This is a genomic window from Pseudomonas sp. FSL W5-0299, from assembly GCF_005930655.1.
Taxonomy (GTDB): domain Bacteria; phylum Pseudomonadota; class Gammaproteobacteria; order Pseudomonadales; family Pseudomonadaceae; genus Aquipseudomonas; species Aquipseudomonas mandelii.
Genome location: NZ_RXHX01000009.1, coordinates 57,672 through 115,342, shown reverse-complemented (window position 1 = coordinate 115,342; position 57,671 = coordinate 57,672). Strand labels below are relative to the sequence as shown.

Genomic DNA, 57,671 nt, shown 5'->3' with positions numbered 1-57,671 from the left:
GCGGGCAAGCCTCGCTCCTGCAGAGCCCGGGATTACCCCGGGCTCAGGGTTTTACTTTTTTGCTACGTTGCCGCCTTCTTGCAGACCCAGGTCAGCCAGTGCTTTTGCAGCAACCTTGGCTGGCAGTGGGATGTAACCGTCTTTCACTACAACTTCCTGACCCTGTTTGGACAGAACCAGTTTCACGAACTCAGCTTCCAGCGGAGCCAGAGGCTTGTTCGGGGCCTTGTTGACGTAAACGTAGAGGAAACGCGACAGCGGGTACTTGCCGTTCAGGGTGTTTTCTTCGGTGTCTTCGATGAACTCAGTGCTGCCTTTCTTGGCAAGAGCCACTGTCTTCACGCTAGCGGTCTTGTAGCCGATACCCGAGTAACCCACGCCGTTCAGCGAGGAGCTGATCGACTGCACAACCGAAGCCGAACCTGGTTGTTCGTTGACGTTTGGCTTGTAGTCGCCTTTGCACAGGGCTTCTTCTTTGAAGTAGCCGTAGGTGCCGGATACCGAGTTACGACCGAACAGCTGAACCGGCTTGTTGGCCAGGTCGCCCGTCACGCCCAGATCACCCCAGGTTTTCACGTCGGTTTTAGCACCGCACAGACGAGTCGAGGAGAAGATCGCGTCGACTTGCTCCATGGTCAGGTGCTGGATCGGGTTGTCTTTGTGTACGAAGACAGCCAGGGCGTCCACGGCAACCGGGATAGCGGTTGGCTTGTAGCCGTATTTGGTTTCGAACGCTTGCAGCTCGTTGTCCTTCATCTTGCGGCTCATCGGGCCCAGGTTAGCGGTGCCTTCAGTCAGCGCAGGTGGCGCGGTAGAAGAACCGGCAGCCTGAATCTGGATGTTGACGTTCGGGTATTCTTTTTTGTAGTTCTCAGCCCACAGGGTCATGAGGTTGGCCAGGGTATCGGAGCCGACGCTGGACAGGTTGCCCGACACACCAGTGGTCTTGGTGTAGCTCGGGATAGCAGGGTCAACAGCGGCAACCGCGTTGGCAGTCGCAACGCCAGCAGCGACAAAAGTCATTGCCGCCATCAAACGCTTCAGTTTCATGCCTTACTCCTAGCAGATAGAGTGTGTTAGTCGGGGCCAAGTATCAGCAGGCCGTGTGAACACTCTATGGCTGAAATATGACAATTGGATGAAAGGCCAGCATTCGAGTTTTTTGCCGGATAATTCATGCGCCCCAAATCGCTAGCAGGCTAGCCCCACATTGGAATGCAATTCAATGTGGGCGCTAGCCTGCTAGCGATAGGGCCGGTACAGCTACAGACAGTTTCGGGGATCAGCGACCCTTCTTCCAAAGATACGCACCCACCAGAATCCCGACCCCGCAAATGATCGCCACGTAGTAGGCAGGCCCCATCGGGCTTTCCTTGAGCAGCAGCGTCACCACCATCGGCGTCAAACCACCGAAAATCGCATAGGCCAGGTTGTAGGAGAACGACAACCCGCTGAAGCGCACCACCGCTGGAAAGGCTTTGACCATCACGTAGGGCACTGCACCGATGGTCCCGACCAGGAAACCGGTCAAGGCGTACATCGGGAACAGCCAGTCCGGGTGGTTGAACAGGCTGTGATAGAACGTCCACGAGCTGATCAACAGCGCGGCGCTACCAAACACAAACACTCGGCCAGCGCCGAAACGGTCAGCCAGGGCACCGGAAGCCACGCAACCTACACTCAGAAACACGATCGCCAGGCTATTGGCCTGCAACGCGGTAGTTGGCGAGAAGTGGTAAACGGTCTGCAGCACGGTCGGCGTCATCAGAATGACCACGATGATGCCGGCGGACAGCAGCCAGGTCAGCAACATGGAAATCAGGATCGCACCGCGATGGTCACGCAGCACCGCGCGCAGCGGCACTTCTTCGGCCAGGGCCTTGCGCAGTTGCAGTTCGGCAAACACTGGGGTCTCGTGCAACCAGCGGCGCAGGTAGACCGAGAACAGACCGAACACGCCACCCAGCAGGAACGGGATCCGCCAGGCGTAATCGGACACTTCCAGCGGGGTGTAAATGCTGTTGATCGCCGTGGCGACCAATGAACCCAGGAGAATGCCAGCCGTCAGACCGCTCGTCAGGGTGCCGCAGGCATAACCGATATGTCGCTGCGGCACGTGTTCGGAAACGAATACCCACGCGCCCGGCACTTCACCGCCAATCGCCGCGCCTTGAATCACCCGCATCAACAGCAACAGGATCGGCGCCCACATGCCGATCTGCGCATAAGTCGGCAGCAGACCCATGATCAGGGTCGGCACCGCCATCATGAAAATGCTCAGGGTGAACATCTTTTTGCGGCCAAGCAGGTCGCCGAAATGGGCCATCACAATGCCGCCCAACGGACGAGCGAGGTAGCCGGCGGCGAAAATGCCGAACGTCTGCATCAGGCGCAGCCACTCGGGCATGTCCGCCGGGAAGAACAGTTTGCCCACCACCGTGGCGAAGAACACGAAGATGATGAAGTCGTAAAACTCCAGTGCGCCGCCCAGGGCAGACAGCGATAACGTCTTGTAGTCGCTACGGGTTAACGGGCGTGCGGGCTGGGTCGGCTGCGCGATGCTAGAGGGCGCTGTGGTCATGGCAAGGGCTTCTCTTATAGTCGGATCTGCAACCCCAACAACGCTGGCGAGGGCTTGGGCAGGTCCGGCACGATAGCAAATTGTTCGAAAAAGCACATAGAGGTGCGTATTTGACGGTCAAAATGAGAACCGGACGGTCGTCTCGGAGTCTACCGATCGATATACTCGCTGCGTTGCAGCATTTGTAAGGGGTTGCTGTGCGAAAACGCGCTGGATGACTGGCAAGGTCATTGCGTGGCTCAGTCGGTTTCGCAGAGTTTCCCTTTAGGCGCCTTTCGAAAAACGTGACGAACGTAGTATGTTCGGGGCTGAATCGTTTTTTCTTGAGACGGCTATTCACCTGAAGTACCAATGAAGAGTCACGGGTCAGAGGCACCCCCGGCATGATAGAGCTCGAACAAGAAGATCCAATTCCGCAAGGCGACCTTGCCCTGCAAATCACCGCGCTTCCGCGTGAAACCAACGGCTTTGGCGATATTTTCGGCGGCTGGCTGGTGGCACAGATGGATTTGGCCGGCACCGCAATGGCCAGCAAAGTTGCGGGTGGGCGCGTAGCAACCGTGGCGATTGATCGCATGGCGTTCCTGGTCCCGGTGGCGGTGGGCGCTCAGCTTTCCTTCTATACCCAGGCGCTGGAAATCGGCCGCAGCTCGATTCAGATGATGGTCGAAGTCTGGAGCGACGATCCGCTGTCCAGCGAGTGGCGTAAAGTGACTGAAGCCGTGTTTGTGTTTGTCGCGATCGATGGCAGCGGCCGTACTCGTTCGGTTCCTCCACGCGCGCGTTAAACACGGCGACCTTTCTGCGGTCCATTGCAGTCATTGTTCCTGATCGAGAGTTGCCCCATGAGCACGCCCAACGTTGAAGCCGTGAAACTGGATGAACTGAACTGCTGGCGCATCCGCCACGGTCAGGCCGAATTGCTGGTTGCCCAGCAAGGCGCGCACATCCTCAGTTATCAATTGGCCGGCCAACCGCCGCTGATCTGGCTTAACGATGAGGCCGTGTTCAAGACCGGCAAGAGCATCCGCGCCGGCGTACCGGTGTGCTGGCCGTGGTTCGGCAATTTCAAGCGCAACCCGCAAAGCGTCCAGGCGATGCGCGTCAGCAACGAACCGCCGACTGCCCACGGTTTTGTCCGGGCGATGGATTGGGAATTGGGCGGCATAGAAACCGAGGGCGAGAGCCTGAAGGTGGAATTCGTCCTGCCCTACCCCGAAGGCGGCTTTCCAGGCTGGCCACATCAGGTGGATCTGAAGTTGAGCATCCGTCTGGATGAGCAACTGCACATCAGCTTGACCAGCCAAAATCAGGGCACCGATACCGTCACCATCAGCCAGGCGTTGCACAGTTACTTCGCTGTCAGCGATGTGCGCACGGTGCATGTCGAAGGGCTGGATAGCTTGAGCTATATCGAAACGCTGGACGACTGGAAAACCGTGACCCAGACCGGCGATCTGCGCTTTACCGGCGAAACCGACCGTATCTACCTCGATACCCCGGCGAAGCTGAGCATTGTCGACCCGGCCTGGAAACGGCGCATTGAGCTGACCAGCAGTGGTTCGCGCTCGGCGGTGATCTGGAACCCGTGGATCGAACGCGCGACGGCGTTCAGCGACATGGCCGACGATGGCTGGCAGAAGATGCTGTGCATCGAGACGGCGAATGTGATGGATGATGTGGTGACGCTGAAACCCGGCGCCACCCACACTCTCGAAGTCAGCATCGCCAGCAACCCTTTATAAGCAACACCACAAAACCAATGTGGGAGCGAGGCTGCTCGCGATGACGTCATAACATCCAACATCAATATTGGCTGTTACACCGCTATCGCGAGCAGGCTCGCACACAGTGGATCTTTGCCAGTCTGGTTGGCGCTGTTACAAATCCGACTCCTGCACCACCCGCACCTTCGCCGCATCCAGCGCATACGCCGCGTCAGCCAAATCATTGTTGACCTTCTCGACCTTCAGCGTGCCGGTCACCCACAGCGGTGTGTAGATATCGTCCAGCTTCAAACCCTTCGGATAACGCACCAACACCAATTGGTTAGGTGGCGGTGGCGGCACGTGGATGCAGGCGCCCGGGTACGGGACAAGGAAGAACAGCGTGCTGTGGCCCTTGGCGTCGGACTCCAGCGGTACCGGATAACCGCCGATGCGGATGTTCTTGTCGTTCATCGACGGCACGGTTTTGGTCGAATACATCACCGCCGGCAAGCCCTTGCTCTGCTTCATGCCACCTTTTTCAGTAAAGGTGCCATCGCCTTCGGGGGAGTTGTGGTCGATTTCGGGCATGGCCTCGAGGGCTTTCTGGTCCGACTTGGGCATCAGTTCGAGCCAGTCGGTTTCCGGCAGTTCGCCGGCATGGGCAAGGCCCGTACCCAGTAAAAGAAAAGTCAGCAGAAAACGGCGCATGAAGGTGCTCGGCATAAGGAGAGGTCTGTGCAACGCCGAGCATTCTAGCCCTCCCCGCGTGCGGCGCGGAGAGGACTTCGTCGCTTGAATCAGTTCTTTCTGATCAAACCGTAGATCACCAGCAGCACCACCGCGCCGACCAGCGCACCGATGAAGCCTGCACCTTCGCCTGCGTGATAGATGCCCAGAGCCTGGCCGCCGTAAGTGGCCGCCAGCGAACCGCCGATACCGAGCAGGATGGTCATGATCCAGCCCATGCTGTCATCACCCGGTTTCAGGAACCGAGCCAGCAGGCCGACGATCAAGCCGATAAAGATGGTTCCGATAATTCCCATGGCACTTCCCTCTGATTGAATGGCAATGCAGAAGCCTAGTCAGACTTTCGCATCCTGCCATGAGAGAACGGCGGACCTAGAATGGTTCCGCCGCTGCCACATGAAACTGTTTATTCGGCGATGAGCGCTTCGACCTTGAGGATCTGCGCGGCCAGTGTTTCGCGGTTTGCACAACGCAGGTTGGCGTGACCGACCTTGCGGCCAGCCTTGAACGCTTTGCCATAGTGATGCAGATGGCAATCGGCGATGGCCAGGACCTTTTCAGTCTCCGGGACTTTGCCGATGAAGTTGAGCATCGCGCTCTCGCCGACCTTGGCCGTCGAACCCAGCGGCAGGCCAGCAACAGCCCGCAGGTGGTTTTCGAACTGGCTGCACTCGGCGCCTTCAGTGGTCCAGTGACCCGAGTTATGCACGCGCGGGGCGATTTCGTTGGCCTTGAGGCCACCGTCGACTTCAAAGAACTCGAACGCCATAACGCCGACGTAATTCAGCTGCTTGAGCACGCGGCTGGAATAGTCTTCCGCCAAGGCTTGCAGCGGATGGTCGGTGCTGGCCACGGACAGTTTGAGGATGCCGCTGTCGTGGGTGTTGTGAACCAGCGGATAGAACCTGGTTTCACCATCGCGAGCACGCACAGCGATCAGCGAGACCTCGCCGGTGAACGGCACGAAGCCTTCCAGCAGGCAGGCCACGCTGCCCAGCTCGGCGAAGGTGCCGACCACGTCTTCCGGTTTGCGCAGGACTTTCTGGCCCTTGCCGTCGTAACCCAGGGTGCGGGTTTTCAGCACGGCCGGCAGACCGATCGACGCCACGGCAGCGTCCAGATCGGCTTGCGATTGAATGTCGGCGAACGCAGGGGTGGGAATCCCCAGGTCCTTGAACATGCTCTTCTCGAACCAGCGATCGCGGGCGATACGCAGGGCTTCGGCGCTCGGGTAGACCGGGACGAATTGCGACAGGAAAGCCACGGTTTCAGCCGGGACACTTTCGAACTCGAAGGTCACCAGATCGACTTCATCAGCCAGCTGACGCAGGTGGTCCTGATCGCCATAATCGGCCCGCAGGTGTTCGCCCAACGCGGCTGCGCAAGCATCCGGTGCCGGGTCCAGGAAAGCGAAGTTCATGCCCAGCGGGGTGCCCGCCAACGCCAACATGCGGCCCAACTGGCCGCCACCGATTACACCGATCTTCATCGTCAACAACCTCAGGCGATGCGTGGGTCTGGATTTTCCAGGACGCTGTCTGTCTGCTCAGCGCGGAATTTTTTCAGCACCGCGTGGAACTGCGGGTGCTTGGCGCCGAGGATACTCGCCGACAGCAGGGCTGCGTTGATCGCGCCGGCCTTGCCGATGGCCAGGGTGGCAACCGGAATGCCCGCTGGCATCTGCACGATCGAGAGCAGCGAATCGACGCCCGAGAGCATCGACGACTGCACCGGCACGCCCAGCACCGGCAGATGGGTCTTGGCCGCACACATGCCAGGCAAGTGGGCCGCGCCGCCGGCACCGGCGATGATCACCTCGATGCCACGCGCCTCCGCCTCTTCGGCGTACTGGAACAGCAGGTCCGGGGTGCGGTGGGCAGAGACCACTTTCACCTCGTAAGGGATGCCGAGCTTTTCCAGCATATCGGCGGTGTGGCTAAGGGTGGACCAATCGGACTTGGAGCCCATGATCACGCCAACCAGTGCACTCATCGTCGTGCCTCTTCTCTCTGGGCGCCCGCAGGCGCGTCAAAAAACAACAAGCCACGCAAAATGCGTGGCTTGATTGTACGAATTATGGCCAGTCAAGCCGGCCGAAGGCCGCGCAGTATACCTCAATGAAGCAGATAAACAGCCCCTGAAACGACCATCTGTCATACGGCGCAAAGTGCCGGTTTTATTGACTTGAAGGTCAGCGAAAGAACACCACAAATCCCCTGTGGGAGCGAGCCTGCTCGCGAATGCAATGTGCCAGTCGCCGACACTGTTGACTGAACCACCGCATTCGCGAGCAGGCTCGCTCCCACTTTTGATCTTCAGTGGTTTCAGGAACCCGTCGTGCCTTGGGCGGCGCCGCCTTCCAGTTTGCGCCACAGCAAACGAACGTTCGCCTTGCGCACCAGCGCGCAGCGATACAGTCGGATCTCCAGCGGCACATGCCATTGCGGGCCGCCGCAGACCACCAGTTCACCGCGCGCCAGTTCGGCACGCACGCTCAATTGCGGCACCCAGGCAATCCCCAACCCCTCGAGCGCCATGCTTTTCAGGCTGTCGGCCATGGCGGTCTCATAGATGGTGGTGAAGCGCAGCGCACGCTGGCGCAGCAGCATATTGACCGAACGCCCGAGAAACGCACCGGCGCTGTAAGCGAGCAGCGGCACACTGGCCTCGCCTTCCAGATCGAACAAGGGTTTGCCCTCGGCATCCGCCGCGCACACCGGCAACATCTCGGTGTGGCCAAGGTGCAGCGACGGGAAGATTTCCGGGTCCATCTGCAAGGCCGCGTCCGGGTCATAGAACGCCAGCATCAAGTCGCAACCGCCCTCGCGCAGCGCATGCACCGCGTCGCCGACGTTGGTCGCCACCAACCGCGTGGCAATGTTCAGGCCTTCATTGCGCAACTGCGCGATCCAGCGCGGAAAGAAACCCAAGGCCAATGAGTGAGCGGCAGCCACTTGCATCACTTCGCCCTGCCCGCCTTCCAGGTGATGAAGGTGGCGCAGCACTTCGCCGAGCTGTTCAACCACGGTCCGCGCGGTCACCAAAAACAGCTGCCCCGCCGCCGTCAGTTCGACCGGCGTGCGCGAGCGGTTGACCAACGTCAGCCCCAGCGCGGCTTCCAGGCTGCGGATTCGGCGACTAAACGCGGGCTGCGTCACGAAGCGGCGTTCCGCAGCCTGGGAGAAGCTGCGGGTGGCGGCCAAGGCGCTGAAGTCCTCGAGCCATTTACTTTCCAGATTCATCACGTCCTCCCGGACACGCACCAATTTAGGTCACACGCTCGCCGCACACACGGCGTCACACCGGCATTATGCCGAATGTGCATAGGCCAGTGTTTAACAGCATTGGCCGAAAATTCTCTACAAGCCTAGCATTTGCAGCGTTCCGGCACAGACCGGGTCCTTATCGAGATGATTTCTATCATGTCCTCCGCTGCATCTTTCCGCACAGAAAAAGACCTGCTTGGCGTACTCGAAGTACCTGCTCAAGCGTATTACGGCATCCAGACCCTGCGAGCGGTGAACAACTTCCGTCTCTCCGGCGTTCCGATTTCGCATTACCCGAAGCTGGTTGTCGGCCTGGCGATGGTCAAACAGGCCGCCGCTGACGCCAACCGCGAGCTGGGTCACCTGAGCGAAGCCAAGCACGCGGCCATCAGCGAAGCCTGTGCCCGTCTGATCCGCGGCGATTTCCACGAAGAGTTCGTGGTGGACATGATTCAAGGCGGCGCTGGCACTTCGACCAACATGAATGCCAACGAAGTCATCGCCAACATCGCGCTGGAGGCCATGGGTCACCAGAAGGGCGAATACCAATACCTGCACCCGAACAACGACGTGAACATGGCGCAGTCGACCAACGACGCCTACCCGACCGCGATCCGCCTGGGTCTGCTGCTGGGTCACGACGCGCTGCTGGCCAGCCTCGACAGCCTGATCCAGGCGTTCGCTGCCAAGGGTGTTGAGTTCAGCCACGTCTTGAAGATGGGCCGTACCCAGCTGCAAGACGCCGTGCCGATGACCCTGGGTCAAGAATTCCGCGCCTTCGCCACCACGTTGAGCGAAGACCTGGCACGCCTGAAAACACTGGCCCCTGAACTGCTGACCGAAGTGAACCTGGGCGGCACCGCGATCGGTACCGGCATCAACGCCGACCCGCGTTACCAGCACCTGGCCGTTCAGCGCCTGGCCCTGATCAGCGGTCAACCGCTGGTTCCGGCGGCTGACCTGATCGAAGCCACCTCCGACATGGGCGCCTTCGTGCTGTTCTCCGGCATGCTCAAGCGCACCGCGGTCAAGCTGTCGAAGATCTGCAACGACCTGCGCCTGCTGTCCAGCGGCCCGCGCACCGGCATCAACGAAATCAACCTGCCGGCGCGTCAGCCAGGCAGTTCGATCATGCCCGGCAAGGTCAACCCGGTAATCCCGGAAGCGGTTAACCAGGTAGCGTTCCAGATCATCGGCAACGACCTGGCCCTGACTATCGCCGCCGAAGGCGGCCAGTTGCAACTGAACGTGATGGAGCCGCTGATCGCGTTCAAGATCTTCGACTCGATCCGCCTGCTGCAACGCGCCATGGACATGCTGCGCGAGCACTGCATCGTCGGCATCACCGCCAACGAAGAGCGTTGCCGTGAGCTGGTCGAGCACTCGATCGGCCTGGTCACCGCGCTGAACCCGTACATCGGCTATGAAAACGCCACCCGCATCGCCCGTATCGCCCTCGAAAGCGGCCGCGGCGTGCTGGAACTGGTGCGCGAAGAAGGCTTGCTCGACGACGAAATGCTCGCCGACATCCTGCGCCCGGAAAACATGATTGCTCCGCGTCTGGTGCCTTTGAAGGCTTGACCGAACGCAGACTCTTGCTCTTTTAACGAAGAGCACCAGGAGCCACACGCTCACCAGGTCGAGGGACTAGACACCTCTCACCTTTTGAGGGCTTGGGGATTTATTCCCCAAGCCCTTTTTTTTAACTTCTGAAAGGAAAACCGTCTTCTGTAGGAGTGAGCCTGCTCGCGATGAACGATAACGCGGTGTAACTGAAATACCGCGGTGCCTGCATCGCGAGCAGGCTCACTCCTACAAAGGCCTGGCTCAAAAAGTCAGGTGTTTCAAAGGCTTCGTTTCGTCGCTTGCACCACAACCGTGCAGACGGACGGCACTCTCCTAGGTATAGTGCCGCCCCTCTTCGCGTGAGCGGTCGTCGGTAACGAGGCCCAAACCCATGCGAAACCCGAACTAATAACAAACCTGCGATATGGGCCCGGGACGAACACTCGCCTCACTGTTGTGCCACGTGCACACCGGTGTAACGCGATGTTTCTGCCTGCCCAACATTTGCCTACACAAAAAACAGCGAGGAATAATCCATGCTCGAAGTCATTAACGACTTCCTCTCAGGGAAAGTACTGATCGTGCTCATTGTCGGGCTCGGTAGCTACTTCACGATCCGCTCGCGTTTCGTTCAATTGCGCCATTTCTTCCACATGTTCGCGGTGTTCCGCGACAGCCTGAAAAGCAGCGCCGGCCAACTCAGTTCGTTCCAGGCCTTGATGCTCAGCCTCGCCGGCCGTGTCGGCGCGGGTAACATCGCCGGTGTCGGCATCGCCGTTACCCTGGGTGGCCCGGGGGCGGTGTTCTGGATGTGGGTGACCGCACTGGTCGGCATGTCCAGCAGCTTCTTCGAATGTTCCCTCGGCCAGCTCTACAAGCGCTGCGATGCCGACGGCACCTACCGTGGCGGCCCGTCCTATTACATCCAGCACGGCCTGCAGAAACGCTGGCTGGGCATGATCATGGCGTTCCTGTTGCTGGTGACCTTCGGGTTTGCCTTCAACGGCCTGCAATCCCACGCCGTGACTCACTCGCTGAACAACGCGTTCGGCCTCGACACCACCTACACAGGCCTGGCCCTGGCGGTGCTGCTCGGTCTGGTGTTCATCGGCGGGATCAAGCGCATCGCCAAGGTCGCTGACCTGCTGGTGCCGGTGAAAACCCTGGTGTACATCGGCGTGACCATCTATGTGATCGTGCTGCAGTTCGACCAGGTTCCGGGCATGCTGATGACCATCGTCAAAAGTGCTTTCGGTCTGGACCAGGCCTTCGGCGGCCTGATCGGCAGCGCGATTGTCATGGGCGTGAAGCGTGGCGTGTTCGCCAACGAAGCGGGCCTGGGCAGTGCGCCGAACGTGGCAGCCGTGGCTTCCGTCGAGCACCCGGTGGCACAAGGCGTGGTTCAGGCGTTCAGCGTGTTCCTCGATACTTTCGTGATCTGCACCTGCACCGCATTGCTGATCCTGCTCTCGGGTTTCTACACCCCAGGCTTCGAAGGCGACGGCATTGCCCTGACCCAGAACTCGCTGGCCGCCGTGGTCGGTGACTGGGGTCGCAGCTTCATTTCCGTGGCGTTGTCGTTGTTCGTGTTCACCTCGATCCTCTACAACTACTACCTGGGCGAGAGCAACCTGCGCTTCCTGATCGGTGAAAACCGCAAGGCGCTGATTGGCTACCGCGCGCTGGTGCTGGTGTTGATTTTCTGGGGCGCCATCGAAAACCTCGGCACGGTGTTCGCCTTCGCCGACATCACCATGACCATGCTCGCGTTCGTGAACCTGATCGCGCTGTTCCTGCTGTTCAAGGTCGGCATGCGCATCCTGCGTGACTACGATGACCAGCGTGCCGCCGGGATCAAGACGCCGGTGTTCGATTCGAGCAAATTCCCGGATCTGGACCTGGACTTGAACGCCTGGCCAGCCAATCCGCCGGCCGCGGCTCCAAAGGCTGAAGCCGAACTGCAAGGCGTACCCGCAGCGCAACGCTGATGGGTAAACGACGGGCGCATCCTCTGCGCCCGTCAGTTAAAGTGCACAACTTGTGGGAGCGGGCAGGCTCGCTCCCACATGTCATCTCTTGCGGAGACTTTCCCATGGTTCCCAACTCCTACCCAGCCGCCCAGCACGTCATGGTGCTCTACACCGGTGGCACCATCGGCATGCAAGCCAGCGCCAATGGTCTGGCCCCGGCGTCCGGTTTCGAAGCGCGGATGCGTGAATATCTGCACAGCCAGCCCGACGTGGTCGTGCCGCAGTGGCGCTTTCGCGAAATGTCGCCGCTGATCGACAGCGCCAACATGAGCCCGACGTACTGGCAGCAACTGCGTGAAGCGGTGGTCGACGCCGTTGATGTCCAAGGCTGCGACAGCGTGCTGATCCTGCACGGCACCGACACCCTCGCCTACAGCGCCGCCGCGATGAGTTTTCAATTGCTCGGCCTGAATGCCCGCGTGGTGTTCACCGGCTCGATGCTGCCGGCCGGCGTGACCGACAGCGATGCCTGGGAAAACCTCAGCGGTGCGCTGGTTGCCCTGGGCCATGGCCTGGCGCCGGGCGTTCATCTGTATTTCCACGGCGAACTGCTGGACCCGACTCATTGCGCGAAGGTTCGTAGTTTCGGTCGCCATCCGTTCAAGCGCCTGGAGCGTCAGGGCGGTGGTGTGAAGGCCACGTCGCTGCCGGCTCAATTGAATTACAACCAGAGCAAGCAACTGGCGAAAGTCGCGGTGCTGCCGTTGTTCCCAGGCATCGGCGCCGAGCAGCTTGATGGCGTGCTGAACAGCGGTATTCAAGCCCTGGTGCTGGAGTGTTACGGCAGCGGCACCGGGCCGAGCGACAACCCTGAATTTCTCGCCGCTCTGGAGCGGGCGCGGGACAAAGGTGTAGTTGTTGTCGCCGTCACCCAATGCCATGAAGGTGGCGTTGAGCTGGATGTCTACGAGGCCGGTAGCCGGTTGCGAGGCGTGGGTGTGCTTTCGGGCGGCGGCATGACCCGTGAGGCGGCGTTGGGCAAGTTGCATGGGTTGCTGGGTGCCGGGCTGGACACCTCTGAAGTCCGGCGTCTGGTCGAGCTCGACCTTTGCGGTGAACTGGTCTGATACACCGCAGGACCTGTAGGAGCGAGGCTAGCCCGCGAAGACGTCCTTGAAGGCGCCAAAAGCTTCGCGGGCAAGCCTCGCTCCTGCAAGTATTCATTCGCGGCATACAACTTGCTCGATTCCAGCATCCAATCGCTGGAACTTCCCATGCTCCACTCCCACCTCACCACCCTCAACGCCGTCTCCCTGGTGCTCAACACCTTCAAGGCCGAAGGCTTGTCCAGCGAAGCACTGCTGGCGGGAAGTGGCATCAGCGCGGCGGATCTGAGCCGGGCGGACACGCGCATCACCACCAACCAGGAGATGCAGGTGTGCGCCAACGCGGTCGCGCTCAAGCGTGATATCGGCCTGGAACTGGGCCGGCGGATGCACGTTTCGTCCTACGGCATACTCGGTTATGCGCTACTCACCTCTGCCACCTTCGGTGACGCTTTGCGCCTGGCGATGCGTTATCCGGCGCTGTTGGGAACACTTTTCGAGTTGAGCCTGGAAGTCGACGGCGAGCGGGTGTGGTTCGTGGCTGCCGATTATCGAGAGAACCCGGCGCTGGCCGTGTTCAACGCCGAGTTCTGCCTGGTGTCGTTAAAAGTCATTTGCGATGACCTGCTCGGACACCCGCTGCCATTGCTCGCCGCTCGCCTGGAACATATGGCGCCGGATTATCGGGCGAGCTACGCCGAACACTTCGACTGCCCGCTGCACTTCGACGCGCGAGATAACGCCTTCGCATTCGACAAGCGCTGGCTCGACCAGCCCTTGCCGCTGGCCGATGTCATCACCCATCAGGCCATGGTCGACCGCTGCCGCAAGCAGAACACCGAATTCACCGGGCGGCAGGCGTGGTTGGGGCGGATTCGGCAGTTGCTTCGTGCGCAACTGAATGCAGCCCCGGGGCTGGAAGGTTTGGCGTTGCAGATGAATTGCTCGGCGCGCACCTTGCGCCGGCATCTCAAGGACCTGGGGTGCAGCTATCAGGAATTGCTCGATGAACTGCGCTTCGAGCAGGCCAAGCAGATGCTCTGTGAGGATCAGCTGCCGATCTACCGGATCGCCGAGGCGCTGGGCTTCAGCGAAACCGCGAGTTTCCGCCATGCGTTCGTGCGCTGGAGTGGTGTGGCACCGAGTCAGTTCCGTCCTTGACCCCCAACTCTTTGTAGGAGCGAGGCTTGCCCGCGAAGGCGTCTTCAAGTACGCCAAACGCTTCGCGGGCAAGCCTCGCTCCAACAGGTGGGTGCCCAACACCGGGGCACTTGCGCGCCAATAAAGGGCGAATTCCGGTCAGATCTTTTGGCCATATCGATCCCCTTTTGGCCTTTCCTGCCGTTCTCCGAATCGCGTTGCGCCGCAAGACTGTGTTCAACCGAATCAGCCTGCGGAGAACAAGAAATGCTGACGATCTACTCGGACGATCACCACCTGCACCACGGCCGTTGTGAATTGATGGACGGGCAACTGATGCCCTGCTTCGAAATGCCCTCGCGTGCCGACCATGTGCTGCATCGGGTGCAAACGCAGAATCTCGGCCCTGTCGAAGCGCCGAAGGATTTCGGCCTCGACCCGATCGCGCGCATCCACAGCCGCGACTACCTCGACTTCTTCAAAGGTGCCTGGGCACGCTGGACCGAATTCAAAACCGACGGCGACTTGCTGCCCTACACCTGGCCAGCCCGCACCTTGCGCCGGATCATCCCCACCAGCCTGCACGGCCAGCTCGGCTATTACAGCTTCGACGGCGGCGCGCCGATCACCGCCGGCACTTGGCAAGCGGCATACAGCGCAGCGCAAGTGGCCCTCACCGCGCAAGCCGCCATCCAGCGCGGCGCTCGCAGTGCCTTTGCCCTGTGCCGTCCACCGGGACACCACGCCGCCAGCGACTTGATGGGCGGTTATTGCTACCTCAACAACGCCGCCATCGCCGCTCAGGCGTTCCTCGATCAAGGCCACAAAAAGGTCGCGATCCTCGATGTCGACTACCACCACGGCAACGGCACCCAATCGATTTTCTACGAACGCAGCGATGTGCTGTTCACCTCGATCCACGGCCATCCGGAAGCCGAGTTCCCGTTCTTCCTCGGCTATGAAGACGAGCTCGGCGAAGGGGCCGGTGAAGGCTTCAACTTCAACTACCCTTTGCCGGCTGGCAGCGGCTGGGACCGTTGGAGTGCAGCGCTGGAGCAAGCCTGCAACGAGATCGAAACATACGGCGCCGACATCGTCGTCGTGTCCCTGGGCGTCGATACGTTCAAGGACGATCCCATCTCCCAGTTCAAGCTCGACAGCCCCGATTACCTGGCCATGGGCGCGCGCATCGCGAAGCTCGGCAAGCCGACGCTGTTCGTGATGGAAGGCGGCTACGCGGTAGAAGAAATCGGCATCAATGCCGTGAACGTTCTCGAAGGTTTTGAAAGCGCCCAATGAGGAATTAGAACAATGAACAGACTCACGCGTTTTATCGCACCGGTACTGTGCGCCACGGTACTCGGTGGCGCCGCCCACGCTGAAGAGCGAACGTTGCGCGTCTACAACTGGTTCGACTACATCACTCCCAAGGCGCTGGAAGACTTCAAGGCGCAGAACACCCAGACCAAACTGGTCTACGACATCTTCGACACCAACGAAGCACTTGAGGCCAAGCTGCTGACCGGTAACTCCGGCTACGACGTGGTGGTGCCCTCCAACGTGTTCCTCGCCAAGCAGATCGAAGCCGGCGTGTTCCAGCCCCTGGACCGTAGCAAGTTGCCGAACTGGAACCACCTCGATCCGAAGCTGATGAAGCTGCTCGAAGGCAACGACCCGGGCAACAAATTCGCCGTGCCGTACATGTACGGGACCATCCTGATCGGCTTCAACCCGGACAAAGTCAAAGCCGCGCTGGGCGACAAGGCGCCGGTGGACAGCTGGGACCTGATCTTCAAGGAAGAGAACATCAGCAAGCTCAAGCAGTGCGGCGTCGCCCTGCTCGACTCGCCGTCAGAAATCCTGCCCCTGGCCCTGCAACACCTCGGCCTGGACCCTAACAGCAAGAAGCCGGCGGACTACGAAAAGGCTGAAGCGCTGTTGATGAAAATCCGTCCGTACATCACCTACTTCCACTCCTCCAAATACATGGCGGACATTGCCAACGGCGACATCTGCGTCGCGGTCGGTTATTCCGGCAGCTTCTCCCAGGCTGCCAACCGAGCCAAGGAAGCCAAGAATGGTGTGGTCGTCGACATGCGCCTGCCCAAGGAAGGCGCGCCGATCTGGTTCGACATGCTCGCAATCCCCAAAGGCGCGAAGAACCCGGAAGACGCCTACACCTTCATCAACTACCTGCTGCAACCCCAGGTGATTGCACCCGTCAGCGATTTCGTCGGCTACCCGAACCCGAACAAGGACGCCACGGAACTGGTCGACCCGGCGATCCGCAACAACCCGAACCTGTACCCGACTGAAACCGCGATGGGTACGCTGTACACCCTGCAACCGTTGCCGCGCGATGCCGAACGTGCGCGGACCCGGGCCTGGACCAAGATCAAGTCCGGGACCTGATACCCGACTGAAAACCGAAGACCCGCGGCGACGCGGGTTTTTTTTGCCTGCGATATTTATGTACCACCCGACTCGGGTGGCCGCCCGATACCTTCTCCCGATTCCGCGCTGCGCAATCAGCAGCGGCGCGCTCTCAGTCAGGAGACGACCATGTCCGAAACCGTTGCCCCGAGTGCAGAAGAGCTACTGACCCAACTGGTCACCGGCCCCTCGATCAGAGAAGTCGCAGCGGCCGCGCTGAGTCCTGCGCTCAACGCGCTGTATCCGCTGTTGAGGATTGACCCGACACTCGCCACGGTCGTCACCCCGACCTGGGTCGATACCGGCACCGAGGTAGTGCCCGGCCCCAACGTGTTTGAATCGCTCACCGATGTGTTGGTACGACTCGGTTTGTCAGGATCGACGGTGACGCTCATCGATGGAGAACACTTCCTGACCCTGCAACCGGGCGCGGAACCGCAGGCTCAACTGCCGGTGAAAATCGATGCCATCGGCTGCCTGCTCAATGCGCTCGCACCGCAGTTGTTTATCGCCTATCAGCAACAGCAGCTTGATTACTGGAACCAGGAGACAAGCCCTTCGACGCCGCGCTGGCATTCGCTCGCGAAATCGCTGCAGGACATCTGGAGCCCCGATCCCGCCTCGGACTGGGATGCGGATGAAAAAGCCATGGCCCAGGCCATCTTCGATCATCCGGATCGCGCAACTCGGACACAGGACAAGTACCTGACCAAGGCCTGCCTGATCGACACCGATCGGCTTGAGAACGCCGTCAGCGAACACCTGCGCGTTCTGGATATCGCCGTGTTCGTGGGCACATCGGGCACGCGCACCCTGGTGCTGACGCACTCGATAGCCGAAGGGTTCAAGCGTTACGACTCGGTTGCCGCGCTGGGTGAAGCCGTGTTCAAACACCCTGGAACGTCAAGCGCCGAGCAGACCCTGCAATGGCGTCTGTATGAGCCCGAGGGCAACTTTTTTCACCACCAGGCCTGCGCGCTGATTGCGCTCGAGGTCGAAGCCATCGGTGCATTCGGTGCGGTCCAGCGCGCGTCAGCCACACCTCTTTCGCCGCAAATCAGTGCGGCGGCAAAAAGCTTCACTGAATTTGAAGCCCTGCCGTCGTCACGCTTCAACAGGGTTCAGGGGTTGCTGACCGACTGGCTGAAAAACGCTTCGTCGGCGGACCTCTCCCGCTACAGCCGACACTTGATGGACCTGGCACAGCTGCGGGAACAGGACGCTGGAAAAACCTTCGACGAGGACATCGCGTCACTGCCGGCGTTTGCGCTGCAGACCCTGCGAGAGCAGATGATCAAGGATCATCCCGCGGCAGCGGACCTGGACCTGCAAGACATTGAAATCAGCATCACCAGCGTCGTGGTGCTCGGCGCTGTCGTGATACCCGGCAAGACGCAGACCACCACGCTGTCGCTGATCGAGCTGGCGCTGCAAAACCTGATTGCCATTCCGCTGGGAAACAAGACGGTGAACTGCAAAAACGGCGACGCAGTGCCCATCTGGATGACCCCTGCCTATCTTGAAAAGCTCGTCACACAGGTCAATATCGGTGGGGTTTACCCGGCGCTGATCAAGCGCAAGTTGCTTGACGACCCGGCAGAAACGTTGCGACGACAGACGCTCTACACCCGCCATCTGCGTATCCAACTGCCCTTGCAGGCGCTGCAACAGAAGATGCGCGGCGAGGCGGGTATTGATGAACGTGGTTACCAGTACGTTAATGCCGTCATGCTGGAAAACGCTGCCGACCGCAGGGTAAACGGGCAGGAGATTGTCATTCGACCGCTGGCCTTTATGACCGGTGATCGCGCCGGCAGCCAAGGCGATGAAGTCGCCAACATGTTCGTCATCGGCCCCAGGCTCACCGATCAAGGACCGTGCCTGCTCTACCGACCATTGCTCACCCCCTCGTTGATGCAATACCCGAGCGAGGCCAATCTGCTGTATGCCATCAAACACGAAAAATCACTTCGCCAATCGATCCTGGCCTGGCTGTCCGACGATGTTCGGTTCAACTATTCCCAGTATGTGTTCTCGGGTGATTTGCCTTCGGTCTGGACGTTGACCCAATTGCTGGTCGATCCCACGTCAGCCCTGGGCAAGATGGGCACGGTGACGCTCAGTGCAGCAGCCCTTGATGACACGCCGCTGGCCGCCCTGTTCAAGGCCAACGCCAACGCCATGATTACCTTGGCGGACCAACAATCGGTGTCCAATGCGCAAGCCCGCTGGGCAACACTCAAGCAAGGCACATGGATGCTGTTCAATGTCGCGCTGCCCTTTCTTGGTCGCACCGCCGGGGTGGCTGCGTGGATCTGGCAGATCATGGACGACTTGCAGGACATTACCGAGGCCGCTGAGAACGATGACAGCTCACTCGCCTGGTCCGCCCTGACCGATCTGCTGTTGACCCTCGGCATGGTGCTGGCTCATCGCGCCGCCACTCGCAACAAGCCCGTCTCGCGGTTGCCCGAGAAGGTCGAGCCGCCACGTGTCATACCCGAAAGCAAGCCTGCGCACACCATCACGGTGAGTCATCTGCCCGACCTCAATCAGCCTCCACCCTCCCATGAGGTAGCGATGCACGCCATCGCCACGCTGCCGCCTTCATCCCTGGGCGTCTTGCTTGATGAACTGGCCGTCGCCGAACCCAAAGGGATGGCCGCCGCCTCCAGCGAGCCCGGCCTTCGCCAACACCTCGGTTCGCTCAAGGGAAAATGGTATGCGAAGGTTGGCCAGCGATGGTTCGAGGTCACCCTCAACGACAATGACGATGTGCAGATCATTGATTCACGCCGGTCTCCCGCACGCACGGGGCCGTTGCTGATCAAGAACGCCAGGGGTGAATGGTTTATCGATACGCGGCTGAGGCTCAAGGCCGGAGGCAAGGAGAAACAACGGCTGGAGCAACAAAACCGGCAACGCCAGGCTGAACTGAAACAGCAAATGATCGCGTTCGAAAGCCAGACCCAAAGCCGCGAAACAGAGCTCAAGGAAGCTCAAAAAAACGCCCAGGCGACGACCGCCACCGACACCCATCGCCGCGTGTACCTTGAAATGCTCGACGCGCAGATGTCACTCCTCAGCACCAACATGGAACAGATGAAAGCCTTCAATGCTCGCGAGGCGATTCCCAATTACCGAAAAGCAATGATCAGTCGCCTGGATTTCCAGCTGTCGCTGCTGCAAAGATGGTTCGTTCAACAGCAGTCGGTTTTCGGCAATCAAATGCGCTTTTCCCTCGATCTTCTCGACAACCCGTCAACGGAAAATACACAGACCACCCGGCAAATCCATCAACTCACCGGCGAGTTGACCGCCAGCTACATCAATAAAATCGAGTCGGCACAGGCGTGCTTCGAGCAACTGAACCTGCTCGGCAAAGAAGCCATCGAAGTGATCCGCGACGTTAAAGCCAACATGCCGTCGTTCGATTTAAAGGACCTCAAACTGTTTCAGATCACACTCGGCCAGGAGTTGTGCCTCGACAACAGCGTTGAGCCCGCACCTGAAGCGCGCCAGGCACTGGAGAGCGTTGTCGAAAATGCAGGCCTTGCGATTCAGGCCTCACTGGACCTGATCGCTGACGAAGAAGTGCTGCACTTGCCGGATCGGATCGACGGGCTCAGCGATCTGGTGGAGCAACTGACGATCACCGACCAGCGCATCGTCGATCTGCCCACGGAGTTTCCCGGTCAATTCCTGCAACCAGCCCTCGACGTGATGCGCCAACGTCTCGACGGTTTTCAACAGCGCACCGTGAAACACCTGGCGAGCTTGCTGCGGGAGCGCAAGGCACTCGAGCCGCTACCCGGCCCTTCCCGTCCACCGACCGCGCCCGCCAAGCGAATCATCAAGACCCGCTACAAAGGTACTGTGGTGGGTCAGCCTCGTGCCGACTCCATGACACACGGTTCAGAACTGATCGACGTGACCTCGGCGTTGACCGGTAAAGTCATCTCGACTTTTCATGAGAAAACCCCGGGGGTCTGGGTTGAAAGAGTGGCCCCGCCACCGGTTTCCACCGTCGTTCTCCAACCCGACTTGAGTGCAAGCACCGCTCAAGGGCAGGCGTTGCTGGAGGGATTGGAAGCGTTCATTCGTCGAACGCAAGCCCATTCAAAAGGGATGCGTCGAATCCCCGTGGAAATCGAGGAGATGTTTCATCAGCAGGCTCACCGGCTGCAGGACGCCGCCAGCGCAATCGACGCAGCGTTGGTCGCGACCAATGCCACCGAGGGCGGTCCGGGATCCGTCGTCGTTTTGGTCAAGCAGCTAAACGACGCGGCGACCAAGCTGTATAACCAGGGACGCGTCACGCGAATCAGCATGACCAAACTACAGCCGCCGACAGCGGAGCGCGTCCGCTGGCTGCAAAGCGAAGGTCAGGTCGACATCGTCAAGAATCCAGGCCGACGCTTGCTCAAAAGCCGTAAACGAGACTATCTCGAGGAATATGAGGTCCGCGATCACAGCAACCAAAGTGTTCTGTGGTATGCCCACTTCCACTATGCGGAGCCCGCTTCACCTGCACAAACCTTCACCGCGGCACACCTGAAAACCGTGCAACAACGACTGCTGGGTGGCGCATCCGAGTCCCGCCACGCCAACGACGACCTCCAGGCGATCTCGATCTACCGCAGCGAGATCAGCCCGCAACTGGCGACGTCCCTGTTCTTCGCAAAAGTACCGGCCTCGGCCTCAGGGTCATAAACCGTGCTGAACCCGAGACCTGCATTCGCGGGTCTTTTTTTACCCGCGATATCTATCTACCACCTCCAGTGGCCGACGCCTGATTACCGTCGATGCACCAAGAGGCTTTCCCGGCCTCGTCATTGCCCCCAGGTATCCGCCATGAGCAACAACACCCCGCCGCCCCAGAATGACTCGACACCCTTGCTGGACACCTGCGACCTGGTGAGCCTGACCAGCCACGGCCCGACGCTCAGCGAAGTGGCGTCGCAGCTGCTGCGCCAGGCGTTGAAAAAACTCTCGCCAGACTTGCAGATCGACCCGGATAACGCCTTCGTCGGCACCCCTCGATGGCTCATCGTGGACAACCACATCGAGGCGGGCCAGACCGGGTTCGAATCTCTGACCGTGGCACTGATGCGCCAGGGCCTGTATGGAACGACGGCCAACTACCTCGAAGGCGAACATTTCCTCACCCTTGAGCCGGGCAGCAAAAACCCGGTTCATCTCGCGGTCTGCATCGAGGACATTGCAAAGATACTCAACGACTCGGCATCGATCCTGTTCATTGAGGCTCAAGCTCGGCAACTGGCGTTCTGGAATGCCAAGGGGCATGCGATCCCCCGCTGGCATGAGCTGTCCGACACGCTGCGAAAGGCGTTGAACGTGCAGAAGGTCACAGGCTGGGACGCCGCTGAATGCGCGATGGCGCGTGAAGTGTTCAGCGCCCCGGACAAAACCACCCGTAAAAATGTAAATCGCGAGTTTTCCGCCATTCAGGCGTGCCTGCTCGATATCGACACCGTCGAGAATGACATCACCCAACATCTGTTGATTGGCGGTGCGCTGGTGCTCAAGGCCACATTTCGCACGCGCCCATTGCTGGTGATGTACACCATCGAGCGCGGGTACGAGTCGTTCGGTTCGATGGAAGAGCTGGGCGACTCCCTTCCCCCACGCCTGGCAGAACAGCCCTTCGGACGCGATCTGTCCTGGCGGCTTTATGAGCCGGAAGGCAACATCTTCGATCACATGGCGTGGGCGCTGGTCTCGTCACAATTGGATGCCATCAGCTCATTGCAGTTTATTGAAGCCCCGGCAGATGAGGCCGAACCCGAAACCGGACTAGACCCCGACGAAAAAGCGCGATTCCTGCAACTGAACAACGCAATTCCCGATTGGCTGCGCAACGCCGCCTATCAGGACATTCAAGACTACGGCCGCTACATCAGCGCACTGGGCAAGTTGTACCGTCAACCGGACAGTCAATTGGCCAACACCGAGATCCCGTCCGTCACCGACTATGCCCAGCGGCGGATGCGTGAAGCGATCATTGCGGACCCTTGGGCGGTCGGCGCCGCGAACCTTGCGCTGGACGATCTGCGGATCAACATCATCCACAGTTTTACCGCCGACAATTTCACCCTCCCCAACCCCCTCGACCAACGCATTGAAACGCTGGCCGACTTCGCTCTGGAGAACCAGGCGCCGTACATGGCGACCGTATTTTTCAAGGGCGGGGAAACCGTTCCGGATTGGCTGACCGTTGAATTTCTCACCGCCGTGTCAGCGCGAGTGGACGTCGGCAAGGCTTACCCCGAACTAATCAAACCCAAGTTGCTGGAGGACCCGATCGCCTCTCGCCGTCAGGAAAACTTCTATCGCGATCAATTGCGTTTTTTGCTGCCACTGCAGGCATTAGAAGCCAGATTCAAGCCTGAAACCGGTGTGGACGAACGCGGATACCGATACATCTGCGAGCTGCTCGATCCCGATGTCAGCCCCAAAACGGTAGCCCTCTACCCGCTGACCATGACCCCGCAACATCGCTTGATCAGCAGCAGCGATACCGTCGACAACATGTTCATCATCAGTCCTCGAGACGCGCACAGCGGGCCATGCCTGCTTTACCGGCCGATGCTCGATGAGCCCCTTATTCAATACCCCTCAAGACAAAACCTGTTGTATGCGCTGCACCAGCCCGGCGACCTCAGGGACACGGTGCTGGCCTGGTTGCCCGACGAAAACCTGAGTGTTGAATATGCCCACTCTGTTTTTCCCACCGGCCTGCCCTCTCCATGGCTGATCGCGGAACAAATCGTCAATCCCTTGCAGCACGCAGACAAGTTCGGACGCGTGGTTTTCGAAAGCGTCGAGATCACCGGCGACATTCTGTCTGCGCTGTTCCAAAGCAACGCGCGGATGCTGGTCGACCTCGCCGACCGTCAGTCGCGATCCAATGCCGAACGGCGCTGGAGTGTGTTGAGGGACAGTGGCTGGGCGCTGTTCAACGTCGCCTCGAATGTCCTCAGCGGCGCGGTCGGCACAGCCGTCTGGGTCTGGCAAACCATCAATCAGATCCAACAGGCACTCAATGCTCATGAGCAGGATGACCGCTTCATCGAATGGACATCGGTGTCGGACATTCTGCTGGCAATCGGCATTATCCTCAGCCACCACGCCGTGATGCGACGCAGAAGGCTTTCGAGCAAGCCCCGGATCGAGCAGGTGCCGAAGTGGAAATCGCCACAATCCCAAAAAGCGGTGGCCGTCACGCTCAATCCCGTTCCGCTGGCACCGGACCTTCCACCCACTCACCTTTCCTTCCTGGAGGTGGCCGGCTCGGTTCCACGCCGAACACCGACCGCTCTGGGCGTTTACCTGGACACGCTCAAAGTCACGGCTCCGGATATTGCCAGCGCCAACGTGACGAAGGTTAAAGAAGCCCCTCCGCATTTTTACCAACATAACTTCCGAAACTACGCACAGGTGGGTGATCGGTGGTTTTACGTCGACGTCAAAGGCGACGATGAAATCCATATCGTTTACCCGGATCAGCCTGAGCGAAACGGTCCGATGCTCAGGGATGACGGCCACGGGCAATGGGTGCTCGACCTGCGTCTGCGGTTGCGAGGCGGGGCCGGAAATGCGGTCAGCCGCCATCAGGAAGCGGCTGACGAACAGCGCAAAGACACGTTGAGGGAGATCCTGAGCGCCTTCAAAAGCCAGGAAAAAACCAAGGAAACCGAGCTGAAAACGTTACATGACAGCATCGCGCAGGCCAACGCTGGAAACTACGATCAGCGGACGACGGTGTACATTGAAAAACTGGATAAAGCGATCGACGAATATCGCCAGGCGCTCGAACAACTACGCGAATGGCGCACCCTCGGCGGGACGGAAAACTACCAGGAAGACTTGCTTCGCATGAGCGTGGTGCTGGAGAAGAATCTGTCTTTGTGGTTTGTCCTGAAACGATCCGAATACAGTCAGGCCACCCGTGTCCTGACCCAAGGCAACGAAAACGAACCCGTTGCCTGGCAATCGCTCGTCGACAATGTGCAGAAGGCATCGGACATCGGTGAGGAGCTGATTGAAAAGCTGACTCTGTTTTCGTCGACACTCGAGGACATGCACGTAGCCGGACGCCCTGGCATTGAGCGCGCCATGCAAATCAGAAAACTGGCGCCTGCCTTTACCGTGCTGGATATCAAGGCCAATGAGATCGGCATGTCGCAGGAACTGTGCCTCAATGAACAGGCCAGCCCCCTGATGCAGCAGGCTCGAGACGCTGTGGGGCATATTGCAGTGAGCGCCGCGAAGGCCGCGATTCAAATGGCGGACCTGATGAAAAGTGAAGGCGCGGTTTCCGATGTGCAGGCGCATGTCGAGGCATTGAACAGCCTGGTCGAGACCTTTGCCGACGCTGACCAGCGCATTCAGGAGTTGCCGGGCACCTACCCTGGCCTGGTCAAGCAACCCAGGCTCGATCATGTGCAATCGCTTATCGACGAGTTCGCGCAGCTCGCACAAAGCCGGTTACAGGCGGTGCTGCCAGAACCGGAACCCTTGCCCGTGCAGGCTGCGGTAGAACGAAGTCATGCGGTTTCTTCCCGACAACTGATCAAGGTACGCAAGACCCGACCGCGTGATCCCGACAAAACCGAACCGGAAAAAACCACGGAAGATCCGATCAGGTCGTTTACCCCCGCCGTTTATCAGCAACCCGCTCCAGTGCTGGATGATGCTGGAAAAGTCGAGGCCGGCATCGAGCTGAACCTGGACACGGCCAAATTCATCGAACGCACCCGCAAGGACGCGTTGCGCCCAAGACGCATCCCGGCCGATCTTCAGGATGTGTTCGAGCAACAGGCCTTGAAACTGGAGCAAGCGGCCAGCAGCGTCGATCAAGCCGTGATCAACAGCAGGAAAGACCACACATTCTCTTTTCCGGTTGCCACGCTGAGCCGCGAGTTACGTGATGGGGCCAGTCGTCTGCGCAAAGAAGGTGTCAGCGTTCGCGCCGATCTTTACACCCGGCGCAAACCGACCCAGAGCACGTTCAAATGGATGCATGAAAACGGCCAGCTCGACCTCGGCCGCGACAGACGAGGGCGTATCCAGACCCGAGGGCTCGGCGATTATTTCCAGGAGTACCGGATTGTCGACAAGACCCGCAATCAGCCGTTGTGGGTTGCACATTTCCATTACGAGACGCTGTCGAGTCCGGCCAATGCGCCCACCGCGGCCCATCTGAAAATTTCAGATGACTACCTGAAAACACTGCCGCTGGACCAGCAACAAGCGTTGACCACCTTCGAACCCATCGATGGGGTGTTCAGAAAGCTGGAAGATCCTGCGCTGCGAAAACTCTTCCTGGACCTGGAGCCCCAGGCAAACACCGCAGCAGCCACCTAAGGACGCCAGACCTTTTCCAGTCGCCCGAGCGCGGCGCTGATGGCCGCCTCGGGCACCGCCGCGAAACCCAGGACCAGCCCCGCGCGCTGGTCCATAGGTGTTGTCGAATCCGGCAACCAATAACCGCTCAGGGCATTGATCTCGACGTCGACACTCGCCGCCTGTTCTACCAGCTCGCGCTCGCGGGCCTGTGAGTCGACCGCCACGGTCAGATGCAGCCCTGCCGCGACACTCGGCAGGCTGCCGACGCCGGGAATATTCCGCGGCCAACCGGCCAGCAAGGTATTGCGCCGGCTCAGGGCCGCGCGACGCATGCGGCGGATATGCCGCTGGAAATGCCCGGCAGCCATGAACTCGGCCATGACCGCTTGGGTACTGACCTCGGAGTGCCGGACGTCCACCGCTCGACGTTGCGAGAACGCCTGCACCAGCGTTGGTGGCAACACCAGGTAACCCAGGCGCAGCGCCGGGAAGGCAACTTTGCCAAACGTCCCGACGTACAAAACCCGGCCCTGCCGGTCGAGTGCGGCCAACGGGGCCAGTGGCGCGCCGCTGTAGCGGTATTCGCCATCGTAGTCGTCCTCGACGATCCAGCCTTGGGTACGTTCGGCCCAGGCCAGTAACTCAAGACGTCGCGCCAGGCTCATCACCACCCCGGTCGGGTATTGATGCGACGGCGTGACATACGCCAGTCGACAATCGCTGAGGCCATTCAATTCCTGGCAGTCGATGCCCTCACTGTCCACCGCCACGCCATGCAATCGCGCACCGGCCACGGCGAAGGCATGACCTGCCGCCCGATACCCCGGATTCTCGATCGCCACCCCATCGCCCGGTTCCACCAGCAGCTGTGCACAAAGGCTAATCCCCTGCTGCGCGCCGCTGGTGATCACTATTTGCTCAGCCGAACACTGCATCCCTCGTGAACTGCGCAAATACGCGGCGATCATGCCGCGCAAACGCTCGTCCCCCGCCGGATCGCCATAACACAGTTGCTGTAAATCCGGTTTACGCCAGAAAGCGGCATTCAGCTTGGCCCAGACCTCGAAAGGAAATAGATCGAACGCCGGAACACCCACCCGAAAAGCCCGCGGCGGACCGCTCGGCGGCAGGGCCAAATGGTTCTTTTCTACGCGCCCCAACGCGCCACTGTGGATAACCTTACTGGATGAAATCACAGGTAAATCCAGCCAATTTGTGGATAAGGCTGTGGGTAACCCTGTTGACATCCCTGTGGATACTTTTGTGGATAATTTTTTCCCGGGTGCCGCCCCTTCGATAAACCCCTCGGCATAGAGCTGATCGTAGGCCCGCACCACACTGTTGCGGGAAATTGCCAACGCCGCCGCCAGATCCCGGGTGGCCGGCAATCGCGTGCCACTGGCCAGTCGTCCGTCGAGCACCCGCAGGCGCAAGGCCTGATAGAGCTCGCGACTCAGACCTTGGCGACGATCGAGTTCGATACCCGCGGGGTTGAAGGACAATGAAAGCGACGTCTCGCTCATGACAATGGACCTACGAAATTGGTCATTAATGGCTCTTACAACAGACCAATAGCCTGCCTAGGATGGATGCATTCGCCAAGGAATATTTCCATGTACAACCCCAGCGGCTTTGCCATCAAAGATTTGCATGAACTGCAGCAGCAGATAATCGACACGCGTCTCGCCCTGGTGGTCACCCACGGCGAGCAAGGTTTGCAAGCCAGTCATCTGCCGCTGTTATTCAATCCTGAGCAGGGCCCGAATGGCACCCTCTACGGCCACTTCGCCCGGGGCAATCCCCAGTGGAAGGAACTGCAGAACGGCGCCGAAGCCCTGGTGATTTTTACCGGTGCCGACGCTTATGTCAGCCCGGGGTTTTACCCGAGCAAAGCCGAGCACGGCAAAGTCGTGCCGACCTGGAACTACGTCGCCGTGCACGCTTACGGAACCGCCGACGTGTTCACCGAGGCCGATCGCCTGCTCAACCTGGTGAGTGCGCTGACCGATCGTCACGAAGCGAGTCGCCAGCAGCCGTGGAAAGTCACCGACGCGCCCGCCGACTACATCGACGGCATGCTCAAAGCCATCGTCGGGTTTGCCCTGCCGATCCAGCGCCTGGAAGGCAAGCGCAAGCTCAGTCAGAACCGCAGCGCTGCAGACATCGCCGGTGTGCGCGAGGGGCTCGCCGCCAGCCCTGATGTGCATGACCAGGCCCTCGCCCACTTGATGCGTTAAGGAATGATCATGAGTCAGATTGAAATTCGCCCGGTCAGCGCAGACGATCACGCCGCCTGGCTGCCGCTGTGGCAAGCCTACCTGCGCTTCTACAACACCGAATTGGCCTATACGGTCACGGACAGCACCTGGCAGCGCATGCTCGACCCGAATGAACCGACTCACTCGGCGTTGGCCTGGGTCGATGGCAAGGCGGTCGGCATGGTGAACTTCATCTACCATCGCTCGAACTGGAGTATCGAAAACTCCTGCTACCTTCAAGACTTGTTGGTAACGCCGCAAACCCGGGGCACCGGCATCGGCCGCAAGCTCATCGAATTTGTGTACGCCACCGCCAAAGCGGATGGTTGCTGCAAGGTCCACTGGCTGACCCACGAAACCAACGCCACCGCGATCCAGCTCTACGAGCGCATCGCCGAACGCCCCGGTTTCATCCAGTTTCGCAAAGCCCTTTAAGGTTCAAGGAGAACACTATGTCGACTTCACTCGCAGACTGGAAAGGCGCCCCGGCGCCGTCGGTTCAAGCCATCGAAGGGCGTTTCATCCGCCTGGAAAAACTCGACCCGTCGCGTCACGCCGAGGGTTTATGGAAAGCCCTGCAAGGCCCGGGATCAGACCCGAAACTCTGGGACTATCTGCCTTACGGCCCTTTCCCGGAGCGTAGCGCTTTCAATGATTGGCTGAACAACCATGCAGCCAACAGCGACCCGTATTTCTTCAGCGTGATCGACCGTGCCAGCGGTGATGTACAGGGCCTCCTGAGTCTGATGTCGATCGTCCCGGCCCAAGGTCGCATCGAAATCGGCCACGTCACCTTCGGCGCGCCGATGCAGCGTTCGCCGAAAAGCACCGAGGCCGTTTACTTGCTGGCCAAGGAATCCTTTGCACTGGGCTACCGGCGCCTGGAGTGGAAATGCAATAACGGTAACGCCCGCTCCAAGTACGCGGCCGAGCGGCTTGGGTTCAGTTTTGAAGGCGTGTTCCGTCAGCACATGGTGGTCAAGGGACAGAACCGGGATACGGCGTGGTATTCGATTCTGGATTCAGAATGGCCGGCGATTGGCGCGGGGTTTGAGCAGTGGCTATCCGATGAAAACCAGACGGAGTCCGGGCAGGTGAAAACACTGGCTGAATGCCGCGGTTAATTCGTCGACTGTACTGACGTCTTCGCGAGCGAGCCCGCTCCCACAGGTTCTCGGTTGACCACACTTTTGTGATCAACACATAACCCATGTGGGAGCGGGCTCGCTCCGGGCGGCGTTCCGGCGAATGGCTTCACGCCAATTTTTGCGCAAGCACCGCTATATGCTCAGGCCCAATCCCGCAGCATCCGCCCAAATGACTGGCGCCGCGCGCTTTCCAGTCCACCGCCCACTGCAGATACCCCGGCGGGTCGAGATCCTCGCGCAACGGGTCCAGACCGTCATTGGCCGTGGCCTCTTTCGGTTGTGGCGGGAACGCATTGGCGTACGCGCCGATGTGAATCTTCACCCCCAAACGCTGAAAGGTTTCCCGCGCCGCATCGATCGCAGCGCCGATCACTTCCGGCTGACTGCAGTTGAACAGCAATACCTCGATGCCCAGTTCAGCCGCCACCGCAGCGGCCTCAGCGACGGGCTCACCGGAACGTAAACGCGGCACTTCGTCCGTGTCCTCATCCGTCAAGGTAAACGAAAGCCAGAACGGCTTTCCGTCCTTGGGCAGGCCGGCGTGTATGGCCCGCGCCTCGACGATGGAGCTCTGTGTTTCGGCTAGCCACAGGTCGACATGAGGTGCCAGCCCCTTGACCAGCGGCGTCAGCAATTCAGTCACCCGAGCAGCGTCAAAAAGGTCTGGGCGATAGGAGCCGAACAACGGTGGCAACGAACCGGCCACACGTACAGCCTTGCCCGAAGCCTCCACCGCCCGCCGCGCCAACTCACCGGCCAGCGCCGCGAGAGCCTGCCCTTCTGCTGCAAAACGCTCTTCGCCGATGTGAAACGGCACCACCGCGTAACTGTTGCTGGTGATCACGCTGGCACCACTTTCGATATAAGCCGCGTGCACCGCCTCTACTGCCTGCGGCGCTTCACTCAAGGCCAGCGCCGACCATTCGGGCTGCCTGAAGGGCGCTCCAGCGCGCTGCAGTTCACGACCCATACCGCCATCCAGAATTACCGTGCTTCCTGCGCCCATATGCTTTTCACTCATATGCTTATGAAAATAACTCACTACCAAGGTAGTTCTTATAACTATTTAATACGCACCATTCGGTTAATCACAACCACTTTTTTCAGGGATCGACTGTGAAATTTAAACCACTCCTGGCCCTGGGCCTGACGATTCTGGCTGCCTCCACCCAAGCCTTTGGCGGAGCAACGCTGGACCGCATCGAACAGAAGAAAGAACTGGTGGGCGTGTTGATGGAAAGCTATCCACCGTTCTCATTCCTCAACGACCAGAACCAACTCGACGGATTTGACGTCGATGTGGCCAAAGCCGTGGCGGACAAACTGGGCGTCAAACTGCGTCTGGAAACGCCGTCCTGGGACGTCATCGCTGCCGGTCGCTGGAGCGGCCGTTACGACATCTGCGTCTGCTCGATGACGCCGAGCAAGGCACGGGCCGAAGTCTTCGATTTCCCGGTCGAGTACTACGCTTCGCCAGCCGTGATCGTGGTCAATGCCAAGGATGATCGCATTCACAGCGCCAAGGACCTCAGCGGCAAGAAAGTCGGCCTCACCAGCGCCTCCAGCTACGAAAGTTACCTGAATAAAAACCTGGTGATCGAAGGCGCTGAAGACACCCAGTTGCAGTACCCGTTCGAGGATGTGCAAATCGCGCCGTATGACACCGATAACGTGGCGTTCCAGGACCTGGGGCTCGGGGCCGGCGTGCGACTGGATGCGATCCTCACCAACCTCGTCACCGCGCAACCGCGTCTGACCGAAGACAAGCGCTTCAAGCTGGCCGGCGAGCCGCTGTACTCGGAGCCGAACTCGGTGGCCATCGAGAAAGGTGACGCGCAGTGGGACGCCAAGGTGCGTGAGGTCTTTGCGCAACTGAAGCAGGACGGCACCCTGAGCAAGCTCTCGCAAAAATGGATCGGTGCCGACATCAGCCAATGACTTCTTTCCCGACACCTCCTCAGCCACCGCAACCGGTGGCTGAGTCGCGGCTGCAACGAATTTTCGGTTTCCGCACGCGGCTGTATCTGACGTGGGCGGCGATGTTTGGTTTGTTCGCCAGTTTCTTCCTGAGCTTCGACCTGAAGTTCTCGATCATCCTCGACAAACTGCCCAACCTGATCGGCCTGCACCTGGCACCGAACGGCTTCTTGCAAGGCGCGGCGCTGACGCTGTTTCTGTGCCTGGCCTCAATTGTGACGTCGTCGCTGCTGGGTTTCGTCACCGCTCTGGCTCGGCTGTCGAAAAGCGCCGTGGCCTTCGGCATCGCCAGTTTCTACGCCTCGTTCTTTCGCGGCACGCCGCTGCTGATCCAGATCCTGCTGATCTACCTCGGCCTGCCGCAACTGGGCGTCGTTCCAGGCGCAGTCACCGCCGGCATCATCGCCTTGTCGCTTAACTACGGCGCCTACCTGAGCGAAATCTTTCGCGCTGGCATCCTCGGTGTCGCCCATGGACAACGCGAAGCCTCCCTGGCACTGGGCATGCGCGAAACCGTGATCTTCTGGCGCGTCACCCTGCCCCAAGCCATGCGCACCATCATCCCGCCGACCACCAACCAATTCATCTCGATGCTCAAAGACTCGTCGCTGATCTCGGTGATGGGGGTTTGGGAAGTGATGTTCCTGGCGCAATCGTATGGACGGTCGAGCTATCGGTATATCGAGATGCTGACGACGGCGGCGATTATTTACTGGGTGATGTCGATTGGACTGGAGCTGATTCAGGCAAGGATGGAGCGGCATTACGGGAAGGCGTATTTGAGTCGGAGTTAGGCTGAAGGTGCACACGCAGACATCATTCTGTAAAAACCCTCCGCTATACCAGACGGCCCGCTTATAACAAAAAGGCCGTCTCACATGCCCTTCTCCCCCCAGCGCCTGGCACTCAGCATCGCGTTGTTGATCAGCACCGGCGCCCATGCCGCACCCTTCAAGAATGTGCAGATCGACACGCCGACCACCGCTGCACAAACCCTGGGCGGCGCAGACACGCTGACGATTTTAGCGCCGGGCAGCATCACCAACGCTGGCAAGGCAGTGAGCCTGAAAGACGGCACCAGCGGCGTGGGTGTGGTGATCGATAACTCGGGCAGGATCATCTCGACCGGCGGCCGGGCGATCGACAGCAGCGGTGACCTGACTCAGGCACGCAACTACAGCATTTATAACCGCGCGGGTGGGCAGATTCTCGGCTTCAACGACGCGTTGCGCATCGACAGCAACTTCGCCAGCGGCAGCTTGCTGATCGACAACAGCGGCATTATCCGCTCGACCACCGGCCAAGGGCTGGACCTGGATGCGCTGCGCAGTGCCGGGGTCAAAACGACGATCATCAACCGCGCAGGCGGGTTGATTCGCGGGGACGCCAGCGATGGCATGAAGACCGGCGCCAACGCGATAATCACCAACTATGGCGAGATCTCTACCGGCGACGCTCGAATCGCTGACAACAAATTCGACGGTATCGACATCGACACCGCGACCGGCGTGACGGTGACCAACTACGGCAGCATTTCCGGTGGCCGCCATGGCATCACCACTGACCTGGGCGCGACACTCACCAACTACGGTCAAATCACCGGCCGCAATGGCTCGGGCTTCGGCTCCGATGGCGACGGCACCGTCATCAACCACAGCACGATTACCGGTGCTTATTCGGGCCTGCAACCCAATGGCGACGGTGATGGCGTGGACATCGACAAGCTCGCCCACATCGAAAACTACGGCACCATTCAAGGTGTCGGTGCCGGCGGTGTCGACAAGGGGGGGTTCGCCAACGGCAGCGAAGGCATCGCGTTGGGTGGCGGCTATGTATTGAACACCAACGGGGCGCTGATCAGCGGCGCCAACAGCGCCATTTTGGTGGACGACGGCAGCGGCGGTTCGGGCGTGGCCGCGACCACGCTGGAAAACTTCGGCACCATTCAGGGCCTCGACGGATTCGGCGTGAAGTTCGTCGGCGGGTTCGATGACAGCGTGATCAACGGCGGCACGATCAGCGGCAGCAATGGCCTGGCGCTGGATTTGGGTGGCGGCAACGACAACCTGACAGTGCGCAATGGCAGCCGCTTCGTCGGCATGGTCGACGGCGGCAGCGGTGACGACCACGTGGTGATGGACGACGCGGCGGGCGGCCATTTCGGTGCGAGTCGCAACTTCGAATGGCTGGAGGTCAGGCACGGGGCCTGGACGCTGACCGGCAGCGGTGATTTCAGCGACGGCGGCGCGGTGCGCAATGGTGCAACGCTGATCAACCAAGGCGGTATCGCTGGCACTTTGACCGTCGATGCGGGCGGTGTATATGCAGGTGGTGGTTCGGTCGGCAACTTGCTGGTCAACGGGACGTTACGGACCAACACTCAACTCGGCACAGCAACCATCACCCACGACTTGACCATGGGCAGCGGCGCGACCCTGGCCTACGGCGTCAATGCCGATGGCAGCAGCGCGCCGATCCAGGTCGGCGGCTTAGCCAGCCTGAACGGCTCAACCCTGGCGGTGAACCCTGGCAGCGGCACTTATCCGTGGCAGAGCCACTACACCGTCCTGCAAGCCGCGAGCATCAACGGCACCTTCGGCAAGGTCACCAGCGACTACGCGTTCATCACGCCGACCCTCGCTTACACCCCGACACAAGTCGACCTGACCTACACGCGCAACGATGTCGCCTTCAACCAATTCGCGGTCACGGGTAACGGCAGCAGCGCCGCCAACAGCCTGGCCTCGATGGGCAAAAACAACGCGCTCTACAACGCACTGCTGAACACCACCAGCGCCACGGCCGGCGCGGCGATCGAGCAACTCGCCGGCGCCAGCAACGCTAACCTGACCAGCGCTACCCTCAGCGCCGGCAGCCAGATCGGCAGCAGCATGCTGTCGGCGATGCAGCAAATGGGCGGTGGTCCAGGATTGCTGGTCGGCCTGGATCAGCGCGACACCCCAGTACTCGCCGCCGCTGGCGTTCCCTCCGAAGCCCGCAACCTCAATGACCCGAACGCCCAAGGCCGACTCTGGCTGCAAGCCATCGGCGGCTACGGCAAGCTCGATGGCGAGCATGGCAGCAGCGGCCTGGAGCAGCGCACCAAAGGCAGCGTGCTCGGGGCCGACTGGGCGCTCAATCCGCAATGGCGATTGGGTGTTCTGGGCGGTTATTCGAAAACAGATCTGGATGCCACGGGAGTCGATGGCAATGTCGAGAGCTGGCACGCCGGCGTCTATGCCTTGCGCCAAAGCGGTCCCTTCGCTTTGCGCCTCGGCGCCGCGTACAGCGGTCATCAAGGTGAAAGCAAACGCACGGTGGCCTTCAACGGCTTCAGCGACCGCCCAAAAGGCGATTACGACGCCGACAGCCAACAGGCCTTCGCCGAACTGGGCTACGCAATGGGCAGCGGTCGACTCAGTGCCGAGCCGTTTGCCAACCTCGGCTACCAGCGTTATCACCGCGACCGCTACCAGGAAAAAGGCGGCGCCGCCGCCCTTCAAGTCGACAAACAAACCCAGGACAACTTCAGCAGCACCTTCGGCCTGCGCCTGGCGCACCTGAGTTCGCTGGAGAACGGCATGAGCCTGACGCCCCGTATGACCGCAGGCTGGAAGCACACCTATGGCGATGTCAGCAACTCGACGCGTCAGGCTTTTGTGGTCGGGGGAACGGCGTTCAGCGTTGATGGCAGTTCACTGGACCGTGACAGTCTGGTGCTGGAAGCCGGGCTGGACCTGGGCATTTCGGCGCGGCATTCGGTGGGGATTGGGTACAGCGGAGAGATGGGGAGCAACAGCCGCAATCATGGGGTGATGGGGCAGTGGCAGATGAGTTTCTGATCCGTAAAAAACAGACCAGTCCGGAAAGGTTGTAGGCAAATACTCCACCGTGTGAAGGCCAATGCACACGTAATCTGCGGAGTAGGATTTTTGCTACAACCGAATTTCCATGGCCCTTCAAAAATGCCGGAAACGCCCGGCATTCAAGGACCAGCGCTCCCTCCTAGAGTTTGACCTTCTCAAAAACAAGGTCAAATTCAATGCCCACGCCGTCCACTTATCGCCCGCATCGACTCGCCCTGGCGATCGCCCTCTCCCTTGGCTGCATCGATGTATCGATGGCTCAGCAACCAGAGATTGATGCAGCTGTCGAAGCGCCCGACAAAAAAGCTCGAACAACCGCTTGGCGAAAAAGTGATGATCTTTTGGCGATCAGGAACTTCATTGGTCCGATGCAGCATGCCGTCAAACCCGCTTCACTAAAGCCACAAGAACCGGTAATTCAGCCGCCAACTGATTCGGCTGCCCCGGAACCTGTAGATCTCGCAGCGCATCTTTACGACTTTCCCGAAACTGCCGACGATTCGCTCCCACCACCATCGCCCGCAACACCGGAAGGCGAACCCGGCCCGGTTTCGGCTGAGGTGCCAGCGAATCCTGCTCCACCTGTAGCGGCTACCGCGGAACCCATCGATCCAGCGGAGCCTCTTTACGAGTTACCCGGGAACAATGATGTCCCGTTCGAAACGGTAGATAACGATTTACTGATGACGTTCGACGAATTCTCAAATGCCGATGGCGTCAAGCGCACCACTGCAGCAGGGCGGTACGAAAGCATCGACGGCGTCTCACTGACACTGGGGATGGGAGATGACCTTCTTATCATCGGTAGCGGTGTCAGCTTTGCAGGAGAAATTCAGGGCGGTGGCGGGAAAAACGCAATACTGCTCGACTCCCCCGAGGGCGGCGTACTCGACAAAACCAGTAACTTTTCCGGGTTGCGAGTCGCGCAAGGCGCTTGGTCTTTGACGGGTAAAGACGACTTCGCCCGCGGGGCCGAGGTATTGGACGGCGCAACGCTGTTCAACATGGGCAGCATCGCGGGTGATGCCATTGTTCGCGAAGGGGGGCGCTACGGTGGCCAAGGTGAAGTACGCAATCTTTATGTAGACGGTACATTGCAGGTCAGCGAGCGGCTTGGCGCTCCACGCATCAAAGGAGACCTGATATTCACAGAGGGTGCCACGCTCTCCTACGGCGTAACGGCTACCGGCAAGCCTCCCACCATCATCGTCGAAGGTATTGCAGCGCTTGAAAATGCCTCACTGGAGGTTGCTGCACTGCCGGGCAACTATCCCGACAGCAGTGATTACACAGTACTGAAAGCCGGCCTGGTGGAAGGAAAATTCGGTAGCGTCACGAGCAATCTGGCGTACATGACGCCGAAGCTGTCTTACTCCAAGACTGATGTGGTGCTCAACTACGCTCGCAATGAAGTACCGATAGAGGATTTCGCCGCAGACGACAATGCTCGAGCGTTTGGCCAAAGCGTGGCCGAGCCGACGGCTAAAACAAGTGAGTCCAATGCGGCCGTCACCGCCCTGCTCACCACCGACAAATCCACCGCCACCTACGCTCTCAAGCAACTGGCCGGTGACAGCAATGCCAACCTCGCCAAGGCAACCCTCAACAGTGACGGCCCGGTCAGCGCTTCCCTGCTCTCGACCATGCGCCAGCTGGACCGCGCCAGCGCGTATACCCCACGCGGTAACCGATCCAACGCGCCACGCCTCGCCGCCGGCAGCCCGGAAAACGGCAGGGTCTGGCTGCAAGCCTTGGGACACGGTGGAACGCTGGATCGCGACCACTACGCTCTGCAAACGTCGACCAAAGGCCTCGTTCTGGGCGCAGATTGGGGTGTCGATGAGGAATGGCGTGTCGGTGTGATGGGTGGCAAGTCTGAGACTCGCCTGGACAGCCGCGAACTAGACGGCGATCTCGACAGCTGGCACTTGGGCGCCTATGCCCTGCGCCAGAACGGCCCCATGTCGCTGCGCCTGGGCGCGACCTACAGCAATCACGACGCCAGCACTAAACGTCGGGTTGCCTTCAACGGTTTCAGCGACCGCCCCGAAGGCCGTTATGCTGCCAGCACCCAGCAGGCCTTCGCGGAAGTGGGTTACAACCTGGGTCGAGCCAATGTCAGCATCGAACCCTTTGCCAGCCTTGGCTACCAACGCTATCAGCGCGACGGTTACACGGAAAAAGGTGGCGCGGCAGCGTTGAAAGTCCACGGCCAGACCCAGAACAACCTCAACAGCACATTCGGCCTGCGACTGGCGAAGATCAACACCCTGGATAACGGCATGCAACTGACCCCGCGGTTCAGTGCCGGCTGGAAACACACCTACGGGGATATCGACATCGACACCCGTCAGCGACTGGCAACGGGCGGAAAGAACTTCACCGTTTCCGGTGCGCCGCTGGACCGTGACAGCTTGCTGGTTGATACAGGTCTGGACCTTGGCTTGTCAGCGAAACATACGTTGGGGGTCGGCCTTAACGGCGAGATCGGCACTGACAGCCGCAATCACGGAGTAATGGGACAGTGGCGGATGGCGTTCTGATCAACCATTGATTCACCGCAGTCCCAGTGGGAGCGAGCAGGCTCGCTCCCACATGTTCAAACGCGAAACTGCGGGCAAAAAAAGGGGAGCACATGCCCCCCCGAGGTTTAAAACGGTGTATCGAGGCTGTTAACTCAGCCTTCGATCTCGATCAGGATTTCGCCCGGGTTCACCCGGTCGCCCTTCGCCACATGGATGGCGGTGACTTTACCGGCGATGGCCGCCTGGACTTCGGTTTCCATCTTCATCGCTTCGGTGATCAGCACGGCCTGGCCGGCTTTCACGGTATCGCCTTCCTTGACCAGCACGTCGACGATGTTGCCCGGCATGGTGGTGCTGACGTGGCCCGGAGCTGTGGCTTGCTTGCGCTTGCTGTTGCCGCCGCTGACGAATTCGTTGAGCGGTTCGAACACCACTTCTTCCGGCATGCCGTCGATCGACAGATAGAAGTGACGCTTGCCTTCAGCCTTGACGCCAACACCGGTAATGTCGACGCGGTAGGTTTCGCCGTGGACGTCGATGACGAACTCGGTCGGCACACCTTCACCACCGGCCGAGGTCACACCGCCAGCTTCAGGAATCGGCAGCAGCACTTCTGGCGTCAGGGTGCCGGCCGCGCGTTCTTCGAGGAATTTGCGGCCGATGTCCGGGAACATGGCGTAAGTCAGCACGTCTTCTTCAGACTTGGCCACGGCACCGATCTCGGCACGCAGCTTGGTCATTTCCGGCTTCAGCAAATCGGCCGGACGCACGTCGATCACGTCTTCGCTACCAATCGCCTGACGACGCAGTTTCTCGTTCACAGTGCCCGGCGCCTTGCCGTAGCCGCCTTGCAGGTAGAGCTTCACTTCGTTGGTGATGGTCTTGTAGCGCTCGCCGGCCAGCACGTTGAAGAACGCCTGGGTGCCAACGATTTGCGAGGTCGGGGTCACCAGCGGCGGGAAACCAAGGTCTTCACGAACTCGCGGGATTTCGGCCAGCACCTCGGCCATGCGGTTCAGGGCCCCCTGCTCTTTCAGCTGGTTGGCCAGGTTGGAGATCATCCCGCCCGGTACCTGGTTGACTTGCACACGGGTATCGACTGCGGTGAACTCGCTTTCGAACTGGTGGTATTTCTTGCGCACGGCGTAGAAATACAGACCGATCTCTTGCAGCAGCTCCAGGTTCAAACCGGTGTCGAACTCGCTGCCTTTAAGGGCGGCGACCATCGACTCGGTGCCTGGGTGGCTGGTGCCCGAAGCGAAGCTGGAGATCGCGGTGTCGATGTGGTCGGCACCGTTTTCGATGGCCTTGAGTTGGCACATCGTGGCCAGGCCAGCGGTGTCGTGGGAGTGGATGAACACCGGCAGCGATTGCTCGGATTTCAACGCCTTGACCAGTTCGCCGGTGGCGTATGGCGTCAGCAACCCGGCCATGTCCTTGATCGCCACCGAGTCGCAACCCATGGCTTCCATTTGCTTGGCTTGAGCCACGAACGCGTCAATGGTGTGCACCGGGCTGGTGGTGTACGCGATGGTGCCTTGGGCATGTTTGCCAGCCGCTTTTACGGCTTCGATGGCGACGCGCAGGTTACGCACATCGTTCATGGCATCGAAGATGCGGAATACGTCGATGCCGTTGACCGCTGCCTTGGCGACGAAAGCCCTGACCACATCGTCGCTGTAATGGCGGTAGCCCAGCAGGTTCTGGCCACGCAGGAGCATTTGCAGGCGCGTGTTAGGCAGCGCGGCGCGCAGTTGGCGCAGACGCTCCCACGGGTCTTCTTTGAGGAAGCGTACGCAAGCGTCGAAAGTCGCGCCGCCCCAGCATTCCAGCGACCAGTAGCCGACTTTGTCGAGCTTGTCGCAGATCGGCAGCATGTCTTCGGTGCGCATGCGGGTGGCGAGCAGCGATTGGTGGGCGTCGCGCAGGATGGTGTCGGTTACAAAGATCTTCTTGCTCATTCTTATATTCCTCACAGGCCTGCGTGGGCGGCGATGGCGGCGGCGATGGCCAGGGCCAGCTCTTCGGGTTTGCGCTTGATCGAGTAGTTGGTCAGTTCAGGGTGGCTATCAACGAAGCTGGTATTGAACTGGCCGCTACGGAATTCAGGGTTACGCAGGATTTCCTGGTAGTACGCGGCAGTGGTCTTGACCCCCTGCAGACGCATGTCGTCGAGGGCGCGCAAGCCACGGTCCATTGCTTCTTCCCAAGTCAGCGCCCACACCACCAGTTTCAGGCACATGGAGTCGTAGAACGGCGGAATGGTGTAGCCGGTGTAGATGGCCGTGTCGGTGCGCACGCCGGGGCCGCCGGGCGCGTAGTAACGGGTGATCTTGCCGAAGCTCGGCAGGAAGTTGTTTTTCGGGTCTTCGGCGTTGATCCGGAATTGCAGCGCGAAACCGCGGTGCTGGATGTCTTCCTGTTTCACCGACAGCGGCAGGCCGGACGCAATGCGGATCTGCTCACGGACGATGTCGATCCCGGTGATTTCTTCGGTGATGGTGTGTTCCACCTGCACCCGGGTGTTCATCTCCATGAAGTACACCTCGCCCTCGGCGAGCAGGAACTCCACGGTGCCGGCGTTCTCGTAGCCCACGGCCTTGGCTGCGCGCACAGACAGGTCGCCGATGTAGGCGCGCTGTTCCGGGGTCAGTTGCGGGCTTGGCGCGATTTCGATGAGCTTCTGGTTACGGCGCTGGATCGAGCAATCACGCTCGAACAGGTGCACCACGTTGCCAAAGCTGTCGCCGAGGATCTGCGCTTCGATGTGTTTCGGGTTGACGATGCATTTTTCCAGGAACACTTCCGCCGAACCGAAGGCCTTGGTGGCTTCGGAAATGACGCGCGGGAAGGCTTGTTCGAGTTCTTCACGGCTGTCGCAACGACGAATACCCCGGCCACCACCACCGGACGTGGCCTTGAGCATGACCGGATAACCGATGCGGTCACCTTCGACCAAGGCTTCGGCGATGTCCGCGACGTTGCCTTCGGTCCCCGGGGTGACGGGTACGCCTGCCTTGATCATGCTGCGACGGGCTTCAGTCTTGTCGCCCATGCGGCGAATTACTTCAGCCGATGGACCGATGAACTTGATGCCGCGCTCGGCGCAGATGTCTGCCAGTTCAGCGTTTTCCGACAGGAAACCATAGCCGGGATGCAAGGCATCACAACCGGTCTCGACCGCCAGATTCACCAGCTTGCGCGCATTCAGGTAACCGGCCAATGGCTCGGCACCGATGCTGTGGGCCTCATCCGCACGCTTCACATGCAAGGCATGGCGATCGGCGTCGGAATAGATCGCGACCGAGCGAATGCCCATCTCGGCGCAGGCACGCACGATTCGTACGGCAATCTCACCACGGTTGGCGATCAGGATCTTTTTTATCACTTGGAGGTTCCCTTGAGCCGGTGGTACCCACGACCTGCTAGACCAGGTCGACGCGTGACTAAATGTTTCGACTTAGTCGCAGCCCCACACTAGCCCCCACAAGGGATTAACAAAAATGATTAATAATTGGGTTAGCCATAAGTAAAGACTTATAGTTGATCCATCAGCTTGTGGCGAGAGTGCTTATAAAATGCGTAAGTCATTGATGCGTATGACATTGCGTCAATTGCAGATCTTCAATGAGGTCTGTGATTTGAGGTCGTACAGCCGGGCAGCCGATGAAATGTCCCTCACCCAACCGGCCGTCAGCTTGCAGATTCGTCAGCTTGAGGAGCTGATTGGTCAGCCTTTGTTCGATTACGTCGGCAAAAAACTCTACATGACGGAAGCCGCCGAAGCACTACAGCGTGCCAGTCGAGACATTTTCGGGCGCCTGGAAAACCTCGATATGCAGCTGTCGGACATGCAGGGATCGTTGCAGGGACAGCTGAAACTGGCGGTGGAATCCAGCGCCAAGTATTTCGTCCCGCACTTGTTTGCTGCGTTCAAGCGTCAGCATCCGGAAGTGAATCTGCAACTGACGGTGGTCAACCGAGGGCAGGTGATCCGTCGATTGTCTGATAACCGCGACGACCTGGTGATCATGTCCATGGTGCCGCAGGACATGGGGCTGGAATTCCTGCCGTTCCTCAACAACCCGATCGTGGCCGTGGCGCCACCGGACCATCCGCTGTGTCACATGGGGCCGCTGCGCCTGCAAGACCTCGAGCCTTACACCCTGCTGCTGCGCGAGCCCGGCTCTGGAACGCGTATGGCGTGCGAAGAGTATTTCAAAGAGAAGCGCGTGCACTTCAACCAGACGCAGGAGGTCTCATCGGCCGAAGCCCAGCGTGAATGTGTGCTGGCGGGTCTGGGCGTCGCGCTGTTGACGCGCCACGCCCTGAACCTTGAGTTGGCGACCGGCGGATTGATCGAGTTACCGGTCGAAGAACTGCCGCTGTACCGCAGCTGGTGCCTGGTGCAGGCCAAGGCCAAACGGCTGTCGCCGGTGGCCCACGCATTCCTTGCGTTTATCCGCAGCGAACGGGTGCAGATTAGCGCCCTGGTTGAGCGTTTCGACGGGAAGTTGCGGGAGCTGCCTGCCAGTAGTTGAGTTCCAGATCAGGAAAATCGCCGATCTCGGCCAGCAACTGGCGGCGCTCGCAGCGATCTTCGATGGCGCGGCGAAATTCCATGCGGCGCTGGTCTTCTTGCTGGCGACGGGTTTTGACGGCGCTGTTGCGTTCTTCGTAGGGCTGGGCCATTTCGAGTCTCCCAAGGCGATTACGGGAGTTTCAAGATAGGCGCGAGGGATGACGGTTTGGCGGCGGGTGGGTTACAGAACGATGAAACTCGCAGACTGACCGCGAACCTGTGGCGAGGGAGCTTGCTCCCGCCCGGCTGCACAGCCGTCGTAATGAGCCTGATGTGATTGGTCAGAACATCGCTGTGAATGGTTTGGGGCCGCTCCGCAGCCCAGCGGGAGCAAGCTCCCTCGTCACAATTCCAGCCATTATCAGTCGTCCAGCGCTTTCACCGACTTGGGCGACAGCCGCAAGCTGCGCAGACTGCGTTTGACGCTCTTGAGGTGGTTGACCAGGCTCGGCCCGCGCGCCATGGCCACGCCCATCGCCAATACGTCGATCACCACCAGGTGAGCGATACGCGAGGTCAGCGGCGTGTAGATTTCAGTGTCTTCATGCACATCAATCGCCAGGTTGACGGTCGACAGCTCGGCCAACGGCGTCTGGCTCGGGCACAACGTGATCAACGAGGCGCCGCTCTCGCGCACCAGGTTAGCGGTGATCAACAAATCCTTGGAACGCCCGGACTGGGAAATACAGATCGCCACATCGGTCGGTTTCAAGGTGACCGCAGACATCGCCTGCATGTGCGGATCGGAATACGCCGCCGCAGTCAGCAGCAAACGGAAGAATTTGTGCTGGGCATCCGCCGCCACCGCGCCCGACGCGCCAAAGCCGTAGAACTCGACGCGTTGGGCCTGGGACATCAGCGACACAGCCCTCTGCAATTCCACCGGATCGAGCTTCTCGCGAACCTCCATCAAGGTGTGCAGGGTGGTGTCGAAGATTTTCAGGCTGTAGTCCGCGACCGAATCGTCTTCATGGATCGCAAACTGACCAAAACTCGCACCTGCCGCAAGGCTCTGCGCGAGCTTGAGTTTCAAGTCCTGGAAACCGGAACAACCGATGGCGCGGCAGAAGCGCACGATGGTCGGCTCACTGATGCCCACGCTATGGGCCAGGTCGGCCATGGAGCTGTGCATCACCGCCGCCGGATCAAGCAGCACGTGGTCGGCGACCTTGAGCTCCGACTTGCGTAAGAGGTGGCGTGACTGGGCGATGTGTTGCAGCAGATTCAAAGGTCTGGACTCTTTGTTATTGGCAGGGGCCGGGGATGTAGCAAGCTTGTAGTTATACTACATGAATCGGCTTTTTGCCTGCTCAATGCGTAACTCGATGTCCCCATTCCACGCCACATACGCTTGATGTAGCACTTACAAGGGTTTTGCGTCCTCACCTAAAAGCGCCGCCAGGTCATCGGCCTCGACTGGACGGCTGATCAGGTAACCCTGCACTTCATCGCAGCGCTCGGCTTTCAAGAATTCCAGCTGCTCTGCGCGCTCCACACCTTCAGCCACCACTTTCAGCGACAAGCCATGCGCCATGGCGATGATCGCCCGGGTGATCGCTGCGTCCTCGCTGCCCTGCCCCAGACCGCGGATAAACGCCTGATCGATCTTCACGTAATCCACGGGAATGCGCTTTAGATAACTCAGGGACGAATAGCCCGTGCCGAAATCGTCGATCGCCAGTTTCACGCCCAGATCCCGCAGCTGCTGGAACGTCGCGATGATGTGCTCGACGCTGTCCAGCAACTGGCTTTCGGTGAGTTCGAGCTCCAGGTAGTGCGGCGCCAGGCCGGTTTCTTCCAGTACCTGCCGCACCAGGCTGACCAACTTGCCCTGGCGCAATTGATGCACCGACAAATTGACCGACACGCGAATCGGCTCAAGCCCCTGCCGTTGCCATTCGCAGGCCTGCCAACAGGCTTGGCGCAACACGAACTCGCCGATCGGACCGATCAGCCCGGTTTCCTCCGCCAGACCGATAAATTCAGCGGGTGGCACACGCCCCATGGTCGGATGATCCCAGCGCACCAACGCTTCGGCAGCGTTCAGGCGTCCGGTGGCGAGGCAAAGTTTCGGCTGGTAATAGACTTGCAACTGCTTTTCTTCGATCGCTTTGCGCAGCTGATTTTCAAGCTGCAATCGCTCAAGGGTGCTGGCCTGCAAGCTCTCGGTGTAGAACTGGAAGTTGTTGCCGCCCAAGTGTTTGGCGTGCTGCATGGCAATGTTCGACTGGCTGACCAGCGCGGAAATTTCCCTGGCGGTGTCCGGCAACATGCTGATGCCCATCGAGGCGCTGACCACCAGTTCATGGCCATCGACGGTGATCGGCAAACGCAGTTTGGTCGACAACCGGGTCGCCACGCGCGCCAGGCTCGACAGGTTGCCGTAGGCATCGAATATCACCGCAAATTCGTCACCGGAAAGCCGCGCGATGGTGTCCGCCTCGGGCAATGCGTTGACCAGCCGTCGGGCCATTTTCTGCAGCAACTGGTCAGCGACTTCATGCCCAAGGCTGTCATTGAGCAGCTTGAAACGATCCAGGTTGATATGCAGCAGTGCCAGGCTGCGACGCCCACCCTGACGCACCCGCTGATGAGCCTCGCGCAGCCGTTCGCGGAACAGCGAACGGTTGGCCAGGCCCGTGAGTTCATCGTAATGGGTCAGATAGCGCATGCGCTCTTCGGATTCCCGTCGAGCGGACAGATCGGCGAAGAAGCCAACAATATGGCTCACCTTTCCCCGAGCATCCCGAACAGCGTTGAGTTGCAGCCACTGTGGATAGAGCTCGCCGTTTTTGCGGGTTTCCACCAGCTCGCCCTGCCACGTGCCGTGCTGTTCCAGCGCATGATGGATCGCGCCGTAGTGCCTGCGCGCATCGCGGCTGCACGGCAACTCGACGACGTTGCGCCCGATCATGTCGTCGATGTCGTAGCCGGTGACCCGGCTGAAAGCCTGATTGACCGCGATCAGCGCGTAATTGGGGTCGAAAATCACGATGCCTTCGCTGGCCGCCTCAAACACCGTCGCCGCCAGTTGGCGCTGTTCTTCCTGGCCCTTGCTCGCGCTGATGTCGCGGCGGGTGCCGACCATGCGGATCACCCGACCATTTTCGCTGCGCTCGACCGCTCGTCCACGGTCCTCGATCCAGACCCAGTGACCGTCGCCGTGCCGCACCCGGTATTCGATCTGGTAATCCTCGCTGCGGCCTTTCAAATGCTCGACCAGGGCACGACGCAGCGACGGCAAGTCTTCGGGGTGAAGGCGAGGCTTGAGGTGGCTGAGCATCGCGGTGACGAATTCCGGTTCCAGGCCGAACAACTCTTGAAGTTGGGTGTGATGGACTTCGTCAGTTTGCAGGTTCCAGTCCCACAGCCCGAGTTCACTGGCCTTCAACGCCAGCGCCAGTCGCGCTTCGCTCTTGCTCAGGGCCTGGTTGGCCGCGTCCAGTTCGAGGCTGCGCTGGGCGACCCGGTTTTCCAGCTCGACCTGGGCTTCGCGCAATTTGTCTTCGGCGCACCGGCGATGATCAATCTCTTTGGCCAATTCGTGATTGAGCTGGTCGCCGCAGCTCTGCGCCTGCTGCAGATGCTCGATCAGGGCCTGATTCTGAAAGCGCCGTAGCAAGCCGCTGTCGATCAACCTGTTGACCTGCCAGGCCACCACGCTCAACGCGCCCAATAAAATCAGCCCGAACCAGCCCCAACCCTGGCCTTGTTCATCTCCACCCCAGAAGAGATAGGCGATGGCCGGCAACAGGCAGGGCAAGGTAAAGGACAGGAATGCCGGCAGGCTGACCGCATACGCAACGCTGGCCGACAGGGCGGCGGCGCCGATCAGGCCGAATACCCAGGCTTGCTGCATGAAATTATCAGCGGGAACCAGAGCGATGCCGGCACCGGCCAGGGTCAGGCCTGTCATGGCGGAGCCCAGCAGGAACATGCGACGCCAGACCGGATGGGCCTGGCGATTGGGAATGGCCGAATCGAAGGCCGCGACTTGAATCACCCGCAGGGCCACCAGCGATAGAAGCCAGATCAGCCAGACGCTGACGATGAAGTAGCGCTGCGGACTCCAGAGCAGTGCGGCACAGACCAGCCCGTTGATCAGCATGAACAGCGTAGGCAGCAGCGAGCCCTGGTAGAGCAGGCGCGTGCGCTCGACCGCCATTTCCATGGCGTACTGTTTGCGGATAACCCGGGGCTCCACAGAAGGGCCCGACAGGTCGGAGCTGAGGGTCATAGGCAATGTTCTTGTTCTTATAATGGTGAGCATGAGCCCGAAACGTGGACGGAGCATACACAAGCCGATGCCCTTACCAAACTGCCCCGGATCATAAAATCGACAAAATTTCAGCCCCCCGCCGCCGCCTGAAAACCCTTGGAGCGAGCCCCGCCAACGCTTGCAGCCAGTGACTGACCGGTCGTCATTCGTGCTTCTTTCATCGGCTAATGCAAAGCTCGGTTTGCCCGGTGTGACGGCGCACCCTAGAATGCCCCGATGCGCGATGATCTCTCCCTTCTGCTGAACTCCCTCAACGATGCCCAACGCCAGGCCGTAGCTGCCTCCGTGGGTCGTCAGTTGGTCCTGGCCGGTGCTGGTTCCGGTAAAACCCGAGTGCTAGTGCACCGTATCGCCTGGTTGATCCAGGTCGAGAACGCCTCGCCCCACTCGATCCTGTCGGTGACCTTCACCAATAAGGCCGCTGCCGAGATGCGTCATCGCATCGAGCAGCTGATGGGTATCAACCCGGCCGGCATGTGGGTCGGCACCTTCCACGGCCTGGCGCACCGCTTGCTGCGGGCGCACTGGCAGGAAGCCGGCCTGAGCCAGACCTTCCAGATTCTCGACAGCGACGACCAGCAACGGCTGGTCAAGCGGGTGATCCGCGAGCTGGGGCTGGACGAGCAACGCTGGCCGGCCCGCCAGGCTCAGTGGTTTATCAACGGGCAGAAAGACGAAGGTCTGCGCCCACAACACATTCAAGCCAGCGGCGACCTGTTCCTGGCCACCATGCGCAGCATTTATGAGGCCTACGAGGCCGCTTGCCTGCGCGCCGGTGTTATCGACTTCTCCGAATTGCTGCTGCGTGCCCTCGACCTGTGGCGCGATCACCCGGGCCTGCTGGCCCATTACCAGAAGCGCTTCCGGCACATTCTGGTGGACGAGTTCCAGGACACCAACGCCGTTCAGTACGCCTGGTTGCGTCTGCTGGCCAAGGGCGGCGACAGTTTGATGGTGGTGGGCGACGACGATCAGTCGATCTACGGCTGGCGCGGCGCGAAAATCGAGAACATTTATCAGTATTCCGACGATTTCCCGGATGCCGAGACCATTCGTCTGGAGCAAAACTACCGCTCCACCGCCGGGATTCTCAAGGCTGCCAACGCCCTGATCGCCAACAACACCGGGCGCATGGGTAAAGAACTGTGGACCGATGGCGGCGAAGGCGAAGCGATCAATCTGTACGCCGCGTTCAACGAGCACGACGAAGCACGTTACGTGGTGGAAACCATCGAAAGCGCGCTGAAAACCGGCTTGGCCCGTAGCGATATCGCGATTTTGTACCGCTCCAACGCCCAATCGCGCGTTTTGGAAGAAGCGTTACTGCGCGAGCGCATTCCGTACCGCATCTATGGTGGGCAGCGCTTCTTCGAGCGCGCCGAAATCAAGAACGCCATGGCCTACCTGCGTTTGCTGGAAGGTCGCGGCAACGATGCGGCGCTGGAGCGGGTCATCAACGTTCCGGCCCGTGGCATCGGCGAGAAAACCGTTGAAGCGATTCGCGACCATGCGCGCCACAGTGACGTATCGATGTGGGAAGCCATGCGCTTGCTGGTCGCCAATAAAGGCCTGACAGGGCGTGCCGCTGGCGCGCTCGGCGCGTTTATCGAGCTGATCGAGAACCTTGCCGCCAAGTGCATGGAAATGCCGCTGCACCTGATGACCCAGACGGTTATCGAACAGTCGGGGCTGATTGCCTACCACGAAGCGGAAAAAGGCGAGAAAGGCCAGGCCCGGGTAGAGAACCTTGAGGAACTGGTCAGCGCCGCGCGCAACTTCGAAAACGCTGAAGAAGATGAAGACCTGACGCCATTGGCGGCGTTCCTCGGCCACGCGTCGCTGGAGGCCGGTGATACCCAGGCCGACGAGCACGAAGACAGCATTCAGCTGATGACCTTGCACAGCGCCAAGGGCCTGGAATTCCCTTACGTGTTCCTCGTGGGCATGGAAGAAGGCCTGTTCCCGCACAAGATGAGCCTGGAAGAGCCGGGGCGTCTTGAAGAGGAGCGCCGTCTGGCTTACGTCGGCATTACACGGGCGATGCAGAACCTGGTGATGACCTACGCGGAAACCCGACGCCTGTACGGCAGCGAGACTTACAACAAGGTGTCGCGTTTCGTGCGTGAAGTGCCGAAAGGCCTGATCCAGGAGGTGCGGCTGTCCAACAGCGTCAGCCGTCCGTTCGGTGGTGGTCAGCAACAGAGCTCCAGCAGCCTGTTTGGCGGCAGCGAGATTCCGGACACCGGGTTCAGCCTCGGTCAGGCCGTGCGGCATTCTGTGTTTGGCGACGGCGTGATCCTCAACTTTGAGGGCGCCGGTGCTCAGGCCCGGGTGCAGGTGAACTTCAGCGAAGGCAGCAAGTGGCTGATGCTCGGTTACGCCAAGCTGGAAGCTATTTAGGCGCCCATGATCGTTCCCACGCTCGGCGTGGGAATGCATCCCGTGACGCTCCGCATCACAGTGGACGCAGAGCGTCCATGGCGGCATTACCACCCAGAGCGTGGGAACGATCTATCTGCGCCGCGCCCGCTACGGGCATTCCTACAGAACTTATCTCCTCGTCCTACAGACCAAAGTTAACAGGCCCGATTGCGCTGACCGAAGCTGAACGCAACCTGTCAGGCAAAAGCCCGAAACACTCTGCCGCTAGCCAGTAACACTTCAGCTGTGCAACATGGCGCGCGTGCCATCCACAAATGGGAATTCCCTTTATGAAACGTTTTCTTAGCATCGCCATGGCGTTGTGCATCGGCCTGACGATGAGCCTCGACGCCAACGCCAAGCGCTTTGGTGGCGGCAAGAGCTCCGGCGCTGCGCCGACTCACCAGACCAGCCAAATGGCTCCTTCTTCTGCCGCCGGTGGTGCTGCCGCCACTGCGGGCGCGGCCGGTGCCGCAGGCGCTGCCGCCAAGGCTGGCGGAGCTTCGCGCTGGCTCGGCCCTCTAGCCGGCATCGCTGCCGGTGGCCTGCTGGCCTCCATGTTCATGGGCGACGGCTTCCAGGGCATGCAGATCTTCGACATCCTGATCATGGCTGTCATTGCGTTCCTGATCTTCCGCTTCATCGCCGCTCGTCGTCGCAAGCAACAGGAGCATCTGGCTCCAGCTGGCGCGCCGATGCAACGTGAAGTGTTCGAGCAGAAGCCAGCCGGCATGGGTTCGATCTTCGGCGGCTCGGCGGCACCTGCTGCCGCTCGTCCGGTAATCAACGCGCCAGCCTGGTTCAATGAACAGAACTTCATTGAAGCGGCCCGCAACCACTTCCAGTCCCTGCAGCAACACTGGGACTCCAACGAAATGGACAAGATCGCCGAGTTCGTGACCCCGCAATTGCTGGAGTTCCTCAAGCGCGAACGTGCCGACCTCGGCGAAGGTTTCCAGTCCACCTACATTGATAACCTCAATGTTCAACTGGACGGCGTGGATGATCGTGCCGACAAGACCATCGCCACCCTGACCTTTACCGGTGTGTCGAAGACTTCGCGTTTCGACCAGGGCGAAGTGTTCAGCGAAAGCTGGAACATGGAACGTCCGCAGGGCGAAAACCAGCCTTGGCTGGTGGCCGGTATCCGCCAGAACGGCTGATCCCCTCCGCGTTACGCATGCTGTAATAGAAACCCCGGCCTCGGCCGGGGTTTTCTATTTCGCAGTTGCATCTGTAGCGAGCTACTGTATAAACCGCCCCAACTAAACCGCGCCATCAAGCAAGAGGATCCCGGACGTGGAAGAAATCATCGAACAACTGCGTGAAGCCAACGAACCGGTACCGGTCCCCTTGGAGTTGCCTGACGAAGACCAGATCGTGGAAATCGAGGAACAACTGTTCATCGACATTCCCTTCGTCTTCAGAGAGTTTTTGCTGACTGTCAGCGACGTTGTCTACGGCAGCCTGGAGCCGGTGACCGTCACCGACCCGCAATCCCACACCTACCTGCCAGACGTTGCTGCCAACGCATGGGACGCTGGCGTCGACCGCAGCATGATCCCGATCTGCCAGGACGGCGACAATTACTACTTGGTCGAAGAAGACGGCACCGTGGTGCTGTGGTTGGCCGAAGAAGAGCTGGTCGCCGAAGAAACCTGGGAATCGGTTTGGCACTGGGCGCGGGACGTCTGGCTGGAAAGCTGAGTCGTCTGACGCGCCGCGTGGTCAATGCCCGGACGACTCCTTGTGGTTGTCCAGTGTTTCGAGCAACGCCACCTGCATCCGCGTGTGCACGCGGATGAACCAGCGCCAGAGCAGTGCTGCCACCCCGGCGGCCACCACGACGATCAGTACCAGCAACTTGTTGGTCGGCAAAATACTGGCCGACAAGGCTGCCAGCAGCAGGAAGATCACCAGCAGCGAGAGGATCGGGATCACTTCGGCGATCACCCGGCGCACTCGCTGCGTGTGGCGCCCTGCCATCTCCGGCTTCACGCCCATCTCCGCCAACAGCATCGACAGCGCCTTGAGCTTACGATAAGCGGCGATCAGAAACGGCAGCGACAAGAGCAACGCCCCGCCCCAGATCAACGCTTTCTGCCAGCTCGGATCGCTGATCCACGCTTGCAGGTACACGGACATGCGTTCGGCGAAATACGCGCCGGAAAAAAAGATCGCAATCACCAGCGCCAGATTGACCCCGACCTGCAACAGAATCCGCCGGATCATCGACGCCAGCAGCGCGCCCTCGCCCTGAGGCTGAATGCTGCGCAGCCACTCGCCGTACATCCCCAACACTCGCGCCAGCCGCTGCGGCATCACCGCGGCAAGCTTGATCGACAGCGGATCAGCCGCGCGGATCAGATACGGCGTCAGCAACGTGGTAATCACCGAGACTGCCACGGCGACCGGGTAGAGGAAGTTGCTGGTGACCTGCAGCGTCATGCCCAGCGCGGCGATGATGAAGGAGAATTCGCCAATCTGCGAAAGCCCCATCCCCACGCGCAGTGAGGTGCGTCCGTCATTGCCGGCGATAAAGGCCCCGAGGCCGCAGGAAAGCATTTTACCGAGCACAACGGCCACGGTAATCACTGCGATTGGCCAGGCGTATTGCAGCAGGATCATCGGATCGAGCATCAACCCGATCGCCACAAAGAAGATTGCACTGAACAGGTCGCGAACCGGCTCGATCAAGCGCTCGATCTTCAGCAATTGCCGTGACTCGGCCATGATCGCCCCAATCAGGAACGCGCCCAGGACCATGCTGTATTCAAGCTTGACCACCAGCAGGCAGAAGCCGAAACACAGGCCCAGCACAGTGATCAGCAGCATTTCATTGCTTTCGAACTTCGCCACATAGGCCAGTAATCGCGGCACCAGCAAGATGCCAATGACCAGTGCCACGATCATGAACAGCGAGAGCTTGCCCACTGTGGAAAACACTTCGCCGGAACTGACCGTACCGCTGACCGCGATGCTCGACAGCAAGGCAATGATGCCGATACCGAGGATGTCCTCGACAATCAGCACACCGAAGATCAGCTGGGCAAAGCGCTCGTTCTTCATCTTCAGGTCGTTGAGCGCCTTGACGATGATGGTGGTCGAGGAAATCGCCAGGATCGCGCCGAGGAACAGCGAATCCATGGTGTTCCAGTCAAACCATTGGCCGATTTCGTAGCCGATCCAGATCATCAGCACGATTTCGAGGAACGCCGCGATGAATGCCGTGGCACCGACCTTGAACAGCTTGCGCAGGCTGAACTCCAGGCCCAGGCAGAACATCAGGAAAATCACCCCGAGTTCCGCGAGGGTCTTGATGGTTTCTTCGTCGTGGATCAGGCCGAACGGCGGCGTGTGCGGACCGATGATGAAGCCGGCGACGATATAACCCAGCACCACCGGCTGTTTGAAGCGGTGGAACAGCACCGTCACCACCCCTGCGACCAACATGATCACTGCCAGATCCTGAATAAAACTGATGGCATGCATGGTGTCGGGCTCCTTGAGGTGGACGTCCGGAGGTTAACACCGCGACTTCCGCCAGAAAGGCGGTGCAATATATGGAAACAGATCGATCCGGCGTGACGGCGAGCAGCCGCCCGGCGTCCCGATAACTGTGGTTTGAAAAAAACCGACCAGGCACCCGCAGAGGTGCCGCCCTTCCGCCATTCTGCCTTGACCCGTGAGAACGCTATGGAACCCGGAAACGCCCAGCTGTCGATGACGGTATTGATGACCCCTGACATGGCCAACTTCTCTGGCAATGTTCACGGCGGTACCCTGCTCAAATACCTCGACGAAGTGGCCTACGCCTGCGCCAGCCGTTACGCCGGCCGCTACGTGGTGACCTTGTCGGTGGACCAGGTGATTTTCCGCGAACCGATTCATGTCGGCGAACTGGTGACCTTCCTGGCCTCGGTCAATTACACCGGCAACACTTCCATGGAGGTGGGCATCAAGGTGGTGACCGAAAACATCCGTGAGCGCTCGGTGCGCCACACCAACAGCTGCTTCTTCACCATGGTGGCAGTGGATGACGACCGCAAACCGGCTGCCGTACCGCCGCTGCAACCGCAGAACAGCGAAGACAAGCGCCGCTTCATGCAGGCTCAGCAACGCCGGCAGATTCGTCAGGAACTGGAAAAGCGGTATCAGGAAATCAAGGGCGATGCCTGACGTGTTCGGGCTTTAGATCGCTTTCGCGGGCAAGTCTTGCCCGCGAAGCTTTTAAAGGCTGATCGCGGTTGCTTCGAACTTCACCCGCGGATGCGCAATCCGGTCCTGCGCCCGCACCAGTTCCAGCTCATAGCTGGCACACGCCTGGGTTTCCAGCAGCACTTCATGCACCGCCGCCGCCGTGAACTCGAAGGCCGCCAACAGGCTGTCGCCTAACAGCACACGCGCCAGGAACAGCCCCGACGTCAAGTCACCAACACCCACCGGCTGACGCGGAAACGCCAGCAGCGGACGACGCAGGTGCCAGCTGCCTTCCGCCGTTACCAACAACATCTCGAAGCCATCCGCCGGCTTGCCGGGATAGTCCAGATGCTTGACCAACACCGCTTTAGGACCGCGCGCCAGCAGTGCGCGCGCCATCGCCAGGCAATCGAACAGCGACTGCGGCTTGCGCCCCGAGAAACTGTCCAGCTCCAATTGGTTCGGGCACATGAAGTCCGCCACCGAAGCCGCCTCTTCCAGCAGGAAATCGCTGACTTCGGCCGGCACGCTGCAGCCCTTCTCCGGATGGCCCATTACCGGATCGCACAAATACAGCGCCTTGGGGTTCATCGACTTGATCCGCGCCACACCCGTCAGGATCGCCCGGCCCTGAGCCGCACTGCCGAGATACCCGGACAGCACCGCATCGCAATTGCCCAGCTCGCCAATCGCCGCGATCCCTTCAACCAGATCGGGGATCTGGTGCGGTGCCAGCACCTCACCGGTCCACTGCCCGTATTGCGTGTGGTTGGAGAACTGCACGGTGTTGAGTGGCCAGACATTCACCCCGACCCGCTGCATCGGGAAAGCCGCGGCGCTGTTGCCAGCGTGGCCGAACACCACGTGGGACTGGATGGCGAGCAGATGGGGCGTACGTTTCATGCGGTGAGTTCCGTAAAACGATTGAAATTCGAGCCGCGCAGTATGCGACGAAACACGGCCTGTACGACAGACCGGCGACGCAGTTAAGCTGGCACTATCTTGTTGGAGCAATTTGCTGATGCTGACCCTCGGAAATATCTTCGTGCTGATGCTGCTCGCCACTGGCGGCGCATGGCTGTGGCACAACCACGGCTTGCGCGAGCGCGCGCTGGAAAGGGTCAAGCTGCATTGCACCAAGCTCGGGATCGAGTTGCTGGACGGTAACGTGGCGCTGAAAAAGATCGCGTTCATCAAAGACGCCAACGACCGGCGGCGCCTGGCTCGTGTGTATAACTTCGAGTTCACCGTGACCGGCGAAACCCGCCACAACGGCACCATCACCCAGTTCGGCGCCCACAGCGCGCAGATCGAACTGGCGCCTTACCCAATGCCGTTCGACGACACGCCTGCTGTGGTCGACGTGGAGAAGCCTCGCGCGGAAGTGATCGAGCTGAGCCAGTGGCGGCAAGAACACACCAAGTGGCGTCCTTAACCGGTCCGACAGTCGGCCAACGCTTTTTGCAGTGAAGCCACTTCCTGCGGCTCACCGAAAATCAATTCGATCCTCGAATCCTGGCGCCATTCGCTCGGCTGCCATTCCAACGGCGAGTTATCCAGCGCATTCGCTGATACCCAACCGTCGACGCTGTGGATAACCAGCTTCGCCCGCCGCCAGGCAAAGCTTTCAAGCCACTGGCCAACGCGAGCCGCGTCGAAGGTCTGAGTCGGATGCCACCGCCAACCGACGCTCCAGCCCCCGTCCTGCGCCTGACTCAAGCAAATCGGCAGCGCAGGATCGGTCCAGATGGCCGGCATCTGCGCCAATCCCTTGGGCACGATAAAGTTATCCACACCCGCCTCCGCCTGAACGCCAAGGCCCGGTAATTCGTTCAACGGCAGGCGCGCTTGCTGCGTCCAGTACAAAGGACGAGCAGGCAGCTGCGCGGCGATTCGCTGGCGATCATTGACGTCGAGACCTTCCGCCTTGTTCAGTACCAACAAACCGGCACCGCTCAACGCCTCCTGTTGCGCCTCGGGCAATGGTTTGCCAGCGGCGAGCGCCTGGGCATCCAAAACCAGTACACAAGGTTGTACCGCCAGTACGCCTTGCCACGGCGCTTCACTCAATTGCTTGAGCAACTGCACCGGGTGGCCCAACCCTGATGGCTCGATGAACAGCCGATCCGGCCGCGCCTTGCGCAGCAACCGCCCGAGGCCGATCTGAAACGGCGCACCGTTCACGCAACACAAACAGCCCCCGGCCACTTCCCCCAGTGCGATACCATCGGCGTCCCGGGTCAGCAGCGCGGCATCGAGGCCGATCTGGCCGAACTCATTGATCAGCACCGCCCAGCGCTCGCTCGCTGGCCGCTGCGCCAGCAGGTGCTTGATCAAACTGGTCTTGCCCGCGCCCAATGGGCCGGCAATGACGTGAGTGGGAATGTTCTGCAACATGGTCGATGTTTTCTGAGGAGGTAATGGATGCGGTTGATGGAATTGTCGTTGCTGTTGGCGTTCTGTTCCGGTGAGGCGCTGGCCCAGGCTTGCGTGGTACATAGCACAGCCGAACGACTTGACGTGAAAGTCTGCCAGCAGAACCGCAACATCCCGCAAAAGCTCTTCGCCGACGGATTCTGCCAGCCGAACCTTCCCGGGCAGAAAGTCGACGTGCAATACGTCGACCAATGTCCCACGGGCGCGTTCGGCGTGTGCAGCAACGCCCAAGTCGCCAATATGCCTTACCGACAGGATATTCACTATTACGGCGTAGCCACCGATGCGGCGTATCTGAAACCGTTTTGCGAAGGCCAGAGCCAGGGCAACTGGCTCAAGCCTTAGGCCAGCCAATCCAGGGTCAGGATCAAACGGCGTTCGCCCGATGCGAGTTGCGGCGAACGGTGGATCAGGCCGAATCCTTCGTTGCCGTGCCATTTCTCGCCTTTCAGCAGTGCCACTTCACCGCTGACGATCTGCTCGATCAGCGAATGCTGCGTGGGCTCGGCACCAGGCTGGCCCAGTTGCCGGCGATCCATCACCCCTTCTTTCAGCCACTGACTGCCCGCTCCGGAATACGTCGTGATTAACCGCACCGGCACATGATCGACGTGAAAACGCGGGCACATGGCCTTGTCCAGAACGCGCACGCGCAGGCCGATGCGCTTGGCGCCCAACAGACAAGCGAATGCGCTGACCAGCCAGGACACGTCGGCAATGAAACCGGCATAGCCTTCGAGATCGCGGAAACCGGATGCCAACTCATGCAGATCGGGCTCAGTGTCTTCGTTGGGTAACTCCAGGACCAGCGACTCGGCCAGTGGCTCGTTCAGGGACAGCAACAAGCACCCGAAATCACTGATGTGCGCCGGGAGCTGGCGCTGCCAGATCGCCAGATTTACCCCGTCTTCAAGAATTCGGGTCAGGGTTTGCGGCGTTTCCCCTTGAACCTGATGAACGACCGGCCGCAGCTTCAGACTGGGCGCCAGCATCAGGCGGCAACCTCTTCGTCCCAAGGGCCGAACGGATCTGACAGCAAACGCCAGCCTTCGATACCCAAGGCCATTTCATCATCGCTCAGCAGGCAATTGTCGAGTTCGGCGGTGAGTTGCGCAAAGTCGATGTTCTGACCGATAAACACCAACTCCTGACGGCAATCGCCGGTGGCTGCCGTCCAGTTTTCCATGATCCCGGCCGTGCTTTCTTCGTCCTGCGGCCACTGGGTTTTCGGCACGAAGCGCCACCAGCGCCCGGCGAAACCATGGCGCATCAAGCCGCCGGCCTGGGACCAGCTACCCGCGTCCGTGTGCTTGCTGGCCAGCCAGAAAAAGCCTTTGGAGCGCAACAGTTTGCCGTTCACCCACGGTCGATCGATGAAGCTGAAAAAACGTTGCGGATGAAACGGTCGGCGAGCTCGGTAAGCCGTAGAGGCGATGCCGTACTCCTCGGTTTCCGGCACGTGTTCGCCGCGTAACTCCTGCAGCCAGCCTGGCGCTTGAGCCGCCTTTTCAAAGTCGAAACGCCCGGTGTTGAGGATTTCCTTCAGGGGGACTTCACCCATGACCATCGGGATGATGTGCGCCTGAGCGTTGAGGCGTTCAAGAATCGCGATCAGCTCCTCACGTTCGTGGCGGCTGATCAAATCGATCTTGCTGATGAGGATCACGTCGGCGAATTCGATCTGCTCGATCAGCAGGTCGGTGATCGAGCGCTCGTCCTCCTCGCCCAATGTTTCACCACGGGAAGCGAGGCTTTCGGCCGCCTGATAGTCGAGCAGGAAGTTCATGCCATCGACCACCGTGACCATGGTGTCGAGCCGCGCGATGTCGGCCAGGCTCTGCCCCTCTTCATCACGAAAAGTGAACGTTTCGGCCACGGGCAATGGCTCGGAGATGCCGGTGGATTCGATCAACAGGTAATCGAAACGCCCCTCCTTGGCGAGCTTGCTGACTTCTTCGAGCAGGTCTTCGCGCAAGGTGCAGCAAATGCAGCCATTGCTCATCTCCACGAGTTTTTCTTCGGCACGATTCAGGCTGACATCGCGCTGGACTTCGCTGCCATCGATGTTGATCTCGCTCATATCGTTGAC

General features: G+C 60.1%; 43 protein-coding genes (1 of these 43 only partly in view). 24 read left to right on the top strand and 19 right to left on the bottom strand.

Features of this window, described 5'->3' with window-relative positions:
• Positions 1 to 51: 51 nt before the first annotated feature.
• Positions 52 to 1,050, bottom strand: a complete 999-nt coding sequence (locus FHL16_RS14075; RefSeq protein WP_077748551.1) for a phosphate ABC transporter substrate-binding protein PstS family protein — start codon at positions 1,048 to 1,050, stop codon at positions 52 to 54.
• Between the two features lie 232 nt (positions 1,051 to 1,282).
• A complete protein-coding gene (locus tag FHL16_RS14070; RefSeq protein ID WP_010465323.1) occupies positions 1,283 to 2,581 on the bottom strand; it encodes an MFS transporter in 1,299 nt (432 codons plus the stop codon).
• A 383-nt stretch (positions 2,582 to 2,964) separates the two neighbouring features.
• Between FHL16_RS14070 and FHL16_RS14065 the strand changes: the two genes are divergently transcribed.
• Both FHL16_RS14065 and FHL16_RS14060 read left to right on the top strand, forming a co-directional pair.
• Complete coding sequence (locus FHL16_RS14065) at positions 2,965 to 3,369, top strand: acyl-CoA thioesterase (protein WP_007896491.1); 405 nt, start codon at positions 2,965 to 2,967, stop codon at positions 3,367 to 3,369.
• Between the two features lie 57 nt (positions 3,370 to 3,426).
• A complete protein-coding gene (locus FHL16_RS14060; RefSeq protein WP_077748550.1) occupies positions 3,427 to 4,326 on the top strand; it encodes a D-hexose-6-phosphate mutarotase in 900 nt (299 codons plus the stop codon).
• Between the two features lie 135 nt (positions 4,327 to 4,461).
• On the opposite strand, the gene FHL16_RS14055 is transcribed toward FHL16_RS14060, so the two are convergent.
• The 5 genes from FHL16_RS14055 to FHL16_RS14035 all read right to left on the bottom strand — a co-directional run bounded on the left by FHL16_RS14055 (position 4,462) and on the right by FHL16_RS14035 (position 8,279).
• The gene (locus FHL16_RS14055) at positions 4,462 to 4,998 is read right to left on the bottom strand and encodes a DUF3299 domain-containing protein (protein ID WP_077748594.1); all 537 of its coding nucleotides are present in this window, start codon (positions 4,996 to 4,998) and stop codon (positions 4,462 to 4,464) included.
• A gap of 89 nt (positions 4,999 to 5,087) precedes the next feature.
• Positions 5,088 to 5,333 (bottom strand): GlsB/YeaQ/YmgE family stress response membrane protein, encoded by a 246-nt coding sequence (locus FHL16_RS14050; RefSeq protein WP_010465333.1) that lies wholly within the window; start codon positions 5,331 to 5,333, stop codon positions 5,088 to 5,090.
• A gap of 110 nt (positions 5,334 to 5,443) precedes the next feature.
• The gene (locus FHL16_RS14045) at positions 5,444 to 6,526 is read right to left on the bottom strand and encodes a 5-(carboxyamino)imidazole ribonucleotide synthase (RefSeq protein WP_077748549.1); all 1,083 of its coding nucleotides are present in this window, start codon (positions 6,524 to 6,526) and stop codon (positions 5,444 to 5,446) included.
• An 11-nt stretch (positions 6,527 to 6,537) separates the two neighbouring features.
• Entirely contained in the window at positions 6,538 to 7,029 is a 492-nt protein-coding gene (gene purE / locus FHL16_RS14040) for a 5-(carboxyamino)imidazole ribonucleotide mutase (protein WP_008150032.1), read from the bottom strand.
• A 332-nt stretch (positions 7,030 to 7,361) separates the two neighbouring features.
• On the bottom strand, positions 7,362 to 8,279 hold the full coding sequence (locus FHL16_RS14035) for a LysR substrate-binding domain-containing protein (protein WP_077748548.1): 918 nt from the start codon (positions 8,277 to 8,279) through the stop codon (positions 7,362 to 7,364).
• Positions 8,280 to 8,459: 180 nt separating this feature from the next.
• Between FHL16_RS14035 and aspA the strand changes: the two genes are divergently transcribed.
• The 8 genes from aspA (at position 8,460) to FHL16_RS13995 (ending at position 25,908) form a co-directional block, all read left to right on the top strand.
• Positions 8,460 to 9,884, top strand: a complete 1,425-nt coding sequence (aspA, locus tag FHL16_RS14030; RefSeq protein WP_010465341.1) for an aspartate ammonia-lyase — start codon at positions 8,460 to 8,462, stop codon at positions 9,882 to 9,884.
• A 521-nt stretch (positions 9,885 to 10,405) separates the two neighbouring features.
• Positions 10,406 to 11,857, top strand: coding sequence for an alanine/glycine:cation symporter family protein (locus FHL16_RS14025; protein ID WP_010465343.1), 1,452 nt, complete (start codon positions 10,406 to 10,408; stop codon positions 11,855 to 11,857).
• A 104-nt stretch (positions 11,858 to 11,961) separates the two neighbouring features.
• Positions 11,962 to 12,966 carry an asparaginase gene (locus FHL16_RS14020; RefSeq protein WP_077748547.1) on the top strand — a complete coding sequence of 335 codons (1,005 nt, stop codon included), beginning with the start codon at positions 11,962 to 11,964 and terminating at the stop codon, positions 12,964 to 12,966.
• Between the two features lie 147 nt (positions 12,967 to 13,113).
• Positions 13,114 to 14,106 (top strand): AraC family transcriptional regulator, encoded by a 993-nt coding sequence (locus FHL16_RS14015; protein WP_010465347.1) that lies wholly within the window; start codon positions 13,114 to 13,116, stop codon positions 14,104 to 14,106.
• Between the two features lie 246 nt (positions 14,107 to 14,352).
• Positions 14,353 to 15,384, top strand: coding sequence for a histone deacetylase family protein (locus tag FHL16_RS14010; RefSeq protein ID WP_077748546.1), 1,032 nt, complete (start codon positions 14,353 to 14,355; stop codon positions 15,382 to 15,384).
• A 12-nt stretch (positions 15,385 to 15,396) separates the two neighbouring features.
• The gene (locus FHL16_RS14005; RefSeq protein ID WP_010465352.1) at positions 15,397 to 16,497 is read left to right on the top strand and encodes a polyamine ABC transporter substrate-binding protein; all 1,101 of its coding nucleotides are present in this window, start codon (positions 15,397 to 15,399) and stop codon (positions 16,495 to 16,497) included.
• A 150-nt stretch (positions 16,498 to 16,647) separates the two neighbouring features.
• Positions 16,648 to 21,231, top strand: a complete 4,584-nt coding sequence (locus tag FHL16_RS14000; protein WP_077748545.1) for a dermonecrotic toxin domain-containing protein — start codon at positions 16,648 to 16,650, stop codon at positions 21,229 to 21,231.
• Between the two features lie 141 nt (positions 21,232 to 21,372).
• Positions 21,373 to 25,908 (top strand): dermonecrotic toxin domain-containing protein, encoded by a 4,536-nt coding sequence (locus FHL16_RS13995; protein WP_077748544.1) that lies wholly within the window; start codon positions 21,373 to 21,375, stop codon positions 25,906 to 25,908.
• Here FHL16_RS13995 and pdxR read toward each other — a convergent pair.
• Complete coding sequence (gene pdxR / locus FHL16_RS13990) at positions 25,905 to 27,413, bottom strand: MocR-like pyridoxine biosynthesis transcription factor PdxR (RefSeq protein WP_077748543.1); 1,509 nt, start codon at positions 27,411 to 27,413, stop codon at positions 25,905 to 25,907. The genes FHL16_RS13995 and pdxR overlap by 4 nt on opposite strands.
• Before the next feature lie 90 nt (positions 27,414 to 27,503).
• Here pdxR and FHL16_RS13985 point away from each other — a divergent pair, with 90 nt between their 5' ends.
• Genes FHL16_RS13985 through FHL16_RS13975 form a run of 3 tightly spaced genes read left to right on the top strand, consistent with a single transcriptional unit; the run spans position 27,504 to position 29,272 of the window.
• A complete protein-coding gene (locus FHL16_RS13985) occupies positions 27,504 to 28,127 on the top strand; it encodes an FMN-binding negative transcriptional regulator (protein ID WP_077748542.1) in 624 nt (207 codons plus the stop codon).
• 9 nt (positions 28,128 to 28,136) lie between these two features.
• The gene (locus tag FHL16_RS13980) at positions 28,137 to 28,583 is read left to right on the top strand and encodes a GNAT family N-acetyltransferase (protein WP_077748541.1); all 447 of its coding nucleotides are present in this window, start codon (positions 28,137 to 28,139) and stop codon (positions 28,581 to 28,583) included.
• Between the two features lie 17 nt (positions 28,584 to 28,600).
• A complete protein-coding gene (locus FHL16_RS13975) occupies positions 28,601 to 29,272 on the top strand; it encodes a GNAT family N-acetyltransferase (RefSeq protein WP_077748540.1) in 672 nt (223 codons plus the stop codon).
• Between the two features lie 130 nt (positions 29,273 to 29,402).
• On the opposite strand, the gene FHL16_RS13970 is transcribed toward FHL16_RS13975, so the two are convergent.
• On the bottom strand, positions 29,403 to 30,302 hold the full coding sequence (locus FHL16_RS13970; RefSeq protein ID WP_077748539.1) for a homocysteine S-methyltransferase family protein: 900 nt from the start codon (positions 30,300 to 30,302) through the stop codon (positions 29,403 to 29,405).
• 110 nt (positions 30,303 to 30,412) lie between these two features.
• Here FHL16_RS13970 and FHL16_RS13965 point away from each other — a divergent pair, with 110 nt between their 5' ends.
• From FHL16_RS13965 to FHL16_RS13950, 4 genes are all read left to right on the top strand, one after another.
• A complete protein-coding gene (locus tag FHL16_RS13965; protein ID WP_077748538.1) occupies positions 30,413 to 31,234 on the top strand; it encodes an ABC transporter substrate-binding protein in 822 nt (273 codons plus the stop codon).
• Entirely contained in the window at positions 31,231 to 32,067 is an 837-nt protein-coding gene (locus FHL16_RS13960) for an amino acid ABC transporter permease (protein ID WP_010465367.1), read from the top strand. Before FHL16_RS13965 ends, FHL16_RS13960 begins: the two co-directional genes overlap by 4 nt.
• 84 nt (positions 32,068 to 32,151) lie before the next feature.
• Positions 32,152 to 35,115 carry an autotransporter outer membrane beta-barrel domain-containing protein gene (locus tag FHL16_RS13955; RefSeq protein ID WP_077748537.1) on the top strand — a complete coding sequence of 988 codons (2,964 nt, stop codon included), beginning with the start codon at positions 32,152 to 32,154 and terminating at the stop codon, positions 35,113 to 35,115.
• A 707-nt stretch (positions 35,116 to 35,822) separates the two neighbouring features.
• Complete coding sequence (locus FHL16_RS13950) at positions 35,823 to 37,682, top strand: autotransporter outer membrane beta-barrel domain-containing protein (RefSeq protein ID WP_077748536.1); 1,860 nt, start codon at positions 35,823 to 35,825, stop codon at positions 37,680 to 37,682.
• Positions 37,683 to 37,816: 134 nt separating this feature from the next.
• Here FHL16_RS13950 and oadA read toward each other — a convergent pair whose 3' ends face one another.
• Together oadA and FHL16_RS13940 are read right to left on the bottom strand one after the other, a co-directional pair.
• Positions 37,817 to 39,625 carry a sodium-extruding oxaloacetate decarboxylase subunit alpha gene (gene oadA, locus FHL16_RS13945; RefSeq protein ID WP_010465372.1) on the bottom strand — a complete coding sequence of 603 codons (1,809 nt, stop codon included), beginning with the start codon at positions 39,623 to 39,625 and terminating at the stop codon, positions 37,817 to 37,819.
• A gap of 11 nt (positions 39,626 to 39,636) precedes the next feature.
• A complete protein-coding gene (locus tag FHL16_RS13940) occupies positions 39,637 to 41,052 on the bottom strand; it encodes an acetyl-CoA carboxylase biotin carboxylase subunit (RefSeq protein ID WP_010465373.1) in 1,416 nt (471 codons plus the stop codon).
• Positions 41,053 to 41,242: 190 nt separating this feature from the next.
• Between FHL16_RS13940 and FHL16_RS13935 the strand changes: the two genes are divergently transcribed.
• The gene (locus FHL16_RS13935) at positions 41,243 to 42,205 is read left to right on the top strand and encodes a LysR family transcriptional regulator (RefSeq protein WP_010465374.1); all 963 of its coding nucleotides are present in this window, start codon (positions 41,243 to 41,245) and stop codon (positions 42,203 to 42,205) included.
• Here FHL16_RS13935 and FHL16_RS13930 read toward each other — a convergent pair.
• From FHL16_RS13930 to FHL16_RS13920, 3 genes are all read right to left on the bottom strand, one after another.
• A complete protein-coding gene (locus FHL16_RS13930; protein ID WP_017341588.1) occupies positions 42,147 to 42,356 on the bottom strand; it encodes a PA3496 family putative envelope integrity protein in 210 nt (69 codons plus the stop codon). The two genes, FHL16_RS13935 and FHL16_RS13930, sit on opposite strands and share 59 nt — an antisense overlap.
• Positions 42,357 to 42,607: 251 nt before the next feature.
• Entirely contained in the window at positions 42,608 to 43,474 is an 867-nt protein-coding gene (gene hexR, locus FHL16_RS13925; protein WP_008027445.1) for a transcriptional regulator HexR, read from the bottom strand.
• A gap of 135 nt (positions 43,475 to 43,609) precedes the next feature.
• Positions 43,610 to 46,483, bottom strand: a complete 2,874-nt coding sequence (locus tag FHL16_RS13920) for an EAL domain-containing protein (RefSeq protein WP_010465376.1) — start codon at positions 46,481 to 46,483, stop codon at positions 43,610 to 43,612.
• A 258-nt stretch (positions 46,484 to 46,741) separates the two neighbouring features.
• Between FHL16_RS13920 and uvrD the strand changes: the two genes are divergently transcribed.
• From uvrD to FHL16_RS13900, 3 genes are all read left to right on the top strand, one after another.
• Positions 46,742 to 48,925 (top strand): DNA helicase II, encoded by a 2,184-nt coding sequence (gene uvrD / locus FHL16_RS13915; protein WP_010465377.1) that lies wholly within the window; start codon positions 46,742 to 46,744, stop codon positions 48,923 to 48,925.
• Positions 48,926 to 49,236: 311 nt separating this feature from the next.
• Positions 49,237 to 50,109, top strand: coding sequence for a Tim44 domain-containing protein (locus tag FHL16_RS13905; protein ID WP_010465378.1), 873 nt, complete (start codon positions 49,237 to 49,239; stop codon positions 50,107 to 50,109).
• 136 nt (positions 50,110 to 50,245) lie between these two features.
• A complete protein-coding gene (locus FHL16_RS13900) occupies positions 50,246 to 50,653 on the top strand; it encodes an SMI1/KNR4 family protein (RefSeq protein WP_010465379.1) in 408 nt (135 codons plus the stop codon).
• Between the two features lie 21 nt (positions 50,654 to 50,674).
• Here FHL16_RS13900 and FHL16_RS13895 read toward each other — a convergent pair whose 3' ends face one another.
• A complete protein-coding gene (locus FHL16_RS13895) occupies positions 50,675 to 52,438 on the bottom strand; it encodes a cation:proton antiporter (protein WP_010465380.1) in 1,764 nt (587 codons plus the stop codon).
• Positions 52,439 to 52,642: 204 nt separating this feature from the next.
• Between FHL16_RS13895 and FHL16_RS13890 the strand changes: the two genes are divergently transcribed.
• Positions 52,643 to 53,125: an acyl-CoA thioesterase gene (locus FHL16_RS13890; protein ID WP_010465381.1), complete on the top strand. Its 483-nt coding sequence runs from the start codon at positions 52,643 to 52,645 to the stop codon at positions 53,123 to 53,125.
• Positions 53,126 to 53,176: 51 nt separating this feature from the next.
• On the opposite strand, the gene pdxY is transcribed toward FHL16_RS13890, so the two are convergent.
• On the bottom strand, positions 53,177 to 54,049 hold the full coding sequence (gene pdxY / locus FHL16_RS13885; RefSeq protein ID WP_077748535.1) for a pyridoxal kinase PdxY: 873 nt from the start codon (positions 54,047 to 54,049) through the stop codon (positions 53,177 to 53,179).
• Positions 54,050 to 54,167: 118 nt separating this feature from the next.
• Between pdxY and FHL16_RS13880 the strand changes: the two genes are divergently transcribed.
• Complete coding sequence (locus FHL16_RS13880; RefSeq protein ID WP_010465383.1) at positions 54,168 to 54,581, top strand: DUF3301 domain-containing protein; 414 nt, start codon at positions 54,168 to 54,170, stop codon at positions 54,579 to 54,581.
• On the opposite strand, the gene FHL16_RS13875 is transcribed toward FHL16_RS13880, so the two are convergent.
• Positions 54,578 to 55,543 carry a CobW family GTP-binding protein gene (locus FHL16_RS13875; RefSeq protein WP_077748534.1) on the bottom strand — a complete coding sequence of 322 codons (966 nt, stop codon included), beginning with the start codon at positions 55,541 to 55,543 and terminating at the stop codon, positions 54,578 to 54,580. The two genes, FHL16_RS13880 and FHL16_RS13875, sit on opposite strands and share 4 nt — an antisense overlap.
• Before the next feature lie 27 nt (positions 55,544 to 55,570).
• Between FHL16_RS13875 and FHL16_RS13870 the strand changes: the two genes are divergently transcribed.
• Complete coding sequence (locus tag FHL16_RS13870; protein WP_077748533.1) at positions 55,571 to 55,927, top strand: NADH:ubiquinone oxidoreductase; 357 nt, start codon at positions 55,571 to 55,573, stop codon at positions 55,925 to 55,927.
• Here FHL16_RS13870 and FHL16_RS13865 read toward each other — a convergent pair.
• Both FHL16_RS13865 and zigA read right to left on the bottom strand, forming a co-directional pair.
• The gene (locus FHL16_RS13865) at positions 55,924 to 56,574 is read right to left on the bottom strand and encodes a DUF1826 domain-containing protein (protein ID WP_077748532.1); all 651 of its coding nucleotides are present in this window, start codon (positions 56,572 to 56,574) and stop codon (positions 55,924 to 55,926) included. The two genes, FHL16_RS13870 and FHL16_RS13865, sit on opposite strands and share 4 nt — an antisense overlap.
• Positions 56,574 to 57,671 carry the 3' portion of a zinc metallochaperone GTPase ZigA gene (gene zigA / locus FHL16_RS13860; RefSeq protein ID WP_077748531.1) on the bottom strand. 111 nt of this gene lie beyond the right edge of the window, so the window shows 1,098 of its 1,209 coding nt (coding positions 112-1,209); its start codon lies off the right edge, out of view — the gene reads right to left on this strand; it ends in the stop codon at positions 56,574 to 56,576. The genes FHL16_RS13865 and zigA overlap by 1 nt, the downstream gene beginning before the upstream one ends.

What these genes read in the sequence shown, in the direction of transcription:
- FHL16_RS14075 (WP_077748551.1), bottom strand. Translation starts at nt 1,050, where the DNA reads ATGAAACTGAAGCGTTTGATGGCGGCAATGACTTTTGTCGCTGCTGGC.
- FHL16_RS14070 (WP_010465323.1), bottom strand. Translation starts at nt 2,581, where the DNA reads ATGACCACAGCGCCCTCTAGCATCGCGCAGCCGACCCAGCCCGCACGC.
- FHL16_RS14065 (WP_007896491.1), top strand. Translation starts at nt 2,965, where the DNA reads ATGATAGAGCTCGAACAAGAAGATCCAATTCCGCAAGGCGACCTTGCC.
- FHL16_RS14060 (WP_077748550.1), top strand. Translation starts at nt 3,427, where the DNA reads ATGAGCACGCCCAACGTTGAAGCCGTGAAACTGGATGAACTGAACTGC.
- FHL16_RS14055 (WP_077748594.1), bottom strand. Translation starts at nt 4,998, where the DNA reads ATGCGCCGTTTTCTGCTGACTTTTCTTTTACTGGGTACGGGCCTTGCC.
- FHL16_RS14050 (WP_010465333.1), bottom strand. Translation starts at nt 5,333, where the DNA reads ATGGGAATTATCGGAACCATCTTTATCGGCTTGATCGTCGGCCTGCTG.
- FHL16_RS14045 (WP_077748549.1), bottom strand. Translation starts at nt 6,526, where the DNA reads ATGAAGATCGGTGTAATCGGTGGCGGCCAGTTGGGCCGCATGTTGGCG.
- purE (WP_008150032.1), bottom strand. Translation starts at nt 7,029, where the DNA reads ATGAGTGCACTGGTTGGCGTGATCATGGGCTCCAAGTCCGATTGGTCC.
- FHL16_RS14035 (WP_077748548.1), bottom strand. Translation starts at nt 8,279, where the DNA reads ATGAATCTGGAAAGTAAATGGCTCGAGGACTTCAGCGCCTTGGCCGCC.
- aspA (WP_010465341.1), top strand. Translation starts at nt 8,460, where the DNA reads ATGTCCTCCGCTGCATCTTTCCGCACAGAAAAAGACCTGCTTGGCGTA.
- FHL16_RS14025 (WP_010465343.1), top strand. Translation starts at nt 10,406, where the DNA reads ATGCTCGAAGTCATTAACGACTTCCTCTCAGGGAAAGTACTGATCGTG.
- FHL16_RS14020 (WP_077748547.1), top strand. Translation starts at nt 11,962, where the DNA reads ATGGTTCCCAACTCCTACCCAGCCGCCCAGCACGTCATGGTGCTCTAC.
- FHL16_RS14015 (WP_010465347.1), top strand. Translation starts at nt 13,114, where the DNA reads ATGCTCCACTCCCACCTCACCACCCTCAACGCCGTCTCCCTGGTGCTC.
- FHL16_RS14010 (WP_077748546.1), top strand. Translation starts at nt 14,353, where the DNA reads ATGCTGACGATCTACTCGGACGATCACCACCTGCACCACGGCCGTTGT.
- FHL16_RS14005 (WP_010465352.1), top strand. Translation starts at nt 15,397, where the DNA reads ATGAACAGACTCACGCGTTTTATCGCACCGGTACTGTGCGCCACGGTA.
- FHL16_RS14000 (WP_077748545.1), top strand. Translation starts at nt 16,648, where the DNA reads ATGTCCGAAACCGTTGCCCCGAGTGCAGAAGAGCTACTGACCCAACTG.
- FHL16_RS13995 (WP_077748544.1), top strand. Translation starts at nt 21,373, where the DNA reads ATGAGCAACAACACCCCGCCGCCCCAGAATGACTCGACACCCTTGCTG.
- pdxR (WP_077748543.1), bottom strand. Translation starts at nt 27,413, where the DNA reads ATGAGCGAGACGTCGCTTTCATTGTCCTTCAACCCCGCGGGTATCGAA.
- FHL16_RS13985 (WP_077748542.1), top strand. Translation starts at nt 27,504, where the DNA reads ATGTACAACCCCAGCGGCTTTGCCATCAAAGATTTGCATGAACTGCAG.
- FHL16_RS13980 (WP_077748541.1), top strand. Translation starts at nt 28,137, where the DNA reads ATGAGTCAGATTGAAATTCGCCCGGTCAGCGCAGACGATCACGCCGCC.
- FHL16_RS13975 (WP_077748540.1), top strand. Translation starts at nt 28,601, where the DNA reads ATGTCGACTTCACTCGCAGACTGGAAAGGCGCCCCGGCGCCGTCGGTT.
- FHL16_RS13970 (WP_077748539.1), bottom strand. Translation starts at nt 30,302, where the DNA reads ATGGGCGCAGGAAGCACGGTAATTCTGGATGGCGGTATGGGTCGTGAA.
- FHL16_RS13960 (WP_010465367.1), top strand. Translation starts at nt 31,231, where the DNA reads ATGACTTCTTTCCCGACACCTCCTCAGCCACCGCAACCGGTGGCTGAG.
- FHL16_RS13955 (WP_077748537.1), top strand. Translation starts at nt 32,152, where the DNA reads ATGCCCTTCTCCCCCCAGCGCCTGGCACTCAGCATCGCGTTGTTGATC.
- FHL16_RS13950 (WP_077748536.1), top strand. Translation starts at nt 35,823, where the DNA reads ATGACGTTCGACGAATTCTCAAATGCCGATGGCGTCAAGCGCACCACT.
- oadA (WP_010465372.1), bottom strand. Translation starts at nt 39,625, where the DNA reads ATGAGCAAGAAGATCTTTGTAACCGACACCATCCTGCGCGACGCCCAC.
- FHL16_RS13935 (WP_010465374.1), top strand. Translation starts at nt 41,243, where the DNA reads ATGCGTAAGTCATTGATGCGTATGACATTGCGTCAATTGCAGATCTTC.
- FHL16_RS13930 (WP_017341588.1), bottom strand. Translation starts at nt 42,356, where the DNA reads ATGGCCCAGCCCTACGAAGAACGCAACAGCGCCGTCAAAACCCGTCGC.
- FHL16_RS13920 (WP_010465376.1), bottom strand. Translation starts at nt 46,483, where the DNA reads ATGACCCTCAGCTCCGACCTGTCGGGCCCTTCTGTGGAGCCCCGGGTT.
- uvrD (WP_010465377.1), top strand. Translation starts at nt 46,742, where the DNA reads ATGCGCGATGATCTCTCCCTTCTGCTGAACTCCCTCAACGATGCCCAA.
- FHL16_RS13905 (WP_010465378.1), top strand. Translation starts at nt 49,237, where the DNA reads ATGAAACGTTTTCTTAGCATCGCCATGGCGTTGTGCATCGGCCTGACG.
- FHL16_RS13895 (WP_010465380.1), bottom strand. Translation starts at nt 52,438, where the DNA reads ATGCATGCCATCAGTTTTATTCAGGATCTGGCAGTGATCATGTTGGTC.
- FHL16_RS13890 (WP_010465381.1), top strand. Translation starts at nt 52,643, where the DNA reads ATGGAACCCGGAAACGCCCAGCTGTCGATGACGGTATTGATGACCCCT.
- pdxY (WP_077748535.1), bottom strand. Translation starts at nt 54,049, where the DNA reads ATGAAACGTACGCCCCATCTGCTCGCCATCCAGTCCCACGTGGTGTTC.
- FHL16_RS13880 (WP_010465383.1), top strand. Translation starts at nt 54,168, where the DNA reads ATGCTGACCCTCGGAAATATCTTCGTGCTGATGCTGCTCGCCACTGGC.
- FHL16_RS13875 (WP_077748534.1), bottom strand. Translation starts at nt 55,543, where the DNA reads ATGTTGCAGAACATTCCCACTCACGTCATTGCCGGCCCATTGGGCGCG.
- FHL16_RS13870 (WP_077748533.1), top strand. Translation starts at nt 55,571, where the DNA reads ATGCGGTTGATGGAATTGTCGTTGCTGTTGGCGTTCTGTTCCGGTGAG.
- FHL16_RS13865 (WP_077748532.1), bottom strand. Translation starts at nt 56,574, where the DNA reads ATGCTGGCGCCCAGTCTGAAGCTGCGGCCGGTCGTTCATCAGGTTCAA.